The organism is Citrobacter sp. Cm038 (assembly GCF_030333105.1).
In the GTDB taxonomy this organism is placed as follows: Bacteria; Pseudomonadota; Gammaproteobacteria; order Enterobacterales; family Enterobacteriaceae; genus Citrobacter; species Citrobacter murliniae.
In genome coordinates, this window is record NZ_JAOWGO010000011.1 from 115343 (window position 1) to 173013 (window position 57671).

The 57671-nt window shown below is 52.1% G+C and carries 46 protein-coding genes (2 of these 46 running past the window's edge); 19 read left to right on the forward strand and 27 right to left on the reverse strand.

Translation table 11 applies throughout. The annotated features are described in order from the left end of the window. Positions 1-1348, reverse strand: the 5' end (the start) of a protein-coding gene (locus OGY01_RS01230; RefSeq protein WP_286492276.1) for an alpha-2-macroglobulin family protein. It extends 3584 nt beyond the left edge of the window; only the first 1348 of its 4932 coding nucleotides appear in the window; the start codon lies at positions 1346-1348; the stop codon falls past the left edge of the window. A 206-nt stretch (positions 1349-1554) separates the two neighbouring features. On the opposite strand from OGY01_RS01230, the gene sseA reads away from it, so the two are divergent. Next, positions 1555-2397 (forward strand): 3-mercaptopyruvate sulfurtransferase, encoded by an 843-nt coding sequence (gene sseA, locus OGY01_RS01235; protein WP_045446151.1) that lies wholly within the window; start codon positions 1555-1557, stop codon positions 2395-2397. A 44-nt stretch (positions 2398-2441) separates the two neighbouring features. Here the strand turns inward: sseA and sseB are convergent, their stop codons facing one another. The 11 genes from sseB to trmJ all read right to left on the reverse strand — a co-directional run bounded on the left by sseB (position 2442) and on the right by trmJ (position 11163). Next, positions 2442-3218, reverse strand: a complete 777-nt coding sequence (sseB, locus tag OGY01_RS01240; RefSeq protein WP_286492278.1) for an enhanced serine sensitivity protein SseB — start codon at positions 3216-3218, stop codon at positions 2442-2444. A 70-nt stretch (positions 3219-3288) separates the two neighbouring features. Next, a complete protein-coding gene (pepB, locus tag OGY01_RS01245) occupies positions 3289-4572 on the reverse strand; it encodes an aminopeptidase PepB (RefSeq protein ID WP_286492280.1) in 1284 nt (427 codons plus the stop codon). 53 nt (positions 4573-4625) lie between these two features. Further along, a complete protein-coding gene (iscX, locus tag OGY01_RS01250) occupies positions 4626-4826 on the reverse strand; it encodes a Fe-S cluster assembly protein IscX (RefSeq protein WP_045446157.1) in 201 nt (66 codons plus the stop codon). Between the two features lie 11 nt (positions 4827-4837). Beyond that, complete coding sequence (gene fdx / locus OGY01_RS01255) at positions 4838-5173, reverse strand: ISC system 2Fe-2S type ferredoxin (protein WP_042317595.1); 336 nt, start codon at positions 5171-5173, stop codon at positions 4838-4840. A gap of 1 nt (position 5174) precedes the next feature. After that, positions 5175-7025 (reverse strand): Fe-S protein assembly chaperone HscA, encoded by a 1851-nt coding sequence (gene hscA / locus OGY01_RS01260; protein ID WP_048220821.1) that lies wholly within the window; start codon positions 7023-7025, stop codon positions 5175-5177. A gap of 14 nt (positions 7026-7039) precedes the next feature. Continuing rightward, positions 7040-7555 carry a co-chaperone HscB gene (gene hscB / locus OGY01_RS01265; RefSeq protein WP_045446165.1) on the reverse strand — a complete coding sequence of 172 codons (516 nt, stop codon included), beginning with the start codon at positions 7553-7555 and terminating at the stop codon, positions 7040-7042. A 108-nt stretch (positions 7556-7663) separates the two neighbouring features. Next, the gene (gene iscA / locus OGY01_RS01270) at positions 7664-7987 is read right to left on the reverse strand and encodes an iron-sulfur cluster assembly protein IscA (protein ID WP_003037681.1); all 324 of its coding nucleotides are present in this window, start codon (positions 7985-7987) and stop codon (positions 7664-7666) included. Between the two features lie 20 nt (positions 7988-8007). After that, positions 8008-8394 carry a Fe-S cluster assembly scaffold IscU gene (gene iscU, locus OGY01_RS01275; protein WP_002913991.1) on the reverse strand — a complete coding sequence of 129 codons (387 nt, stop codon included), beginning with the start codon at positions 8392-8394 and terminating at the stop codon, positions 8008-8010. A 23-nt stretch (positions 8395-8417) separates the two neighbouring features. After that, complete coding sequence (iscS, locus tag OGY01_RS01280; RefSeq protein ID WP_045446170.1) at positions 8418-9632, reverse strand: cysteine desulfurase; 1215 nt, start codon at positions 9630-9632, stop codon at positions 8418-8420. 112 nt (positions 9633-9744) lie between these two features. Continuing rightward, positions 9745-10236, reverse strand: a complete 492-nt coding sequence (gene iscR, locus OGY01_RS01285) for a Fe-S cluster assembly transcriptional regulator IscR (protein WP_003037674.1) — start codon at positions 10234-10236, stop codon at positions 9745-9747. 195 nt (positions 10237-10431) lie between these two features. After that, positions 10432-11163, reverse strand: coding sequence for a tRNA (cytosine(32)/uridine(32)-2'-O)-methyltransferase TrmJ (gene trmJ, locus OGY01_RS01290; RefSeq protein ID WP_048220818.1), 732 nt, complete (start codon positions 11161-11163; stop codon positions 10432-10434). Between the two features lie 118 nt (positions 11164-11281). Between trmJ and suhB the strand changes: the two genes are divergently transcribed. Further along, positions 11282-12085: an inositol-1-monophosphatase gene (gene suhB, locus OGY01_RS01295; RefSeq protein ID WP_045446176.1), complete on the forward strand. Its 804-nt coding sequence runs from the start codon at positions 11282-11284 to the stop codon at positions 12083-12085. Positions 12086-12143: 58 nt separating this feature from the next. Here the strand turns inward: suhB and OGY01_RS01300 are convergent, their stop codons facing one another. Together OGY01_RS01300 and OGY01_RS01305 are read right to left on the reverse strand one after the other, a co-directional pair. Next, entirely contained in the window at positions 12144-13124 is a 981-nt protein-coding gene (locus OGY01_RS01300) for a nickel/cobalt transporter (protein WP_045446179.1), read from the reverse strand. Then, complete coding sequence (locus OGY01_RS01305) at positions 13115-13753, reverse strand: DUF1007 family protein (protein ID WP_286492281.1); 639 nt, start codon at positions 13751-13753, stop codon at positions 13115-13117. The genes OGY01_RS01300 and OGY01_RS01305 overlap by 10 nt, the downstream gene beginning before the upstream one ends. Positions 13754-14175: 422 nt before the next feature. Here OGY01_RS01305 and OGY01_RS01310 point away from each other — a divergent pair, with 422 nt between their 5' ends. The 7 genes from OGY01_RS01310 (at position 14176) to csiE (ending at position 22483) form a co-directional block, all read left to right on the forward strand. Next, the gene (locus tag OGY01_RS01310; protein WP_045446184.1) at positions 14176-15159 is read left to right on the forward strand and encodes an autoinducer 2 ABC transporter substrate-binding protein; all 984 of its coding nucleotides are present in this window, start codon (positions 14176-14178) and stop codon (positions 15157-15159) included. 102 nt (positions 15160-15261) lie between these two features. Continuing rightward, complete coding sequence (locus OGY01_RS01315) at positions 15262-16770, forward strand: sugar ABC transporter ATP-binding protein (RefSeq protein WP_045446187.1); 1509 nt, start codon at positions 15262-15264, stop codon at positions 16768-16770. Then, the gene (locus tag OGY01_RS01320; RefSeq protein ID WP_045446190.1) at positions 16763-17752 is read left to right on the forward strand and encodes an ABC transporter permease; all 990 of its coding nucleotides are present in this window, start codon (positions 16763-16765) and stop codon (positions 17750-17752) included. The genes OGY01_RS01315 and OGY01_RS01320 overlap by 8 nt, the downstream gene beginning before the upstream one ends. Position 17753: 1 nt before the next feature. Beyond that, positions 17754-18707, forward strand: a complete 954-nt coding sequence (locus tag OGY01_RS01325) for an ABC transporter permease (RefSeq protein WP_045446193.1) — start codon at positions 17754-17756, stop codon at positions 18705-18707. A 17-nt stretch (positions 18708-18724) separates the two neighbouring features. Next, complete coding sequence (locus OGY01_RS01330; protein ID WP_045446196.1) at positions 18725-20362, forward strand: FGGY-family carbohydrate kinase; 1638 nt, start codon at positions 18725-18727, stop codon at positions 20360-20362. Continuing rightward, on the forward strand, positions 20359-20964 hold the full coding sequence (locus OGY01_RS01335; protein WP_286492284.1) for a KpsF/GutQ family sugar-phosphate isomerase: 606 nt from the start codon (positions 20359-20361) through the stop codon (positions 20962-20964). Before OGY01_RS01330 ends, OGY01_RS01335 begins: the two co-directional genes overlap by 4 nt. Before the next feature lie 241 nt (positions 20965-21205). Next, positions 21206-22483 carry a stationary phase inducible protein CsiE gene (gene csiE / locus OGY01_RS01340; protein WP_045446202.1) on the forward strand — a complete coding sequence of 426 codons (1278 nt, stop codon included), beginning with the start codon at positions 21206-21208 and terminating at the stop codon, positions 22481-22483. Here the strand turns inward: csiE and OGY01_RS01345 are convergent. From OGY01_RS01345 to OGY01_RS01355, 3 genes are all read right to left on the reverse strand, one after another. Then, positions 22478-23626, reverse strand: coding sequence for a 3-phenylpropionate MFS transporter (locus tag OGY01_RS01345; protein ID WP_200010329.1), 1149 nt, complete (start codon positions 23624-23626; stop codon positions 22478-22480). The two genes, csiE and OGY01_RS01345, sit on opposite strands and share 6 nt — an antisense overlap. A gap of 88 nt (positions 23627-23714) precedes the next feature. Next, positions 23715-24539 (reverse strand): aldose 1-epimerase, encoded by an 825-nt coding sequence (locus tag OGY01_RS01350; protein ID WP_284096385.1) that lies wholly within the window; start codon positions 24537-24539, stop codon positions 23715-23717. Between the two features lie 51 nt (positions 24540-24590). Beyond that, positions 24591-27857 carry a DUF5107 domain-containing protein gene (locus OGY01_RS01355; protein ID WP_286492286.1) on the reverse strand — a complete coding sequence of 1089 codons (3267 nt, stop codon included), beginning with the start codon at positions 27855-27857 and terminating at the stop codon, positions 24591-24593. Between the two features lie 115 nt (positions 27858-27972). On the opposite strand from OGY01_RS01355, the gene OGY01_RS01360 reads away from it, so the two are divergent. From OGY01_RS01360 to OGY01_RS01395, 8 genes are all read left to right on the forward strand, one after another. Further along, positions 27973-29169 (forward strand): ROK family transcriptional regulator, encoded by a 1197-nt coding sequence (locus OGY01_RS01360; RefSeq protein WP_284096387.1) that lies wholly within the window; start codon positions 27973-27975, stop codon positions 29167-29169. Positions 29170-29355: 186 nt separating this feature from the next. Further along, positions 29356-30744: an MFS transporter gene (locus OGY01_RS01365; RefSeq protein ID WP_048220809.1), complete on the forward strand. Its 1389-nt coding sequence runs from the start codon at positions 29356-29358 to the stop codon at positions 30742-30744. Continuing rightward, entirely contained in the window at positions 30741-32936 is a 2196-nt protein-coding gene (locus tag OGY01_RS01370; protein ID WP_048220808.1) for an alpha-galactosidase, read from the forward strand. Before OGY01_RS01365 ends, OGY01_RS01370 begins: the two co-directional genes overlap by 4 nt. 80 nt (positions 32937-33016) lie before the next feature. Continuing rightward, positions 33017-34435 (forward strand): OprD family outer membrane porin, encoded by a 1419-nt coding sequence (locus tag OGY01_RS01375; RefSeq protein WP_286492288.1) that lies wholly within the window; start codon positions 33017-33019, stop codon positions 34433-34435. Positions 34436-34459: 24 nt separating this feature from the next. Next, entirely contained in the window at positions 34460-37402 is a 2943-nt protein-coding gene (locus OGY01_RS01380) for an alpha-amylase family protein (protein WP_286492290.1), read from the forward strand. After that, positions 37399-37593, forward strand: a complete 195-nt coding sequence (gene chiQ / locus OGY01_RS01385; protein ID WP_048220805.1) for a ChiQ/YbfN family lipoprotein — start codon at positions 37399-37401, stop codon at positions 37591-37593. The genes OGY01_RS01380 and chiQ overlap by 4 nt, the downstream gene beginning before the upstream one ends. A gap of 58 nt (positions 37594-37651) precedes the next feature. Beyond that, the gene (locus OGY01_RS01390) at positions 37652-40798 is read left to right on the forward strand and encodes a DUF8487 domain-containing protein (RefSeq protein WP_286492292.1); all 3147 of its coding nucleotides are present in this window, start codon (positions 37652-37654) and stop codon (positions 40796-40798) included. Between the two features lie 175 nt (positions 40799-40973). After that, on the forward strand, positions 40974-41396 hold the full coding sequence (locus tag OGY01_RS01395; protein WP_048220803.1) for a DoxX family protein: 423 nt from the start codon (positions 40974-40976) through the stop codon (positions 41394-41396). A gap of 116 nt (positions 41397-41512) precedes the next feature. On the opposite strand, the gene glyA is transcribed toward OGY01_RS01395, so the two are convergent. After that, a complete protein-coding gene (gene glyA / locus OGY01_RS01400; protein WP_045446222.1) occupies positions 41513-42766 on the reverse strand; it encodes a serine hydroxymethyltransferase in 1254 nt (417 codons plus the stop codon). 326 nt (positions 42767-43092) lie between these two features. Here glyA and hmpA point away from each other — a divergent pair, with 326 nt between their 5' ends. Continuing rightward, a complete protein-coding gene (hmpA, locus tag OGY01_RS01405) occupies positions 43093-44283 on the forward strand; it encodes an NO-inducible flavohemoprotein (RefSeq protein WP_045446225.1) in 1191 nt (396 codons plus the stop codon). 59 nt (positions 44284-44342) lie between these two features. Here hmpA and glnB read toward each other — a convergent pair whose 3' ends face one another. The 5 genes from glnB to purL form a co-directional block, all read right to left on the reverse strand. Beyond that, entirely contained in the window at positions 44343-44681 is a 339-nt protein-coding gene (glnB, locus tag OGY01_RS01410; RefSeq protein WP_002914032.1) for a nitrogen regulatory protein P-II, read from the reverse strand. A 112-nt stretch (positions 44682-44793) separates the two neighbouring features. After that, positions 44794-46128, reverse strand: a complete 1335-nt coding sequence (glrR, locus tag OGY01_RS01415) for a two-component system response regulator GlrR (RefSeq protein WP_304413159.1) — start codon at positions 46126-46128, stop codon at positions 44794-44796. After that, complete coding sequence (gene qseG, locus OGY01_RS01420; RefSeq protein WP_045446231.1) at positions 46128-46871, reverse strand: two-component system QseEF-associated lipoprotein QseG; 744 nt, start codon at positions 46869-46871, stop codon at positions 46128-46130. The genes glrR and qseG overlap by 1 nt, the downstream gene beginning before the upstream one ends. Positions 46872-46893: 22 nt before the next feature. Continuing rightward, entirely contained in the window at positions 46894-48324 is a 1431-nt protein-coding gene (gene qseE / locus OGY01_RS01425) for a two component system sensor histidine kinase QseE/GlrK (protein ID WP_045446234.1), read from the reverse strand. A 577-nt stretch (positions 48325-48901) separates the two neighbouring features. Further along, positions 48902-52789 carry a phosphoribosylformylglycinamidine synthase gene (gene purL / locus OGY01_RS01430; protein WP_286492293.1) on the reverse strand — a complete coding sequence of 1296 codons (3888 nt, stop codon included), beginning with the start codon at positions 52787-52789 and terminating at the stop codon, positions 48902-48904. A 268-nt stretch (positions 52790-53057) separates the two neighbouring features. On the opposite strand from purL, the gene mltF reads away from it, so the two are divergent. Then, a complete protein-coding gene (gene mltF, locus OGY01_RS01440) occupies positions 53058-54608 on the forward strand; it encodes a membrane-bound lytic murein transglycosylase MltF (protein ID WP_048220800.1) in 1551 nt (516 codons plus the stop codon). A 27-nt stretch (positions 54609-54635) separates the two neighbouring features. Here the strand turns inward: mltF and tadA are convergent, their stop codons facing one another. The 4 genes in view from tadA to murQ are tightly spaced (at most 17 nt apart) and all read right to left on the reverse strand, a layout consistent with a single transcriptional unit that may run on beyond the window. Further along, on the reverse strand, positions 54636-55172 hold the full coding sequence (tadA, locus tag OGY01_RS01445) for a tRNA adenosine(34) deaminase TadA (protein WP_075261753.1): 537 nt from the start codon (positions 55170-55172) through the stop codon (positions 54636-54638). 17 nt (positions 55173-55189) lie between these two features. Then, on the reverse strand, positions 55190-55825 hold the full coding sequence (gene yfhb, locus OGY01_RS01450) for a phosphatidylglycerophosphatase C (protein WP_045446249.1): 636 nt from the start codon (positions 55823-55825) through the stop codon (positions 55190-55192). A 3-nt stretch (positions 55826-55828) separates the two neighbouring features. Further along, positions 55829-57193, reverse strand: coding sequence for a PTS transporter subunit EIIC (locus OGY01_RS01455; protein ID WP_286492295.1), 1365 nt, complete (start codon positions 57191-57193; stop codon positions 55829-55831). A gap of 8 nt (positions 57194-57201) precedes the next feature. Next, on the reverse strand, positions 57202-57671 hold the 3' portion of the coding sequence (murQ, locus tag OGY01_RS01460; RefSeq protein ID WP_286492297.1) for an N-acetylmuramic acid 6-phosphate etherase. 424 nt of this gene lie beyond the right edge of the window; the window shows 470 of its 894 coding nt (coding positions 425-894); its start codon lies beyond the right edge, outside the window; its stop codon occupies positions 57202-57204.

Consider the following 57671-nt stretch of genomic DNA (forward strand, 5'->3'; position numbering starts at 1 on the left):
CGGTTGGCGCGCTACTGTCCAGCGGCCAGCTCAGACGGTAAAGACCGTTCTCTGGCTGGCTGACTACAGTGCGTAACACCTGTCCATCGGGTTTTATCACTTCCAGTTTAATCGGTTGATCGGGCAACGTTTTGCCGTCGCTGTCGCGCAGCAATCCATTAAGTATCACCGTTTCACCAGGACGATAAAGATCGCGCGGGCCGAACATGAAGAACTGTTTGCTGTATCCCGGCGCGCCCGCAATATCAAATTCAGCCAAATCCAGAGCGGGCAACTTCAGCTCCAACAGCGTGGTTTGCCCGTCTTTGCGCGCCAGCAGTAACGCCGCTTCTTTATCGGTCTCAAGCTTAACGTGTCCCTGTGCATCAGTGGTCGCCTGCGCCAGCGTCTGCCCTTTCTCATTCAGTAAGGTGACATCAATTCCCTGCTGGGAAGCTCCATTTTCCAGGCTCTGGGTAAAGACATCCAATTGGTTGTGGTAACGGTGTGCGGAAACACCAATGTCGCTGAGGGTGAACAGCGTGGCGGCATTGCTGTAGTTGTAATGCCCGGCCTGATTCATCACCGCAACGTAAACGCCTGCCTGCTGCAACGGTTTGATATCGCCCAGCGGCAACAACAGTTTCTCACGGGTATTGCGCGCAGGATTGAGGTCAAAGCGCCCGGTATAGACCAGTTCGGCCATCTTCAGAAGATTGTCTGACTCCCAGTTGGACAGGGAGTTGCGGTATTCCCACTGGCTGACAAACGCACCGAGCGACTCCGGCTTCACGCGAAAGAAGTTCACGTCCACACGATCGACATTCAGCGCCATCACCGGCAGCCCTTCGATAACTTTACCCGGCAACAGAGAACCACGACTGGCAAATCCTACGCTCGGCTGGACGTCGCGCGTGGTGATGTTTTTTTCATAATCGATGCCAAATGTTGCCTTATTCAGCGCCAGCAAATTACGCTCAATGGTCACCACCAGTTCGCGGTTAGGTTCCAGATGACGTAAACGCAATTCTTTCAGATTTGGCGCCAGTTCCCAGGCACCATCTACTTTGCCGTTTTTCTTATCAACAACGTGCACGACACGGGAAAAGTCCTGCTCTGGATCGAGCGGAATGGAGAAGGTCAGCACCAACGTCGCCGCACCGTCTAACTGAACTTCAGAGGCATCGAGCAGCGTCAGCGCCTTACCCTGACTTTGCTGCGTCAGTTTCTGTAACTGGGCCTTATCTTTTGCCGGGGCGGTTTGCGGGGCTGGTGCATCATTTTTCCCGTCCGTCGGCGGCTTATCGTTATTATCGCACCCCACCAGCGCCAACATCAGCATACAGGCCGCTACGCGTATATATTTCATTTTTCATCCCTGGCCGTAGTGGCCTGTTAGCTACGTAGAACAACTATTATGCGTGAGATTTCAAGTTGTGGAAGCCAGTAACTCGTCCGCGTAGTCTAAATTTTCGTGATTAATGTGGATCCGCCTGACAAATCAGCCTCTTTTACTTGTCCCTTTCAGGTAAACATCCGACAATTTGCCGAAACCTGGTAAAAATGGAGATGCCTATGACCACCGCCTTCTTTGTCGCTGCCGACTGGCTTATCGAACATATTGACGATCCGGAAATACAAATTCTTGATGCCCGTATGGCACCGCCAGGACAGGAAGATCGCGATGTTGGCGAAGAGTATCGTTCTGGCCATATTCCCGGCGCGATCTTTTTTGATATCGAAGCACTCTCCGACCATACATCACCGTTACCGCATATGATGCCGCGCCCGGAAGCTTTCGCCGTCGCCATGCGCGAGTCTGGTATTCATCAGGATAAACATTTGGTGATCTACGACGAAGGCAATCTGTTCTCTGCCCCGCGCGCATGGTGGATGCTGAGGACATTTGGCGTAGAAAATGTCTCTATTCTGGCGGGCGGTCTGGCGGGCTGGCAGCGTGATGAGCTACCGCTGCAGGAAGGAATCGTTGATTTACCAGAGGGTGAGTTTGACGTGGCGTTTACACCAGAAGCTGTAGTTAAGGTGACCGATGTCCTGTTGGCCAGCCATGAAAAAACGGCACAGATCGTGGATGCCCGTCCGGCTGCACGTTTTAATGCGCAGATTGACGAACCGCGTCCTGGCCTGAAGCGCGGCCATGTTCCCGGTGCACTGAACGTACCGTGGACAGAACTGGTTCGTGACGGGGAATTAAAAACAACCGACGAGCTGGATGCCATTTTCTTTAGCCACGGCGTCAGTTTCGACAGACCAATCATTGCCAGTTGTGGTTCCGGCGTTACGGCTGCCGTCGTGGTGCTGGCGCTTGCTACTCTTGGCGTCCCCAACGTGGCGTTGTATGACGGCGCGTGGAGCGAATGGGGAGCGCGCAACGATTTACCAGTAGAACCGGCATAACGTTTGAAATGCCGGATAACACTTCGCTTATCCGGCAACATCTTTTAGATAATTCGATTCTGTTTAAAATCGCGCAGGAAACCGCCCCAGCGGCGCTCGTAGAACGGCGCGATGTGCTCGGTAATAAAGTGGCTGACCCCTTTTTCACCTTTCACCACCTGGCAGATATCAATCGGTTCATCACCCGGTAACGTATCCGTTGCTACACTGCCTGTGGCATGAATAATCTCTTCAATATCACCATCGGCTTCAATGCCAATCAGCAGGTTCGGCTGGGCATCTGCACTTTCTTTAATTGAGCAAAGAAACGCGCGTTTAACCGGCTTAATGGTCTTAAACAACGTAGTCAGCGAGTCAATCATCTGCGCAGGAGGCTCCGCGACTTCAGAGAGGATCAGCGATTCACCGCCTTCCAGTACTTCCTGGGTACTCAGTGGATTGCCTTCCTCTCCCATCAACAAGCTGATCTCGCGCGGCATAAATTCTTTGCCCGTCGGCAGCTTGGCATTGAGAAACAGCGTCTCGCCCAGCGTCATTTCAAACAGTGTACGCACCGGCATGACGACAAACGCCTGCTCATCTTCAACGGCCTGTTGCAGCGCTTCAAGGGAGGTGAAAAACGGGATTACAGTAGTGCCGTCTTCTTTTTCCCAGTGCTGCAAATCCAGCGCACTGTCTTCAACCACCGCCTCACCTTCTGCGGCTGTACCCGGTACCCAGACGGTAGACTCCAGCAAAGTGCGAAAAAATGCCGGACGATGCGCAGGCTCTGTCGCGGCTTTTTCCAGCAACGTTTCTAATTCGTTTTTTGTTTCAGACATAAGAACCACAAATTGGATGAATACGTGCAAGCCGGATGCGCGAAACGCCATCCGGCAATACAGTCATAAGTTACGCGGTTAACAGGTTAGCAATCGTGCGTACACCCAGCCCGGTCGCGCCCGCAGACCATTGCTCAACCGGCGCTTTACGATAAGTTGCAGAGCAGTCGATATGCAACCAGCCTTGCTGATAGTTTTCGACGAAGTGTGACAGGAACCCCGCAGCGGTACTCGCACCTGCTGGATAGGCAGCACTACCGGTATTATTCAGTTCCGCAAAATTAGACGGCAACTGACTCCGGTGGAATTCCGCCAGCGGCAGACGCCAGAACGGTTCGTTTTCCTCAGCAGCGCTTGCCAGCAGGCGAGCCGCTAACTTGTCATCAAAGCTGAATAGCGCGTGATAATCATTACCTAACGCCGTTTTCGCTGCACCTGTCAGGGTAGCGGCATCAATAATCAGCTCCGGCTTCTGCGCACTGGCGTCAATTAAACCATCCGCCAGTACCAGACGCCCTTCAGCGTCAGTGTTCATCACTTCAACATTTTTGCCGTTGCGATAGCGAATGATATCGCCCAGCTTGAACGCGTTACCGCTAATCAGGTTATCCGCACAGCACAGGTACAGCTTCACACGTTTGTTCAGACCACGGGTGATTGCAAACGCCAGCGCGCCGGTCACCGTTGCCGCACCGCCCATGTCAGACTTCATGGAGTCCATAAACGCGCTTTGTTTGATGCTGTAACCACCGGAGTCAAAGGTAATCCCTTTGCCGACCAGGCAGGCATAGACAGGCGCTTCTTTATCGCCTGTCGGGTTGTAGTCCAGCGCCAGCAGTACCGGCGGGCGTTCAGAACCCCGGCCAACCGTATGTAGTCCCATATAATTCTGTTCGCGCAGATCTTCACCTTTGGTGATGCGATAAGAAACGTTATCACACGCCACGCTGCACAGCAGGTCAACAGCACGCTGCGCCAGTTGTTCCGGGCCAAGCTCTTCTGCCGGGGCATTGATGGTGTCTCGTACCCAGTCAATGATTTTCAGGCGGCTGTCCAGCTCTTTGCGCTGCGCCTCATCCAGGGTTGCCCATTCAACTTTGCGGCTGCCTTTAGGCCCTTTGTAGCCTTGCCAGAATGCCCAGCTACGCTCGATATCCCAGCCTTCGCCGTCAAGTTGGGCATGTTTGATACCCAGACCATCAATTTTACGCGCGGCACTCTGAATAAGCCCCAGATCATCTTTTCCATTAAGGTGCAGGGTAATGCCGTCATTATTAATACTGTATGTCGCCTTTTCACCCCAGCGAGCATCGGCCGGTTGCGTGGAAAGCGTAATTTTCATGGCTTCTGTCATTTTATTTATCCTTATTAGCAAACGGGCCGCCATATGGCAGCCCGTTATGTGACTTACTCTGCTTCATCTAACCAGACTAGCAGAATCGCCTCCAGAATTTTTTCATTGGATGCGCCAGGGTCGTCATCAAATTCCTCAAGATCGCAGATCCACTGATGAAGATCGGTGAAACGAACGGTCTTAGGATCGAGATCGGGGAACGCATCATACAGCGCCTCACCGATTTCGCGGCTATCGGTCCACTTCAGTCCCATACTACCCTCTGTTAATGCTCACGCGCATGATTGATTGTGTAACGTGGGATTTCGACCACTAAATCATCCCCAGTGACTCGCGCCTGACAGCTTAAACGGCTCTCCGGCTCCAGCCCCCAGGCTTTATCCAGCATGTCGTCTTCTTCTTCCGTACTTTCCGGTAAAGAGTCAAAACCTTCACGTACGATGCAGTGACAGGTAGTGCAGGCACAGGATTTTTCACAGGCGTGTTCAATCTCAATGCCGTTACGCAGGGCAACGTCGAGAATAGTTTCGCCGGTCTCAGCTTCCAGAACTGCGCCATCGGGACAGAGATCCTGATGAGGCAAAATAACAATCTTTGGCATATTAAACCTCGTCCACGGAATGGCCTTTCAGCGCGCTACGGACGGATTTATCCATACGGCGAGCGGCAAATTCCTGGGTTTGTTTGTCTACGTTTTTAATGGCTTGTTCGATAGCGTCAACATCGTCGCCCTGTGCAACCTCGCTCAAATGCGCGGCGGCGGCGTCGATAGCCTGACGTTCTGCGGCGCTTAACAGCGCGGCATCAGCAGCGAGCGCACCGGATAAACTTTCCAGCACACGTGCCGCTTCGACTTTTTGTTCTGCCAACATGCGGGCTTTGACATCCTGCTCGGCAAAACTCATCGAATCCTGAATCATTGAGGCGATTTCACCGTCGGTCAATCCGTAGGATGGTTTGACCTGGATGGAGGATTCCACGCCAGTGGATTTCTCCATGGCGGTCACGCTTAGCAGTCCGTCCGCATCGACCTGGAAGGTGACGCGGATATGCGCGCCGCCTGCTGGCAGCGCCGGAATACCACGCAGCGCAAAACGCGCCAGTGAACGGCAGTCCTGCACCAGCTCACGCTCGCCCTGCATCACGTGGATGGACATCGCGGTTTGACCGTCTTTAAAGGTGGTGAAATCCTGTGCGCGCGCCACCGGAATAGTGGTGTTACGCGGGATCACTTTTTCCACCAGACCGCCCATGGTTTCAAGCCCCAGGGACAGTGGGATAACGTCCAGCAACAGCATTTCGCTGTCTGGTTTATTCCCGACCAGAATATCAGCCTGGATTGCCGCGCCGATGGCGACCACTTTATCCGGATCAATAGAAGTCAGCGGCGTACGGCCAAAGAATTCACCCACGCGCTCACGCACCAGCGGTACGCGCGTTGAACCACCGACCATCACAACTTCCAGCACGTCCTGCGCCTCAACGCCGGCATCTTTCAGTGCGCGACGGCAGGCCAGCAGCGTGCGCTTAACCAGTGCGGAAATCAGTTCATTAAAGGTTTCGCGGGTGATTTCACCCTGCCATCCCGCCACGTTAACCGTGACGGACCCGGCGTCGCTGAGCGCAATTTTAGCGGCAATGGCGGCATCCAGCAGTTCACGCTGCACGCGATTATCGCTGCGATCGGCAACGCCCGCCTGCTCGCGAATGTAATCAGCCAGCAGGTGGTCGAAGTCGTCGCCGCCGAGCGCGGAATCACCACCGGTCGCCAGTACTTCGAACACGCCACGGCTCAGACGCAGAATAGAAATATCAAAAGTACCGCCACCGAGGTCATAAACGGCAATCACACCTTCCTGACCGGAATCCAGGCCATAGGCGATTGCCGCAGCTGTCGGTTCGTTCAACAGGCGCAGCACGTGCAAGCCAGCCAGGCGCGCGGCGTCTTTCGTCCCCTGACGCTGAGCATCATCAAAGTAAGCCGGAACAGTGATCACCACGCCATCCAGTTCGCCGGACAGCGCTTCGGTCGCCCGCGCGGCCAGCGCTTTCAGTATGTCGGCTGAGACGCGTACCGGATTGAGCAAACCGGCAGCGGTTTCGATCATCGGCAAGCCGTTTTCGCTCGCCTGGAACGAATAAGGTAGATGCGGGTAGCGCGCCTGGATATCCGCCAGCGAGCGGCCCATCATGCGTTTTACCGAGCTAACAGTGTTTGCCGTATCAAGCGCAGCGTTGGCACGAGCATCGTAACCAACCGAATACCCCTGCTGCTGATAGTGAACCACTGACGGCAACAGGTGGCGACCTTCGTGGTCAGCCAGCGTTTCGGCCTGGCCGCTGCGTACGGTCGCGACCAGAGAGTTGGTGGTGCCTAAGTCGATGCCTGCCGCCAGACGACGCTGGTGTGGCGCAGCGCTCAGACCAGGCTCACTAATTTGTAATAAGGCCATTTTCGCTTCCGAAATTAAAAATCGAGCAGTTTTTCTTCGAGTTGTTCTGCACTGCTTCGCAGTTTATCGAGAAAACGCAGTTTACGCACGGTATCTGCCGCCACGTCCCACGCCTCGCTATCCAGCTGTTCCACCATCAGTTGATGACGAACGGTGTACATGTCATTGATGCGTTTCATCAATGCATCCAGACGTTCACTGTCTTTTGCCTGTTCAATTTCATCCAGCTCTTCGCGCAGTTCGAGCTGCTCCATCAGGAACGCGGTATCACGCACCGTATGCTGCTCGCTTTGGATATCAAAGCCGTGTAAAGACAGTAAATATTCGGCGCGCATCAAGGGATGGCGCAGCGTTTGCCAGGCCTGGTTGATAGTGGCGGACTGCGAAACAGCAGCGAGTTGTTCCGCCTGGGAACCGCTGGCGAATTTATCAGGATGATACTGACGTTGTAGATCCTGAAAACGTAGGCTCAGCGCCTGAGTATCAAGCTGATAACGGGCCGGTAAGCCAAAGAGGGTGAAGTAGTCCATAACATTCTCAGGGCATCGATTCTCTGTTGTTCGATGTGGCAAAACCAGAGAGTCAGGTAAAACAAACCCCACGCGCAGGCGACCACGGTGGGGTTATCGGTAAGCGCGTTACACGTGGAAGCTTTCGCCGCACCCACATTCGTCTTTCACGTTCGGGTTGGTGAACTTAAACCCTTCGTTCAGACCTTCTTTGACGAAGTCTAACTGCGTACCGTCGAGGAATTGCAGGCTCTTGCCGTCGACCACAACTTTAACGCCTTTGTCTTCAAACACGGTATCTTCAGCCGCCGGCTCGTCAACAAATTCCAGTACATAGGCCATACCTGAGCAGCCGGAGGTTCTCACGCCCAGACGCAGACCAAACCCTTTACCGCGGTTTGCCAGGAAGGTATTTACACGCGCTGCTGCACTGTCGCTTAAGGTAATCGACATAATAAAACCTCAACTCTTAATTATTTTGCTTCACGTTTGCTTTTGTAATCCGCAATCGCGGCTTTGATCGCGTCTTCAGCCAGAATAGAACAGTGAATTTTCACTGGTGGCAGTTCAAGCTCGTCAGCGATATCGGTATTTTTAATCGCCTGTGCTTCATCCAGTGATTTCCCTTTCACCCATTCGGTGACCAGAGAACTGGAGGCAATCGCGGAACCGCAGCCATAAGTCTTGAAACGCGCGTCTTCAATGATACCCTCATTGTTGACTTTGATCTGCAACTTCATCACGTCGCCACAAGCTGGTGCACCCACCATGCCGCTGCCCACGTTCTCGTCGCTATTGTCAAAAGAGCCCACGTTACGTGGATTCTCGTAATGATCGATTACTTTTTCGCTGTAAGCCATGATGAATTCTCCTTATCTACCGATTAGTGATGTGACCATTCAATGCTGTTCAGGTCCACGCCCTGTTTGAACATTTCCCACAGCGGAGAAAGGTCACGCAGACGGCCGATGGAGTTGCGAACCAGATTGATGGTGTAGTCAATCTCTTCTTCGGTAGTAAAACGACCTAAAGAGAAACGGATTGAGCTGTGTGCCAGCTCGTCAGTCATACCCAGCGCACGCAGCACATAGGAAGGTTCCAGGCTTGCAGACGTACAGGCAGAACCGGAAGAAACAGCCAGATCTTTCAGCGCCATAATCAGCGATTCGCCTTCAACAAAGTTGAAGCTGACGTTGAGAATGTTCGGTGCGCCATGCTCGAGGTCACCGTTCAGGTACACCTCTTCCATATCTTTTACGCCGTTCCACAGACGGTTACGCAGACCGCGCAGACGCGCCATCTCGGTTTCCATCTCTTCTTTCGCGATACGGTAAGCTTCACCCATACCAACGATCTGGTGGACAGGCAGCGTACCGGAACGCATACCGCGCTCGTGACCACCGCCGTGCATCTGAGCTTCGATGCGAATACGTGGTTTACGACGAACGTACAGCGCACCAATACCTTTCGGACCGTAAATTTTGTGACCGGAGAAGGACATCAGGTCAACTTTCAGCTGGCTCAGATCGATAGGCAGTTTGCCCACGCTCTGGGTCGCATCAACGTGGTAGATGATGCCACGCGCACGGCACATTTCGCCGATAGTCGCGATATCCTGTACCACACCGATTTCGTTGTTCACGTGCATGATAGAAACCAGAATGGTGTCATCGCGCATTGCCGCTTCGAGTTCTTTCAGATCGATAATGCCGTTACGTTGTGGGGCGAGGTAAGTCACTTCAAACCCTTCACGCTCCAGTTGACGACAGGTGTCCAGCACGGCTTTGTGTTCCGTTTTGCTGGTGATGATGTGCTTGCCTTTTTTCTGATAAAAGTTGGCAGCACCTTTAATCGCCAGGTTGTCGGATTCAGTCGCACCAGAGGTAAAGACGATTTCACGCGGATCGGCACCGACCAGATCAGCAATCTGATTACGGGCGATATCTACCGCTTCTTCTGCTTGCCAGCCGAAACGGTGTGAACGAGAGGCCGGGTTACCAAAGGTTCCGTCCAGGGTCAAAAACTGCATCATTTTCTCGGCAACACGCGGGTCCACCGGCGTGGTTGCGGAGTAATCGAGATAGATCGGTAATTTCATTGCTCTATAAACTCCGTACATCGCTTCAATGCAAGGAATCAGGCAACCGGCTGGATGTACGACCGAGTTAACGGGGTGTGCAACACCCCGGCCTGATTCTGAAATACTATTATTAAGCGCGTAACTTAACGTCGATCGCGTCTTGTGCACGGTTAGTGCGTGGAGCGTCATGCGTGTGCTGGCGACCAGACACATCCAGTACTTCCTGGTTATTCACCAGTTCACCTAAGGTTATGTTGTTGAGGAAACCGGTCAGACGGTCACTCAAATCACGCCACAGCGCATGTGTCAGGCACTTATCACCACCCTGACAACCACCTTTGCCCTGGCAACGAGTGGCGTCAACCGACTCGTCAACAGCGCTGATTACTTCACCTACTGCGATGCTACCTGCATCTTTACCCAGCAGATACCCGCCGCCTGGTCCACGTACGCTGGAAACCAGACCGTTTTTACGCAAACGGGAGAACAGCTGCTCCAGATATGACAGGGAAATTCCCTGACGTTCAGAAATATCAGCCAACGGTACCGGGCCCGTTTCGGAGTTGAGCGCAACGTCCAACATTGCGGTCACGGCATAACGCCCTTTTGATGTCAGTCTCATGTCTTACTTAGCCTCAAACTCGCCCCTGCCCGGGGTTTTTTATTGTAAAATGGGGGTATTGCATAGCAGGGGCAAGTCTGACATTCCCGACTAAATCAGTCAACTATTTACTTGACTAATTTAGTCAAGTATTTAACTTTCAGTGCGCTATTCTTAGCGCCGGATAAGCGCAGCGCCATCCGGCATTAAAGCGGTCTATTTTCCTTTATTCTGCTGCTCAATAGATGCAAGCATTCCACGCAGAATATTCAGCTCCTGGCTCTCCGGGCGCGCACGGGTAAACAGACGGCGCAGTTTATTCATTACCTGCCCCGGATGGTTCTCACGAATAAAGCCCGTCGACAACAGCGTCTGTTCCAGATGACCGTAAAAACGTTCTAAATCATCCACCAACGGATACTGAGTTTCTTCATAGTCCGCAGCCTTACCGCTTTCCTGCGTTGCCAGCCAGGCCATACGCACTTCATAAGAAATGACCTGTACTGCCATCGCCAGATTGAGCGAACTGTATTCCGGGTTAGCCGCAATGGCGACGTGATAATGGCATTTCTGCAGTTCGTCGTTGGTCAACCCAACGCGCTCACGACCAAAGACCAGCGCCACAGGAGTATTCGCCGCTTCAGCGACGCTTTTCAATCCGCATTCGCGTGGGTCGAGCATCGGCCACGGTAATGTACGCGAACGCGCACTGGTACCGACAACCAGACTGCAACCGGCCAGCGCTTCATCAAGCGTGTCAACGATTTGCGCATTGCCAATCACATCACTGGCACCAGCCGCCAGGGCGATGGCCTGGGAGTCCGGTTTTACCAGTGGATTTACCAGCCACAGATTGGTTAAACCCATGGTTTTCATGGCACGGGCGACAGAACCCATATTGCCAGTGTGAGAAGTCTCCACCAGCACAATTCGAATATTTTGCAGCATTGTATTTCTTCAGCTTAAGATTATTCGGCCATATTATCATAAAACGAAGACATATTCCGAACTCGCTGCTATACTCTGCGCCGTTTTCCCGTTCTTTAACATCCAGTGAGAGAGACCGATGCATCCGATGCTGACCATCGCCGTGCGCGCAGCGCGCAAGGCGGGTAATGTAATTGCCAAACACTACGAAACGCCTGACTCTGTAGAAACCAGCCAGAAAGGCAGCAATGATTTCGTGACTAACGTCGATAAAGCCGCAGAAGCGATTATTATCGAAACGATCCGCAAATCTTACCCACAGCACACCATCATCACCGAAGAAAGCGGTGAACATGTTGGTGAAGATCTGGATGTTCAATGGGTTATCGATCCACTGGATGGCACTACCAACTTCGTAAAACGTCTGCCGCACTTCGCGGTATCCATCGCAGTACGCATCAAAGGCCGAACTGAAGTCGCTGTTGTTTACGATCCAATGCGTAACGAACTCTTCACCGCAACTCGCGGTCAGGGCGCACAGCTGAATGGTTACCGTCTGCGTGGTAGCACCGCTCGCGATCTGGACGGCACTATCATCGCTACTGGTTTCCCGTTTAAAGCGAAGCAACACGCCGCCTCTTACATGAAGATCCTTGGCAAAATGTTTACCGAGTGCGCTGACTTCCGTCGCACCGGCTCTGCTGCGCTGGATCTGGCCTATGTTGCCGCCGCTCGTGTTGACGGTTACTTCGAAATCGGCCTTAAGCCGTGGGATTTTGCCGCAGGTGAACTGATTGCTCGTGAAGCAGGCGCACTGGTGTGCGACTTCACCGGTGGTCATAACTACATGTCAACCGGCAACATCGTTGCAGGCAATCCGCGCGTCGTTAAAGCTATGCTGGCGAACATGCGTGACGAACTGAGTGATGCGCTGAAGCGTTAATCTCAGCAGTGCCCGGTGGCGTTACCGCCTGCCGGGCCTGAAAACTATCCGGCACTTTTCAAAACGGTCTTAATCCCCTGCCAACCGGTACTGCACTTACCCACATCACCACGGCAGCAACAATCAACACCGCCCCCCCGGCTAATGCCAGCGTGCTCCAGCCGACCTGACGCCATAACACCGGTGCCTTATTTCTACTGAGCCTCACCGCCAGCGTACGGAAAAAGTGTACCAGTAATGCCAGAGAAGAAATGGTAAGGGATGTTCCCGCCGCCATTGCCAGCGCCGATGCCATTCCCCAGCTAAATACACCAACCACTTTACTGAACAGCAACACCATAATCGCCCCGGAACACGGGCGCATACCCATTGAGAGAATAATCATCATCCGGGCGCGCCAGTCATCACCGCTCTGTATCTGTTCAGGGTCAGGTAAATGCTGATGCCCACAACCACAACCGTCGTGATGTACATGATGGGCTGTGAAGGAGGTAAATTTGGGGCGACGCAACAGCTTGCTTAATTTTTTCAGCGCCCGCCAGCACAGCAAAACGCCCAGTATGCCCACCAGCGCATAACTCCCCTTTTCCAGCCAGAAACTGCTCATGTGTAGCTGTCGAGCCGGCAATTGCAGAACTGTCAGCACCGCAACCACCAGCCCAATCGCTACCAGCCCCTGTAATAAGGAAGAGGCGAGCGTCAGTCCAATACTCGATTTAAGCTTAGAAGGGTGCGTCGCCAGCCAGGTGGTGATGACGATTTTTCCATGCCCCGGCCCCAGCGCGTGCAATACTCCATAAACAAAACTAAACAACAGCAACGAACCACCTGCCTGGGTGGGGCTGGCGGCGACGGCTTTAAGCAAGCCACTCATTTGCTGATTGACCTCACGCTGCCAGAGAATACTTTTCACCATGACCTGCGGCCAGGCATGCCATAACCACAGCCCACCGCCTGTCGCCAGCAGCAAAAACACGACCAGCGGCCACAGTGTCAGCCAGCGGCGGCCGGATATGCGTTGTTGCCAGATTACTGACATTCCACCGTTACCTTCTGTGCAAACTGTTTACCCAAATCCATATCCTCCGGCGGCGCATCTTCTTTATCCAGCGACTGCGCAAAACTCAGCGTTTCTTCATCAGGCGTTGGCGTGTGCACGCTAATCCGGCATTGCTTGCTTATGGCCGGCGCCAGGGTGGCATCGCTGTCTTTGTCGTAGCTCATATCCACGTAATAGGTTGGATCAAACGTGGATATGACATAGGCCTGTCCACCCAGCGGCTGCGGTTCGGCCAGCGGCAAAACAAACGTCAGCACCGCCTGGTGTTCCTTACGCTCCATGCCATATTCTGTCGGGCGATTTTTAAATTTTACCTTTTGCCCGGCATGCCACACTTCGGTGAAGTAGTGTTGTCCGAGTACATTCGCCATCACTTCTGCCGCCAGTTTTTTCCACACTTCATCTCCCGGTTTGGCATTGCCCGCGTCATATAGCAGGTCGGCCGAGGTGATTTCGTCCATTGTCCAGCGCATTTTCAACGCCACAAACTGGTTATTTTCGCTGACTATCTCGGTTTTCAGATGAATAAAGCTATGCGGATGCGCGCCAGCACTAAAGGACAGAACAGCGAGAAGCAACGTTATGACAATATATTTAAAGCGTTGCATGAGTTCTCCACGATAAAAATACAGGCCGCCACAATCGCAATGATGACGTCTTTGGCGAAAGTGTGGTGAGCATACCATTGAACGGAAGAATATTTAGCCCCTCTTTGTGGTCTCGATTCAGTTCTCAATTTTGAAATTTTGTTTCCCGACGATAAAGGCAAAAATGCTTCCATGAGGCACTAACTTAAGGAAAATGATAATCAATTGTTAATTAATGGTTTCTATTTAATTGTTTATTAACAAATAATTGAAGTGCATGAATGCTCAACCATTCATATTTAACCAAAATTTAACCATTATTTATCTAAAAAATCACAAAAACGGGCACAGATCACATTTACCAAACTTATGATTCATTCCCTCTTCCATTCGTTGTTAACTTCACGCCGTGACATGCCCTGCCCCCTACTAAAGGTACAACTATGAAATTCAAACTCGCATTACTCAGTGCAACCCTGGTTTCTGCATGCATGTTGTCCGGTACGTCCTTTGCGGCGGAAAAATATGAGATTGCTGTGGTTGCTAAAGTCACCGGTATTCCATGGTTTAACCGCATGGAAACCGGCGTCAATGAAGCAGCAAAAAAATTGGATGTAAATGCTTACCAGACCGGTCCTTCTACGCCGGATCCGGCTCAGCAAGTAAAAGTGATTGAAGATCTGATCGCCAAAAACGTCAACGCGATAATCGTAGTGCCGAATGACGCCAAGGTCCTTGAGCCTGTCCTGAAAAAAGCTCGCGAGAAAGGCATTGTCGTTCTGACCCACGAATCCCCGGACGAGCAAATTGGTCAGTGGGATATCGAAACCATCGACAGTGAAAAATACGCACAGGCCAACGTCGATGAGCTGGCAAAAAATATGGGCGGCAAAGGTGGTTATGCCATCTATGTGGGCTCGCTGACGGTGCCGCTGCATAACGCATGGGCTGACTACGCGATTAAATATCAGAAAGAAAAATACCCTGAGATGTTTGAAGTCACTTCGCGCCTGCCAGTAGCGGAGAGTATCGATAAATCCTACTCCACTACGCTGGATCTGATGAAAACCTATCCGCAGATGAAAGGCATCATTGGTTTCGGCTCACTGGGTCCTATCGGAGCAGGTCAGGCCGTTCAGAAAAAACGCGCTAAAGACAAGATTGCCGTTGTTGGTATCGCCATGCCAGCACAGGCTGCACCTTACCTGATGCGCGGCGATATCAAAAAAGCGCTGCTGTGGGATCCGAAAGACGCTGGCTACGCACTGGTCACGGTTGCCGATCAACTGTTGCAAGGTAAAGAAGTCAACGCCGATCTGAGTATCGATAGTTTAGGGAAAGCCGATGTCGACATGGAGAAGAAAGTGATCCGCTTTAACAAGATCCTCGAAGTCACCAAAGATAACGCACAATCACTCGGTTTCTAAGGCCTTAGCCAACACCAGGGAACCTCACGCCGACCGCCTGGTCGGCGTTATCCACAAAACTAACACTCAGCGTCCAGCAGGACGCTCGCAGGGGTATTGTCCATGACAGACACCACCGCATTTATCACTCTTGAGAATATCAGCAAACAATTCCCGGGCGTGCTGGCGCTGGATAACGTGAATCTGACGCTGAAAAAAGGCGAAGTTCACTGTCTGGCAGGTCAGAACGGCTGTGGCAAAAGCACCATTATTAAAGTGATCTCCGGGGTTTATCATCCTGAAAAAGGTGCGCAGATTTTACTCGACGGCAAATTGTTCCACCACCTGACGCCACAGCTGTCTTCACATTACGGCATTCAGGTTATTTATCAGGACCTGTCGTTATTTCCAAATTTTAGCGTCGCGGAAAATATTGCGGTCAACCGCTACCTGCCGGGTGGTGATATCTGGGTGCGTCGCGGGTCCATGAAGCAACAGGCTCTGGCCGCAATGAAGCGTATCGGTGTGACCATCGATCCTGATAAAAAAGTCGAAAAACTCTCTATTGCCGATCGCCAGTTAGTGGCTATTTGTCGGGCAATTGCTGCCGACGCCCGTCTGGTGATCATGGATGAACCAACCGCCTCCCTGACCCGCCAGGAAGTGAATGGTCTGCTGCGGGTAGTCAACGAATTAAAAGCAGCCGGGATCTGCGTTGTCTTTGTCAGCCATCGCCTTGATGAAGTGATGGAAGTCGCAGACCGTATCAGCGTAATGCGCGACGGTAAGCTGGTGGGGACTTTCCCTGCCAGTGAACTTGACAGTCACGAACTGGCCTTCCTGATGACCGGGCAGCGCTTCCACTACAGCCCGTTGCCAGAGAAACCGCCCGTCGAACAGGAACCGTTACTGGAACTGCGCGATCTCAGTCGTAGAGGAAAATACCAAAATATCAATCTGTCTCTGCGTAGCGGTGAGATTGTCTCCATTGTCGGCCTGCTGGGAGCCGGGAGAACCGAGCTATGCCTGAGCCTGTTCGGCATGACGCATCCTGAAAGCGGTGAGATCCGTATTAACGGTCAGCCGGTTCAGCTTCGCAATAACCACGACGCTATTAAACACGGGATCGGCTATGTCTCGGAAGATCGCCTGACGCAAGGGCTGATCATGGAGCAGTCGATCTACGACAACACCATCGTCACCGTATTTGACCAACTGCACACTCGCAGCGGTCTGCTCGATCATCGCAAAGCGCAGAAGCTGGTCTCTGATTTGATCCGCGAGCTGAACATTAAAGTCTCCGATCCGCATCTGCCAGTGAAAACACTTTCCGGCGGCAATGCCCAGCGCATTGCCATTGCCAAATGGGTGGCGACTAATCCGCGCATCCTGATCCTTGACTCACCAACCGTTGGCGTGGACATCGCTAACAAAGAGGGCATTTACCAGATCGCCCGCGATCTGGCCGAACAGGGAATGGCTGTGCTAATGATTTGCGATGAAATTCCGGAAGCGTATTACAACAGCCACCGCGTGCTGGTGATGCGCCGCGGCAAGCTGGTGGCGGAATTTAATCCTCATCACTGTAGTGAAGAGGAGATTGCTGAAGTGGTTGAGGTAATCAATGAATAGTATGCGTATCTCCCGTTTGATCGGGCAACATGAGTTCTGGCTGGGGCTGCTGGTGGTTGCCCTTGCCGTCGGACTGAGCGTCAGCACCGATGAGTTCCTGTCACTGGGGAACCTGACGGACGTCGCCACCAGCTACGCCATTCTCGGCATCCTTGCCTGTGGGCTGTTTGTGGTACTGATTTCCGGCGGAATCGATATTTCATTCCCTGCTATGACCGCCATTGCCCAATACGCGATGGCCAGTTGGGTTATCGGCCACGGCGGCAACTTCGCGCTGGCGCTGGTTATCGCGATTGCTGTCGGTCTACTGCTCGGGCTTATCAACGGTTTTCTGGTCTACTGGCTGCGTGTTCCGGCGATCATCATTACCATTGCCACGCTGAACGTCTACTACGGTCTGCTGGTTTACACAACGAAGGGCACCTGGCTGTACGGTTTTCCAGACTGGTTTATGAACGGTATCAACTGGTTCTCGTTCACTGCTGCGGACGGCTACGACTACGGCCTTACTCTCCCTTTGTTGTGTCTGGCAGCAGTGATTATTTTTACTGCCGTGCTAATGAACTATACCCGCCTCGGTCGCCAGGTTTACGCCATGGGCGGCAACCGCGACGCGGCTTCACGCCTGGGGCTGAACCTACTGAAGCTGCATTTCTACGTGTATGGCTATATGGGTATTCTCGCAGGCATCGCCGCAGTGGTTCAGGCACAAATCACTCAATCGGTCGCCCCCAATTCACTGCTCGGCTTTGAGCTAACCGTTCTGGCGGCGGTCGTTCTCGGCGGAACCAGCATGAGCGGCGGGCGCGGTACGCTGACGGGAACTCTGCTCGGCGTTGTCCTGTTGGCTTTCTTACAAAATGGCCTGACGCTGCTGAGCGTCTCCTCTTACTGGCACACTGTTTTCAGCGGCGCCATTATCCTGGTCAGTATTAGCGCCACGGCCTGGAACGAAAAACGCAAACTGGCAAAGGAGCTTTGAGATGAAAACATTCGCCAGATTTTTACCCGGTGATGCCATCATTCGCCTGCAATGCGTCATTATTGTGGTCGTGGCGCTGGTTTTCTCGGCCCTGCTGGGTAGCCGCTTTTTCAGCGTCGCTAACTTCCAGTCTATTGGCTCACAATTACCGATCCTCGGGATGCTGGCGCTCGGGATGGGCATGACCATGCTGACTGGGGGCATTAACCTGTCGATTATTGCCGGTGCTAACGCCTGCTCGCTGGTAATGGCTGCGGTGATTGTCACCCACCCGGATAATCCGCTGTTTCTGGTTCTCGCTCTGCTGGCGGGCGCCGCGGTAGCAGTTGCCATTGGCACACTGAACGGCGCGCTGATCGCCTGGGTGGGCGTTTCACCGATTCTCGCCACCCTCGGCACGATGACGCTTATCTCAGGGCTGAATATTCTGCTCTCCAACGGGACGGTGATCTCCGGATTCCCGCCGGTCATTCAATATCTCGGCAATGCCACCATTGCCGGTATCCCCGTGGCGCTATTGCTCTTTTTCCTGGTCGCCATATTGCTGTGGGTACTGCTGGAGCACACCACGCTGGGACGCAGCCTGTATCTTGTCGGCTCCAATGAACAGGCTACCCGCTACAGCGGTGTGAATACCGTTCGCGTACAAATTTCCGTGTATGTCATATCTGCTCTGCTCGGCTGGGTAGCGGCCATTCTGATGATGGCGAAATTCAACTCGGCAAAAGCCGGATACGGTGAATCATACCTGCTGGTAACCATCCTCGCCTCCGTGCTTGGCGGTATCAATCCGGATGGTGGCTTTGGGCGCATTATCGGCCTGGTGCTGGCGCTCATTGTGCTGCAAATGCTGGAAAGCGGCCTTAACTTGCTGGGGATCAGTAGCTATCTGACGATGGCTCTCTGGGGCGCAGTACTGATCCTCTTTATCGCATTACAGAATCGTAAAGCCTGATTTCAGGAGAAAAAATTATGGCAAGTTACTTTATTGGTGTGGATGTCGGAACCGGAAGCGCCCGCGCAGGGGTATTTGATCTCAACGGCAGGATGGTCGGGCAGGCCAGTCGGGCCATTGAGCTCTACCGTCCGCAAGCTGATTTCGTTGAGCAGTCCTCTGATAATATCTGGCAGGCTGTGTGTAACGCGGTTCGCGACGCGATTAACCAGTCAGATATAAACCCTATCCAGGTTAAAGGTCTGGGTTTCGACGCTACCTGTTCACTGGTGGTTCTGGATAAAGAAGGTAAGCCGCTGACTATCAGCCCTTCCGGGCGCAGCGAGCAGAACATTATTGTGTGGATGGATCACCGGGCCATTACCCAGGCCGAGCGTATTAACGCCCTGCACCATCGGGTGCTGGACTACGTCGGAGGAATTATTTCTCCGGAAATGCAGACCCCAAAACTGCTATGGCTGAAACAGCATATGCCCAACACCTGGGCAAACGCGGGTTACTATTTTGATCTGCCTGATTTCCTGACCTGGCGCGCCACCGGAGATGACACGCGCTCACTGTGTTCAACCGTGTGTAAATGGACCTACATGGGTCATGAAGACAAATGGGACGCCAGCTATTTCCGCCAGATTGGGCTGGAAGATCTGCTGGAGCACGATGCCGCCAAAATTGGTCGTTACGTGAAAACCATGGGCGAACCGCTCGGGCACGGGCTGTCAGCACGTGCCGCCAGCGAACTGGGTCTGATCCCGGGGACTGCGGTCAGCGTATCAATTATCGATGCGCACGCTGGTACGCTCGGCACGCTTGGGGCCTGCGGCGTTTCTGGAGAAGTGGCTGATTTTGACCGCCGCGTTGCGCTAATTGGCGGCACATCTACCGGGCATATGGCGATTTCCAAAGAGCCGCGTTTTATCGGCGGCGTCTGGGGGCCTTACTACTCTGCTGTGCTGCCGGAATACTGGCTCAACGAAGGCGGGCAGTCTGCAACAGGAGCGTTAATCGACCACGTCATTCAGTCGCACCCATGCTACGAAACGCTGCTGGCACAGGCAAAATCTCAGGGACAGACTATTTACGAAGTACTGAATTCATTGCTACGTAAAATGGCTGGCGAACCGGAGGACATCGCGTTCCTGACCCGTGATATGCATATTCTTCCCTATTTCCACGGCAACCGCTCACCGCGCGCGAACCCGACACTCACCGGCGCTATCACCGGGCTGAAGCTGTCCCGCACGCCCGAGGATATGGCGTTGCAGTATCTGGCAACCATCCAGTCCATTGCCCTGGGAACGCGTCATATTATCGAAACGATGAATCAAAGCGGTTACAACATCGATACGATTATGGCCAGTGGAGGCGGCACGAAAAACCCAATCTTTGTTCAGGAACATGCCAATGCCACCGGCTGCGCCATGCTGCTGCCGGAAGAGAGCGAAGCCATGCTGCTGGGCAGCGCAATGATGGGAACTATCGCGGCAGGGGTATTCGAAACTTTCCCGGAAGCAATGTCTGCAATGAGCCGCATTGGTAAAACAGTCACGCCACAGACCAACCGGATTAAGCAGTACTATGACCGTAAATATCGCGTCTTCCACGAGATGTATCAGGATCATATGAAATACCGCAAGCTGATGCAGGAGGACGCATGAGTGATTCATGGTCTCAGGCCACCCACGTGTGGCATCTCTACAGCGATGCCCTCGCAGGTCTTCAACACCATTTGAATGAACAGGTCTGGCAAGCTCTGCTGACAGAATTGCGCAGTTGCAAAGGTAAAATAGTGGTAACCGGCGTGGGTACTTCTGGCATTGCGGCGCGCAAAGTGGCGCATATGCTTGCCTGCGTTGAGCGTGCGGCGATATACCTCAATGCCACCGATGCAGCTCATGGCGACCTGGGTTTTTTGGATACTGACGATCTGGTCATTATGCTGTCGCGCGGAGGCAACTCCGATGAACTCACCCGACTGCTGCCTGGGCTGGCAGCGAGAAAGGTACCGATTCTGAGCGTAACTGAAAACGCGAGTTCAGCCATCGCCAGCGCTTCCAGACTGGTGATATCCACGGGCGTGCAGCGCGAGGCCGATCCGCTGAATATGCTGGCAACCACATCTATTATTTTGGTTCTGGCTATCTTTGATGCCGCCTGTGCCTGTCTGATGAGCGAGAGTGGATACTCAAAAGAAACCCTGCTGGCGGTGCATCCAGGCGGTGATGTAGGATTAACGCTAAGTCAGAAGCAGAAAGTCTAAACCGCGCATTTCCACTCACTTTCCCAACCCCGTCACCCGCTGGCGGGGTTTTTGTTGTTTAAACAAAGATAAAACAGCGAAAAAACAGGTTAACGCGCTGCGTTTAACTACGACCTTCTGTTCCTTACGTTAAAAATTCTGTGACGTCTCCCAGCATTCCTGGCGGAAAGGATTCCATTCTCCATTTCTATCAGCAAACTTTAGCTATTCTTATCAAAAATACTTTCGGGAGACCTTACAGATGATGTCAACGCTTGCCCCGCCATCTGTACTTTCTGCTCCCCAACGTCGCTGCCAGATGTTGCTGACGCTTTTTCTGCCGGGACAAAGCGCCACTGCGCAGACCTTCAGCAGTCTCAATGGCGTCGATGACAATATTGTCCGCGAGGATATCATTGGCGCGGGCCTCGAAATCCAGCGCTATCACCGGCTCGCGATTACCTCGACTCAAAACGGTCGCTATCAAATCGAAGGGACCCCGCTGAATCAACGCCTGTGCCTGTTACATTGGCTTCGACGTGGACTGCGCCTGTGTCCGACGTTTATCAACCAACAATTTACACCAGCATTAAAAATGGAGCTGAAACAACAGGGTATCGCACGCCAGCTGTATGACGATACTAATTTGCAGGCGCTCATCAACCTCTGTTCCCGGCGGCTGCAGAAACCATTTGAGTGTCGTGATATCCAGTTCCTGCGGCTTTTTTTGCAGTATTGCCTGCTGCAACACCATACAGGGATCACCCCGGAGTTTAATCCGGTACAGCAGGTCTGGGCACAATCTTGCGCCGAGTATCCGCTCGCCGAAGAAATTGGCCGTCACTGGCAACGCCACGTAATGCAGACTGCCCCCCTGGGCGAGTCGCTGTTCATGGCGCTGCTATTTTCGATGATCCGTATTCCTGACCCTATTCGTGATAACCATCAGCAGGACCGCCGTCTGCGTCTGGCCATCGCCAGGCTGGTACTGCGTTTTCGCGAGTATGGCAACGTTCGCTTCAGCGACGAGCAAGGACTGAACGACCAGTTGTATATACACCTTGCTCAGGCGCTTAACCGAAGCTTATTTGCCATCGGTATTGATAACACCCTGCCGGAAGAGTTCAGCCGGCTTTATCCCCGACTGGTGCGCACCACACGCGAGGCATTAAACGGGTTCGAAGCAGAATACGATGTGCAGTTTTCAGAGGAAGAAGCGGGGCTGGTCGCGGTGATTTTCGGCGCATGGCTGATGCAGGAGAAGGATTTACACGAGAAGCAAATTATCCTGCTGACGGGCAATAATGAACGGCTTGAGACACATATTGAACAACAGCTACGTGAGCTGACCCTGCTGCCGCTGAACGTAAAACATATGCCGATGCAGGATTTTCAGAAACAGGGTTCACCGCGTGGCGTGGCGCTGATTATCACACCGTACACCACGCCGCTACCGCTGTTTTCACCGCCGTTAATTCATGCGGACCTGGCGCTTACGCCTCACCAGCAACAACAGATCCGCAAAATACTGGAATCATAACGCCGGAGATTGCGCCTGCACTTTAGGTCGCAAGACGATGGCAGGCAGAGCAACCAGCGCCATCACCCAGAATACGCCGCTACCCAAATGCTGATACAGGAAGCCTGCGAACACTGTCATGATGGCGATACTCCCCCCCATCGCAATAGCAGAATAAACCGCCTGCAGGCGAATCACTTCACTGCCCTGGCGCGCAGCAATATAACGCATGGCCGCCAGGTGGCAGACGGTAAACGTACCGCAATGCAGGATCTGCACCACAATCAGCCACGGTAATTCTGTGCTCCAACCCATCAGTCCCCAACGTACAACGCCACAAACAGCAGAAAGCAGTAGCAGATCTCGAGCGCTAAAGCGGCGGAACAGCTTGTGGCTCAGTGCGAAGATAATCACTTCGGCAACCACGCCCAGCGACCATAAATAACCGACCGCCGAGGCGGAATACCCGGCGGACTGCCAGTAAATTGCGCTAAAACCGTAATAGGCAGCATGTGCGCCTTGCAGCAGGCTCACACAGGCAAGAAAACGCCAACTCTGCGTGATCAGCAAACGCCAGGCTGGCCATCCGGCACTCTCCTGTTGGCGGCTTTCACCCTGCGGCTGCACGCTCGGTCGAATCATCATACCCAGCAGCATTGAAGCCATCCCAAGCGTCAGCAGCACCAGGATAACCCGGTAATCAAACAGGCTCACCAGTTTACCGGTTAGCGCCGAACCAATCACAAAGGCCACCGATCCCCACAAACGTACCCGACCATAATCCATGGTGATCTGTTTTTGCCAGGTGTTAGCCAGCGCATCCGTTAGCGGCACCAGCGGTGAGAAAAACAGGTTAAACCCGACCATCACCACCATCAGCCATGCCACATGCGTACCCGCCCAAAATGCCAGAGCAAACACCAGCGTCAGCAGCGCCAGAATACGTAAAGCGGTAATCAAACGAGAGGGATCACTCACGCGCGGCGCAATCAGCAAACTACCGAGAAAACGTGCAATCAGCCCCGCGCCCAGCAGCAAACCGATGGTTTCCGGCGTCAGCCCCAAACCTTTGAGCCAGACGCTCCAGAAAGGCAGAAAAATACCGTAGCTAAAAAAGTAGGTGAAATAACCGAGCGCCAGCCAGCGCGTGGAATGCAAAGCCATGATTCCCTCCCGTTTGGTGGCGATAGTCTGGCGATAAACACGGGCTGGCGCAAGAGAGCATTAACAGGCAGATAACATGATTCTTGCCCTACTCTACGCAAATTTGCATCGAAAAATGGCACTGTTCTCCCTGGCCTAGTACCCTTAATCCCGGCTGTCCCTGCATGTTGTGGGCATTCACCGGATGCGTCTGCGGCTCAAGGCAAAGGAACTCGCCACCCGACATTCTGAACAGCATCAGCCAGGGAGTTTGCGCTAAAAGCGTGACTTTCATCACATCATGTTGGATAACAGCCCGTCCGCTCCAGCCGGAATAGCCGACGTTCAGCCAATCATCTTTACCGTACTGTGGCTGAGAAAAATTGGCCTCGTCGGGCAACCTGTCCTGCCAGGCAAGCGGGAGGTGCTGTTCACCTTCAGGCCAATAACCGCTGGCCTGAAACTGGAGCTGGCTGTGTTCATCAAAGCGGAAGAAGGGATGAAAACCACAGCCGTAAAGCATGGGTGAATCACCGCAATGGGTTAGAGTCACTGAGGCAACAAGTTGATTTTGCAGCAGTTGATAACGAATTTTCGCCAGATAATCAAACCCACAGTCATGCTGGCAACGCAGTTGTAGTACGCACTCATCGTCACCGTGTTCGACAATATTCCAACGCCGTAGCCAGCCATCGCCGTGCAGGAAAAACCGCGCATCAGCATGATGATGTGGCAATACGATTTCGCGCCCCTGAAAGGTAAAACGGTTACCGGCGACCCGATTAGCCAGCGGTAACATAGGAAACATCCCGCCGGACGCATTTTCATGGAGCACAGGCAGCGATAATTCGCGCGTGCGTAACCGCAACACGCGCCCACCTTGCAGATCAATATCGGCTTCCAGCGCATCATTGTGTAGATGTAATGGATTCATAATCAGCCTCCCAAAACGACGCCGGGCGATAGTTCCGCCCGGCGTAAAGGGTTAGTCGAAAATACCGCAGTTCAGCGCATGAGACATGAGTAGTGCTTTGTCATGGGCAGGGTTCAGCGTCAACAATAGCGTCAGTGTCTGCTGGCAAGCCTCACGATTATCCAGGCCAAGGTAGCCCAACGCTTCGATAAACAAGCAGTGCTGCTGATGCCGGATAACAGGGCTGGCGTCCAGCGCCACCAAATCCGGTAACGAGACGGCAAAGAAATCGGTTTCCGGTACATTCTCACGATGCTGTTCCACCCAATCGAGGAAGCTCTGGAAGTGGGCATCTGCCTGCAGTCGTTCACCGCTTGCCCGCATCGCCATCCCCTGCCAGAACAAATAGTCAGTAGGCTGGTCGTTGTAGTAACGCCCCGCGCTCAGACCTGAATCGCCCTGCATCGCGCGAGCCAGCGCTTTACAGGCTAACTCGCACTCACCCCGTCGCTGGTGACAATAACCCAGCAGATACCAGATATCGTTATCCGTCTGACCTGGTAATCGGCCTTCGCCCAGATTGAGTGGATAACACAAGGCCTGCTGAAGCAGGTCAATCGCCTGACCGTCCTGATCCTGGCGAATAGCATCCAGAGCACGGTGTATTTGATTCAGCAAATACTGGCCGGTAATTTTCCCTTCGCCCCCCTCCCACGGATGAAACTCCCGCTCACGAAGCACCTCGGCCGCCGATGCGTAGAGGTTCAGACCGTTCCACAGACTCAGTAACTCTGCCGTGAGGTCGTCGCGTTTTAGCACCACATTGCGGCGTGGCGCCAACAGAGCCAAACGCGATTCCATACTTTGCCCCTGCTGTTTATTGAGGTAATCCAGCTCAAACAGGAAACGCGCGTTATCGGGCTCCAGCGCCACGGCACGCTGTAAATACTGGCTCGCCACCTTCGCATTTTGCTGTTTGTTCCAGGCGTAGATCCCCAGCAGGCGATGCACCGGCGCAAAATCAGGCTGTAATGCGAGTGTTTCCTGCCAGCACGCAATGGCATCATCATAACGGCGTTTGCTGTACCAGAAGCAGCCCAGCAGATAACGGGCAAATGCACTCTGCGGCAAAGATTGCAGCATCACCACTTCGTCGAGAGTATTCGGGAAACGTACCCGGTTGGTAAAACAGCGCTGCGCATTGTGCAGGTATGGCTGCGGATTATCACTGAGCGCAGCGAGCCAAAGCATCGGTAGGGCTTCCTGGCTATCGAGTAGCACCAGTAGCGCACGCGCCTCCGTTTTGTTACCCAACGACACCAGCCACCCCGCCAGCGCACTGGCGTTAATTCCGCGTCGACCGGTAATGGCGATAAACGCATCACGATCGGCTGTCGCACCGCTAATAGCCCAGCGAGCGTAATGTAAAACATAGCTCAGTGGATGTGTTTTCAGCGCCTCGTGAATATAGGTCAGTGCGGTTTGCATATCCTGCACGGTTGCCAACGCCAACGCTTTCAGCCCCATCGCCAGATTATTGCCGCCGTTGAATTGCAGGCTTAACTCCACTTTTTTCAGCGCGTCACCAGCATCACCGCGCTTTATTGCTAACCGCGCCAGCGAGTAAAACGCCGCATCACGGCAGTTTCCACTCCAGGTCGCTTTATAATAGTGATCCCAGGCACGAGTTTCTTCGCCCTGACGCTCCAAGGCTGCGCCCAGCAGCAGACTAGCTTCACCATCGCGCGGATTCTTATTCAATTTATGCGCCCGAGCCAGCGCTGATTCAGCACAATGCTGAGCCAGCGCCCAGTCAGCGCGGTTCAACGCCAAATTACCCAGAGCCACATTATTGCGATAATCCCGCGCGTCCAGAGCAATTGCCCGGCGATAGTAATCTTCTGCATAGCGGCTGGCATGGTTGTACTGCTCAATATGCTGGCCGATAAAATAGAGTTCTTCGGTATTATCTAACGCTTCTGGCTGTTTCGGCGCACTCGCGGCGGACGGTAGCGGTGTTTCTTCCGGGATATGTTCTTCGTACTGCAACAGCGTTTGACCGTCCTTCGTAAATATTGTCATCGTCAAGCGCTGCGACCAGCACTCATCCAACGTTTCCTGCCAACTCTGCCCCGGCTCCAGTGTTACGTGGGCCGTCCACAGTATTTGCTGCGCATCACGAATTTCTACACGTACATCGTGAAGCGGTGCAACAGCATACAGCCCAACCGACAGATGTGGCTCGTTACGCTCAAGACGCATCACCAGTTGATCGCTGGCATTCTGTACCGCGGTTAATTCGCTATACGGCAGGAAGTTTTGAACGAAAACTTTCTCTTCATAGGGTGCAAGCCAGGTGAAATCAGGCTGATTGTCCGTAAAGACGCCGGTCATCAGTTCGATGTAGGGGCCATTTTCATCGGTTAGCTGACGATCCCAGGCCTGACCAAATTCACCGTATCCCCACGTCCACTGTTTTTTCCCCGGTGAAATATGGTGATCCGCTACATGTAATAACCCGCCGCGTTCACCGTGATGCCAGGCACCGACGAAATCGTAGTCTGACTTTTCAGCCATGTAGGAAGTCGGTACCGGGACATTTTTGTAGCGAGAGATATCAACACCCGCCGAATAATCGACTTTGTAGTAAGTGCCTGTGGCAATTGGAAAGGCCGACACATCACGCTTCCCGTGATCGAACACCGCCGTGACGTCCGGCGGGAACACGCTTTGATGATCATCGCCGCCTTTCACCGCCGGGTTAGACCACCACAAGAAATGGCGTGGCGTGGCATTGCCGTTAAAGACTTTACCGGTTATCTCTACCAGCGCACGGTCTGGATACAGCGTGAAGCCTGCCATTAGTTGCAGGCCACGCATCGGTTCCACTTCCCCCATCCACACCGTTTGCTCGCCATGTTCACCGGCCTGAATAGTGAAATCAACGGGCATGAACGTAGTTGGGCGATGGTGCTGCGGCCAGTTAAATTCGATCCCACCGGAGATCCACGGCCCCAGCAACCCCACCAGCGCAGGTTTGATCACATCGTTGTAGTAGACGAAATCCCGCTGTTTAACTTTGTCCCAGGCGCGATGAATACGCCCACCCAACTCTGGCAAGAGCAGAATGCGAATGAAATCGTTCTCCATCCAGATGCCCTTATATTCACGCATTTCGCGCTCGCCGGTCAGCGTATCAATCACGCCATAGGGATACACAGCACCGGATGAGCCCTGGTAAACGCGTTTTTCAAGGAACATCGGGTTTTCGTCTTCTTTGCCCGTTGTCCACGTCGGCAACGTCAGCGTCTCCTGCCAGACCTTAACCACTCCGTACATAACCATTCTCCAGTAAACAAAACACAGTGAAATACGATAGGATGGCAGTGTAGAGGAGTTATTTTTCGGTAAATTGCGTGATGCTCACGCATTACTATTAACAAGGTTTAGTAACATGCAGACAGCTGGACTAAATAATCAGACGGTCAGGCAACATAATCGTCGGGCGATTATGGCGCTGATTTGGCGCCATAAGCGTTTGAGCAAATCGCAGCTTGCCACGCATACCGGGCTATCCATTCCAGCGATCAGTAAAATCCTTGATGAACTGGTTGGCGAGGAAAAACTCAGCCACTCCAGTGAAAATCTCAGTTCACGAGGGATTAACAGCGGGCATTATCAAATCCCCAACGACGGCCCGTTGATCCTGTGTATGAACGTCACCCCAACCAATATAGAAAGCCAATTGATTGATGCACAGATGACGCCCATCGGCGATTTTCTGCATACCGAGGTCAATGCCCCTACACCGGAAGCGCTACTTTCCGCTATTGAACTGCTATGGCGACAGCAGCAGAAATGCTGGCCCGGAAGGCATATCAATCTCGCACTGGGGGTGCATGGTCAGGTGGATCCTGATACCGGCGTGTCACAAACCATGCCACAAGCACCGTGGAAAAAACCGGTCGAAATTAAGTACCTGCTGGAAGAAAAGCTACGTGTTTCGGTGCGGGTAGATAACGACTGCATTATGCTGGCGTTGGCGGAAAAGTGGCAAAATAGCAGTAACCGCCAGGATTTCTGTATCGTCAACGTCGATTACGGTATCGGCTCGTCTTTCGTTATCAACGGGCAAATTTATCGCGGGATGCTCAACGGCAGCGGGCAAATCGGCCACACCATTTTCGATCGTGATGGCATCGCTTGTGACTGTGGGCGCTATGGCTGTCTGGAAACCGTGGCGTCGCTTTCGGCGCTGAAAAAACAGGCGCGAATCTGGTTGAAGTCGTGCCCTACCTCAACGGGAATCGACCCGGAAGCCATAACCAGCCGTCAGTTGATCGACGCCTGGCACAGTGGTGACGAGCAAGTTGCTCAGTGGGTAGAGCAAGCGGCCAATGCTGTAGGGATAACTCTCTATAACCTTCTGAATATTCTTAATATTAACCAAATATGGTTTTATGGTCGCAGTTGTGAATTTGGTGAAAAATGGCTGCACACCATCTACCGTCAAATCGGTTTCACCCCCTTTGACCACGGAGATGCCGTGCGTACCCGCCAAACGCAAATTGGTTTTGGCAACCTGACCCGGCAGCAGCAAATCACCGGCATCGGCTATCTCTTTGTTGAAGCCGCACTGGCACAAGCCTAATGGCGTTTCCGTCACCAATGGTGGGGTAAAAAATAGCTCACCGTAAAATACGATTAGTAATCTTTGTTTACTGAAATATAAATCTCGGCGCAAAGTCCGCCTGCACTTGTTGCTCTACGCTACCTCCAGAAAGTTGAAGTTCATTGTCGTTAAATCCGATCATTTATTCAATTCAGGGGAACTCAGATGGAGTTAACCAGTTCAAGCAGTGAAGCGGCTGTAGATAAAAAACAATATCCACGAGATAAAGTCTCGTGGACTACCGCGATTTCTTATGGCATGGGAAGCTATGGCGCGAACGTGATGTACGCGTTTATCGCTATATATTTGATGCTTTATTACACCGACAGTTTTGGTATCAAGGCCGCCGCCGTTGGATTGCTTTTTTTAGTTGCCAGGCTCGTTGATGGCGCCACCGATATTGCACTTGGTATTCTGGTCGATAATACCCATACAAAAATGGGTAAATTTAGACCGTGGATCCTCGTAGGCAGTATTTTAGTTTCACTCACCACTGTTGCTTGTTTTTTAAGCCCCGATTTATCTGAAGCTGGTAAATTAGTTTACGCCTACGCCACATACATTTTATGGAGTATTTGCTTTGCTGTGATTGATATACCTTATTGGTCACTATCTGCGGCGATCACCCAAGACCCCACCGAACGTACAAAAGTTATTACCATTCCGAGAACTATTGCGACCTTTGGTTTTCTGACAGTCAGCGCCTCAACGCTCTGGCTGGTGAAATATGTGGGAAGTTGGTGGGGCGTTTCGTTAATATTTAGCGCCATCTTTTTGATCTGTATGCTTATTACTTTCTTTGGGGTAAAAGAAAAACATACTGTTCCACGCAAAGAAAGACAAAGTTTTAAAGGTTTCTGGACGCTGTTAAAACAAAACAAACCGTTACGCTATTTGTTGATCGGTATGTTTATGCTGGAACTGATCGGTATTCTGCGCGGTACATTCCAGTTATACTTCTTTATTTATAATTTAGATGCAGAAGTCGCGCTGGCCGCATTTTTGACAGTATCGCAGGTCGCACAAGTTTTGGGCGCTATTGCCTCACCATTTATTTCGGCAAAAATAGGGAAAAAGAATACCGCTATTTATAGCAGTTTCTTAATGTCACTATCCTGCATGGGGTTATTTTTCTTCCAGACGAATATTTCAATAATATTTATCATCGGAACGCTAGCACCTTTCTTTGGCGGCGTTGGGCAAATCGCTCTTTATTCAATGGTAGCCGACTGTGTTGAGTATGGTGAATGGGTGAGCGGTAACCGCTCTGAAGGTATGGTTTTTTCACTCAATATATTTAAAACCAAACTCTCCGGTGCAATTGGTGGAGCGATTGGCGGCTTTTGTTTATCCTGGGCGGGTTATGTTCCGCATGTTGTTCAGTCGTCACAAACCGCCTTATGGATTGGTTTATTCTTCACTTTGATACCTGGTATTTTGACGCTGATAAGTTTGATTCCGCTGGCAAAATACGAAATTACCGAAAAGCGCTTTTTTGAAATTCTCGACGATATCCACAGCCGAAATAAAAATCAGCAGGAAGTAACTCAATGATTAACTGGAATGAAAAAACGCAGACTTTTCATCTGCAAAACGACAGCATTAGCTATGTGTTAGCTATCGCCCACAATCGCTATCTGACCCACTGCTACTGGGGTAAACGGCTGGCTACGTGGAGCCAGGGCTATGATTACCCGGCGTTAGATCGTTCCTCTTTTTCGCCAACACCCGCCGAATGGCCAGACAGAACATTCTCTCTGGATACCGTATTGCAGGAATACCCAGGGCACGGCGCAGGCGATTACCGGGAACCGGCCTTCGAAGTTCGCTATGCCGATGGTCACCAGGTCAGCAACCTGTATTATGTTACACACCGAATTATGACTGGGAAACCGGGTTTACAGGGGCTGCCCGCGACGTGGGTTGAACATGATAACGAGGCGGAAACACTGATCGTCACGCTCGCCGATCCGGTAACGCATTTGCAAGTAGATCTGAGCTACACGATTTTCCGCCAGCATGCGGTAATCGCCCGCTCGGCGGTATTTACCAACCAGGCGCAGCAGCCATTGCGGTTACTCCGGGCATTAAGCTGCGGCGTTGATCTGCCGGATAACCGCTGGCAGCAAATTCAATTTCCTGGCGCATGGGCACGCGAACGTCAATGGCATCGTCAGCCATTGAATCCCGGCATTAATGTGCTCGACAGCAAGCGCGGCGCCAGCAGTACGCATCAACAACCGTTTATTGGTCTGGTACGTCCGGAAACCACAGAGATGCAGGGCGAAGCCTGCGGTATTCATCTGGTGTATAGCGGTAACTTTACCGCCCGCACCGAAGTCGACGCTTATCGCCAGACTCGCCTGCTGCTAGGTATTAATCCACATGGTTTTGGCTGGCAGTTATCACCCGGAGAACAATTCCAAACGCCGGAAGCGGTGCTGGCATGGTCGGATCTCGGGCTTAACGGCCTGTCGCAGACGCTACATTGTCTGTATCGCGACAACCTGGCGCGCGGCCCACACCGCCACCAACCGCGGCCGATTCTCGCCAATAACTGGGAGTCGACCTACTTCGACTTTAATGAGCAGAAACTGTTGAAATTCGCCGCCAATGCGAAAGCGCTTGGCGTCGAGCTATTGATGCTGGATGACGGTTGGTTCGGTGAACGTAATGGGGATACCTCATCGCTGGGCGACTGGTTCGTCAACACCCAGAAATTCCCCGATGGACTACGACCGCTGATTGACCGCGTTCATGCCATGGAGATGAAATTCGGTTTGTGGTTCGAACCGGAGATGATTTCACGACGCAGCGAACTGTTCAGCCAACATCCGGACTGGGTACTTAACGCGGTGGGACAGCCACTGTCCGAAGGGCGTAACCAATACATTCTGGATCTTGGACGCAAAGAAGTACGTGACAATATTCTCACCCAGATGAGCACGTTTCTTGCCGAGCATCCCGTCGATTACATCAAGTGGGATATGAATCGCAATATGACTGAGGTCGGCTCCAGCACAGCGATGGTAGCCTGTCAGCAGGAAACCGCTCACCGTTATATTCGCGGCGTTTATGCTCTGCTTGAGGCGTTAACCACTCGTTTCCCACACATTTTATTTGAATGCTGCGCTGGCGGCGGCGGGCGCTTTGACCCAGGGATGCTTTATTACATGCCGCAGGCATGGGTTAGCGACAATACAGATGCAGCCTCACGCGTTCATATCCAGTATTCAACCAGCCTGCTTTATCCGCCGATAATGCAATGTGCCCACGTTTCCGAAGTGCCAAATCATCAGATGGGCCGCAGTACCACCATGGATATGCGCGGCGCGGTGGCAATGAGCGGAAACTACGGCCTGATGCTGGATTTAATGCGCAGCGATAGTGAACGTGATGAGGCGGTAAAACAGCAAATCGCCTTCTATAAGCAGCATCGTCCGTTGTTGCAGTTCGGCACGTTCTGGCGGCTGATCAGCCCGTGGGAAAACCCCGATTTCGCGTCCTGGATGTTTGTCGCACCGGATCAAAGCGAAGCGCTAGTAATGGCTTTCTCGTTGGTAAGCCAGGCTTCTGCGCCGCTTCGTTTACTGCGTCTGGCGGGTCTGACAGCAGATGCTCGCTACCGTATTGATGATACGGAAAATGTCATAGGCGGCGACGAGTTACTGTATCGCGGGATGTGGATTGACCCACCACTCAGCCGCGACTACACCAGCCGGATCTGGCATCTGACGCGCTTGTAAGTCTGTAAATGAAGGGGGAGGACTCCCCCTTCCACTCATACACAATTACTCTATTCTTCGTCATGAAGAAGGATTTCCTCATGTCTAAAAACAATAACTTCCCTCTGTTCAGCCTTATTAGTGCCACGCTTGTTTCACCCTTTTTTATTTCGTCCGCACAGGCTGCGGGATTTTGGGATGACTCGCATTTAACCGGCGGAATTTATTATTCCCAACGCTACCGTGATAAGCGCGATATGACCCCGGGTAGTGCAAATTATGGCGATTATGTTGAAGATCTTCATCACGGTACATTTAACGCCAACCTTGACTTCATTTCCGGTTATACCGCTGATTTTATTGGTTTCGACATCGCAGGATTTGCAGCAGAAAACCTGGCAACCGGCAACGCCGCTCACCCGAATGAAATTAGCCTTAGCTCCGCCAACCAACGCTGGGGGGAAGACTGGTCCGGAGATAAAGGAGGTTTTAACCTGTATAAGGCCGCGTTGAAATTAAAATATGATGATTACTGGATGCGCTCCGGTTATATCCAACCTTCCGGGCAAACATTATTAGCTGTTCACTGGGGTTTTGTTCCCGGTGCGTATCAAGGGAGCGAAGTCGGCGGTTCCTGGGATTTCGGTAAATATGGCGCACTGTCCAGCTCCTATTTATGGTCGGATAAATATAAAGCCCCGTGGTATACCGAAATGTATGAATTCCGTGCTGCCGATAATAAAACCAAAATTGATTACGTTCAGGCATTGGGGATGAAGTACGACTTCAAAAATAATCTGCTGCTGGAAGCCTCATGGGCACAGGCCGAAGGCTTTATGGATCAATACATGGGGAAAATATCTTACAACTTCCCGGTGGCGGGCAATATGGTGCGCACCAGTTATCAGTTCTATGGTGCAAAAGACAAAGTCGGTGACGGTACACCGGGGGCTTACGGCGCAATCAACGATGAATACTCTGGTCTCGCATGGCTACAAGGGATAACGCTCGGTTATACCGTCGACACACTCGACTTCCGTCTGGAAGCGCAAACGGTAAAAGCCGAAGGTAACCAGGGCTTCTTCCTGCAACGTATTACGCCAGCCTATGCCAGTTCCAACGGTCGTTTGGATATCTGGTGGGATGCGGCATCTGACTTTGATGCCAACGGTGAAACCTCCGCTTTCGCGGCAGTCACCTACGATCTGAAAAATTACGATCTGCCTGGCTGGGCCGTCGGCGTCGGCTACGCCTATGGCTGGAACGCGAAACCCTGCACCTCGTGTACCGTTAACGGCGAGTTAGCCGATCAAAGCCAGCGTATTGATGAATCGGCCTGGACGCTCAATATCGCCCACACCGTACAAACCGGCCGCCTGAAAGGCACATTGTTTAACCTCCACTACATCAACTACGACAATCACGGTAAAAATCCGAACTACGGTAACGGCTACAACAATATGTTCCAGGATGAAATTGATATCAAATTCAACGTGATTGCGCCGTTCACCATCTTCTAATCCTCTGTTCAAAGCGAGAATGCGATGAATAAACAACTGAAATGGTCCGGGCTGCTGCTGGCAGCCCTCTTCCCCTACGCCCAGGCGGCGCAGTTCAGCCAGCAGGGTAATGAAGTCACTGTCAGTCACGGTGATTACACGCTGCGCTATGATCTCCACAGCGGTAAGGGTGATTTGCTGTGGCGCAGCACGCCACTCATCAAGCAATTTCACAGTGAAGCCCAACTGCAAAACCCGGCGCAGACGCTGAATAGCCAGCATGCCACACAGCGTACATCGCAATGGCAAACCGTTAACGATAAACGCTGGGGTGAGGGACATAAGCTAGTACTCACCAGCCATTTAGCCGGAGGGCGAACGCTGACCACCGATTTTTGGTTTTTCGATAATCGCCCCTGGTTGCTCAGTGATATCAGCGTTTTTGCGCCAACACCGCTGACGGTCAGCAAACTCACGCCAATTGCCGCAGCCTTTGCGGATATCGGTATCGGCAGCGATAAACGCATCTATACCACGCCCTACACCAATAATTTTGATTTCGGTGTCGCGCCGGTTAATCAGTTCGGGCTAAGCCAGAATGGCACTGACCGCTTCGCCAACCCACAAGAGCCGATGGTGAAATTTAATGGCATCAGCCATTGGGTTACAGCATTGCTGGATAACCAGAATCGCCACGGTCTGGTGGCCGGGGCAGCAACGGTACAAAAATGGAAAAGTAGCCAGCAATTGGGTGAGGCAACACGCGCTAATGCGCCGCTCAGCCACTTTGTACTGTACAACTGGGGCGGTGAACATCAGGGTAAACAGGTTGACTCCGATCTGTTCTTTATTGGCTACTTTACCGACTACCGCGATGGACTGGAAACCTACGGTAAGGTTTATAACGACGGTGAGCCAGGTATGCGCTGGCAAGGTTCTGTACCGGTAGGCTTTAACGCCTTTTATTCCCACGATAGCTATGGTAAAGCGCGCGATATGTACGCTATGACCGACTATATCGCTCAGCACCTAAAACCACTAGGTTATAAATACGTCAACATGGACGGCGGCTTCCAGCCAGACGGTTATCCGCAAGGAATGACCACCTTCACCAATCTCGTGCATCAGAAGGGGCTCAAAGCCGGTGGCTATCTGACGCCGTTCTCCATCTACGAAAACTGGCTGGATCTCCCGGTTGATGAGACCGGCTACACTCACCGCGACGCCTGCCTGAAAGACAGCAACGGCAAGTTAATTAAAACCTATCTTGGCAGCTATGCGCTGGATATGTCGCACCCGGCAGCGCAGTACATCGTGCGGCGTAACATCAAAAACTATGTCGATTGGGGCTTTGATTATATCAAGCTCGACTTCCTCGACATGGGGCTTTACGAGGGGCAGCATCACGATCCAGCGGTAAATGGTATTCAGAACTATCGTCTCGGGATGCAGATCATGCGTGACGAAGTGCTCAACGCGAAGCGGCAGATTTTCCTTGATGCGTCAATCTCTCCGCTATTGCCTGCGGCCTTTACTCAGGGACGGCGCACTGCTTGCGATACCTCACTGGGCGTCGCTGATTACAGCGGCGTTGAACGCCAGGCTTTCAATAGTGCGCTGTCATGGTGGAGTAACGGTACGCTGTATCGTTACAACGATGCCGATATGTTTATGCCGGAACAGCTCCTGCAAGGCGACGCACGTTCCGGGCAACGGGCGGCACTTCGCCTGGCGACCGCCGTGGCTATGGATGGCGGTCATTGGCTGGCGGGCGACAACCTGCCGTTTATTGATGAAGACCGCAGCACGTGGCTGGAAAATAAGTCCCTGCTAGCGTTAGCAACCAGCGGCATTTCGGCTCGCCCTCTCTCTCTGAGCAATGTCTATCATCAAGCCGAACATAGCCCGGACGTGCTAGTTCAGCGTGCCGCCGACAACAGCACCTACGTCTCTTTCACCAACTGGAGCACTCAGGAGAAAACATGGCAACTTTCCGCCGCGGAATTGGGGCTTAAAGGAAATACGCCGTGGCAGGTCACCAGTCTGTACGATGGCCTTCGCTGGCTGCAGAAAACGGCCAATATTAACTATCGGCTTGCGGCGAGCAACACGGCGATACTGCATTTTACCCACGGCGAATTACCGCCAGTACAGCCGCCACTCAATCTGGCGCAAGGGCTGGCCCTGAAGCCTGGAGAAAATAGTTTCACGCTGACATTCCCTCAACCAACGCGGATTAATCAGCTGGTTATTCAGGAACCGGCTCCGTTTGCCATGCGTAATTACACGTTGTCATGGCATGACGGATCTCGCTGGCAACCTTTAACCCGAGGTTATCTATTGGGCGATAACCGCACCTTCAGTTTCCCGGAGATAAATGCCAGCCAGTTTCGGCTGAGCTATCTCGATAACAAAGGCAATGTGCAAACGCCAACGATTAAAGCTTACAACGCAACCACATCCGTACCCGCGATGCGGATCGTCAGTGACAGCCCACAGTCAGGGGAAAAACACTTCGATCTTCAGGGACCGAATCAACTAATGCAGACCTTTAGCCTTGATCATAACGATCTGCCGAAGATCGACTTCTGGCTGTTTGAAAACTACGTCAACGCCGTACCAGGAGATAATTTCCGGATCCAGATAGTTCAGCTCGATGCCCACAATAACCCAGAGAAAACGCTATTTAGCGCCGCGTTACCGCCGTTCAACCTACCCGCGCAGCCTGCGATTTATTCTCTCTGGCCACGATTGACCGGCCTGGATACGCAAAAACGCTACGGGTTTATTTTCAGTTCACAGGATTCTGCGGCGAGTGATGCGGTAGGCACGAACAGCTACGGAACATTAACCAGCAACAAGGCACACTATTCGGGCGGCAAACTTCGACACTCCTCCGACGGCGGTAAAAATTGGCAGGACTCACCAGAAAACACACTGCTCTTTACCCTTTATAGTCATGAAAATAACGATAAGGATACTCAATGAAAATACTCATGGTGGTATTCACTGCCCTCTTTCTGGCTGGTTGTGCCAGTACGGCATCGAAGCCACAACCGCAGTCCCATGATGAAACAATCTCTCCCATGGCGTACCAGGAATGCATTCAGGCAGCAATGACCGGCAACGGCCAGGCCAGTAATGAAAAGTGCGATGAGATACTGAAAGCATCGCGCTAAATACGCTGCAGAAAGGCGGTTTAACGGCCACCTTTCTTTTCACTTCGAAGGAGTACTCATGCCGCAACATGATGAAAAAATTATTAATCTACAGGGAGAGTGGCGCGTTGAAATCGACACTCAGGATGCCGGAATAAACGATCGCTGGTTTAGTCGCCCTTTATCGGGGTCAGGATTCCATCTTCCCGGTACTTGTGCTGAACATCACCTGGGTGAACGTAATACACTGGCTCCAGGTTTGACGAAAGAAGCGGTACAGTGCCTGAGGACAGAATATACATACCAGGGAGCGGCCTGGTATCAAACGGAGATTCACCTGACTGACGTCGAGGCAGAGAGTGACATTATTTTGTTTCTCGAACGCGTAATGGGGGAAACACAGGTTTGGATCGACGATTTGGCTATCAGTAAGCAAGATAGCCTCTCTATCCCGCATCAATTTGATATCACGCCTTATGTCAGTGATGGTCAACGACACCAACTCACGTTGCGAATCGACAATCGAGATATTCATAATATCGGTGAGTGGCCGAGCGCCCGCACAGACCAGACACAAACCATCTGGAATGGTGTTATCGGCAAAATAGAATTACATATCCGTAATACGTATACGCTGAACTCGCTGCTTATTTCGATGGATAATCGAAGTCGGAAAGTCACCCTGAATATTTCGAAACCAAAGGCTATCGCTGACTGGCAGAATATTGTACTAACATTAACGATTAATGATCTTAACGGTCATTATATACAACAAGAAATACTGTCGACCCAGACACCTAAAAATCAACCCACTATTACTACATCCTTTATCCTGAACGATGACATCGTTTTGTGGGATGAATTTACCCCACAGTTGTATCAGGTGGTGGTAACAATCAACGATCTGTCCCATCCGTCCAACACTGCAAAGATAACCCAGACGACCGGATTCCGCCAAATCAGTACTCACGATGGTTTGTTAAAAATTAACGGTATTCAGCGATTTTTACGTGGAAATATCGATTGCTGTATTTATCCGCTCACCGGATATCCCCCAACAACCGAAGTGGAATGGTCGCACATCTTCCAACAGCTTAAACAACATGGAATTAACCATGTCCGTTTCCACTCCTGGTGCCCGCCAGAAGCAGCCTTTACCTGCGCCGATCGGCAAGGAATGTACCTGCAAATTGAAGGGCCACTATGGATGGATAATTGGATGGATTTTCCTGTTGGAAAATATCCAGACCATTACCACTGGCTCCCTGAAGAAGCTGAGCGCATCATCCGGGCATGGTCTATCCATCCCTCATTTTGTATTTTTAGCAACGGCAATGAATTAAACGGTGATTTTCAACTGCTGCAAGATATCATTCAGCGACTGAGAAATCTCCAGCCACAGATTATTTATACATTAACCAGTAACTGGGATCGGCAAATGACGAAAGAGGATGATATTTTCATCGCACAATCGTCGGCTGGCATCGGGGTTCGCGGGCAATATTTTCTCGACCAACTGGTCGAAACCACGACGCTAAATTTTTCAACTGGCGTACAAATGCAAACCCTCCCGGTCATCTCTCACGAAGTTGGACAATATGTAGTTTATCCCAATGTTGCAGAGATTCCTTGTTATACCGGCAGCTTAATCCCTGTCAATTTACAACGTATTCGAGATGATCTGGAGCAAAACAACCTTCTTCCTTACCTTAATGATTTTATTAATTCTTCAGGGAAAATGGCCTTATATCTGTATAAAATGGAAATAGAGGCCGCTCTTAGAACCCGGAATATGGCAGGTATTCAGTTATTAAGCCTACATGATTTTCCTGGGCAAAGTACGGCAACCGTCGGTATTCTGGATGCTTTCTACACCAGTAAAAATATTATCGCCACTGAAGCATTTCGTCATTTTTGCTGTGAAACCGTACCACTAGTCATGATGCCAACGTTGTTTTATACCAGTGACGATAGTTTTAACGCAGAACTACAAATAGCTCATTACAGCGCATCCGCACTCCACCAGGTAACATTACGCGTTCAGATTACTAATGAAAAACAACATGTTATTTTCACTGAGGATTTCGCAATCGATGAAGTGCCGGTTGGGCTATTAAAGGAAAATCTATCCCTTCAGGTTACACCGTTCAGAACTCTAATAGGCCGGCAGTCATTACAGGTAAAAGCCGAATTGCTGAATACCCCTTATCAAAACCAGTGGGATATTTGGGTCTACGGCCAGGAGGAACCTTGCTCGTTTCCCCCATCAGTAACATTGTGCCGCGAATGGTCACCTTCTGTAGAGGAACGTCTGCAAAAGGGTGAGCATGTTCTGTTGCTGCCCACACCAGCCCAGGTTAAGCAGCTTGCTTCCAGCACCTGGTTTCCAGTGTTCTGGAGCCCAGTACATTTTGCCAGCAAAGATCCTTGCGGGATGGTTATCAATAATCAACATCCGCTGTTCAGTCGCTACTTCCCTTGTGAAAATCACGCCACTCTGGAATGGAAAGCATTACTGGAAAATAGCTTTGCCATGAATATTGATTCGCTTGAGCAGTGCGCACCACTAACATTGCTGACGCCAAATTTTTTCCATAATCACAAGAACACACATCTTTTTGAATGCTGTGTGGGCGAAGGGCGACTTATGGTATGCACGTTCAATCTTGAAGTGGATTCACTTATCAGCAAGCCGTTCCAAAATGCGCTTTATAACTATCTGGCATCGGCTGATTTTACGCCTGAAATCTGTTTGAGCATGCCAGAGATTCGGGGACTCTTTACTTCATCAGATCCTGAAAAAATAACCAGAACCGATCTTGCCATCGGAAAGCCCGCGCAAACTGACAGTATGAAATCATTAAATTATGGACCATTGCGGGGCAATGATGGTAACCCGTCAACCGCATGGATCGCCGCAGATGCCGAGGTAGGACATTACTGGCAAGTAGACTTCGAAAGCATCCTGCACATCACCGCAACACAGGTTGTTTTTAATGAAAATGCTGTTTACACCTACGTCATTCAACATTCGCGCAATGGCATTGACTGGGATATCGCCGTTAATAAAACAAACCAGATAGTTCCTCAACAAACGCATGATGATGAATTCAGCGTGAACGCACGTTTTCTGAGAATTATCTATCAGGGGCTATCTAATGGTATCTGGGCCGGACATCGTCAATTTTCGGCCTACGGACCAGAGATAACTACGCAGCAGATATAAATCCGTTAATAGCAATATCACAGGGCGGGCTTTGGTTCGCCCTTCTTCCCTGTATTAAAAATATTCCTATAACCGGGCATCAAAGTGCGGTCAGAGATAAATTTTTATTCTGCGTGGCGGTTCACAATATTGTGTATTACGTTTAGATCATATGCACTTACACGCTGGAACCATCATGAACTCACTTCGTTATTTCGATTTTGGCGCATCGCGCAGTCTGCTGCTGCTGATTGCTCGTATCGCCATCGTGCTGCTGTTTATCATTTTCGGCTATCCGAAAATGTTGGGCTTTGAGGGAACGGTACAGTACATGGCATCTTCGGGCGCACCGATGCCGACGCTGTCGGCGATTATTGCCATTATCATGGAGGTTCCGGCAGCCATTCTGATTGTGTTAGGTTTTTTCACCCGTCCGCTGGCGGTCATTTTTATCTTTTATACGCTGGGAACCGCGGTTATTGGTCACCACTATTGGGATATGGGCGGTGATGCGGTGCTACCGAATATGATTAATTTCTACAAAAACGTCAGTATCGCAGGGGCATTCCTGCTGTTGGCCATTGTCGGACCGGGAGCGATTTCGTTAGATCGTCGCTGATACACCTACCCGATGGCAGAGATGTGTAGGCTGGGTAAGTGCAGCGCCACCCGGCAAAATTACGGACACAAAAAAGGCCGCTTACGCGGCCTTTTTGTCATTCTGTAACGCAGGAATTATGCGTAAACAGGGAAGCGTGCGCAGATATCCAGGACTTTCGCTTTGACGCGCTCGATTACAGCTTCATCATTGATGTTGTCCAGAACATCGCACATCCAGCCAGCCAGCTCTTTCACTTCGGCTTCTTTGAAACCACGACGGGTCACAGCCGGGGAACCGATACGAATACCGGAAGTGACGAACGGGCTCTTCGGATCGTTCGGTACGCTGTTTTTGTTAACGGTGATGTTAGCACGGCCCAGCGCAGCGTCAGCTTCTTTACCGGTCAGGTTTTTGTCTACCAGATCCAGCAGGAACAGGTGGTTCTCAGTACCGCCAGAAACCACTTTGTAGCCACGGTTCAGGAACACTTCCACCATCGCTTTGGCGTTTTTCGCAACCTGCTGCTGGTAGACTTTGAACTCTGGCTCCATCGCTTCTTTCAGTGCCACCGCTTTCGCCGCGATAACGTGCATCAGTGGGCCGCCCTGCGCGCTAGGGAATACAGCAGAGTTCAGTTTTTTGTACAGCTCTTCGCTACCGTCTTTTGCCAGGATCAGGCCGCCGCGCGGACCCGCCAGGGTTTTGTGGGTAGTAGTGGTAACAACATGAGCATGCGGAACCGGGTTCGGGTACACGCCCGCGGCAATCAGACCGGCAACGTGCGCCATGTCGACGAACAGGTATGCGCCAATGCTGTCGGCGATTTCACGCATTTTTGCCCAATCAACAACTCCGGAGTAAGCAGAGAAGCCACCGATAATCATCTTCGGTTTGTGCTCCTGAGCCTGCTTCGCCATGTCTTCGTAGTCAATCTTGCCGGATTCATCGATACCGTAAGGAACGATGTTGTACAGTTTACCGGAGAAGTTTACCGGGGAACCGTGAGTCAGGTGACCGCCTTGCGCCAGGTTCATACCCAGAACGGTATCACCCGGTTGCAGCAGAGCAGTGTAGACAGCGAAGTTAGCCTGAGAACCGGAGTGCGGCTGGACGTTAGCGTAGTCTGCGCCAAACAGCTCTTTGGCGCGATCAATCGCCAGTTGCTCAACGATATCAACGTATTCACAACCACCGTAGTAACGCTTGCCCGGATAACCTTCAGCGTATTTGTTGGTCAGCTGAGACCCCTGCGCCTGCATCACGCGCGGGCTGGTGTAGTTTTCGGAGGCGATCAGTTCGATGTGCTCTTCCTGACGTACTTTTTCCTGCTCCATAGCCTGCCACAGTTCGGCATCATAATCGGCAATGTTCATTTCACGCTTTAACATCCGCATCTCCTGACTCAGCTAACAATAGAATTTCGGCCTAAAAAGGCAGTCCCGTTGGACTTCGGCCAACAGTATAACCGAATCATTCTTCGATAACAGGTCTTGACAAAGGATTTTACGCAAACGATTACCTTCAGAGCACGCAAGGCTTTGGAGAACAAAGGTCTGCTTAATTTCAACGGATTTCTTTTCAGGTTTGTGATGCAGATTTTTCACGTTGTAACCATTACAACGCAAAGTTACAAAGAACCATTTACAATGCAGGGGTATTTTTTATAAGATGCATTTGACATACATCATTAAAGTCTCAGATAAAGGAAGACAGTATGCTTGACGCACAAACCATCGCTACAGTGAAAGCCACCATTCCCCTGCTGGTTGAGACAGGCCCGAAGCTGACCGCCCATTTCTACGATCGCATGTTTACGCATAACCCCGAACTCAAAGAAATTTTCAACATGAGTAACCAGCGTAATGGCGATCAACGTGAAGCATTATTTAACGCCATCGCCGCTTACGCCAGCAATATCGAAAACCTGGCGGCGTTGCTGCCTGCGGTTGAGAAAATAGCCCAGAAGCATACCAGCTTCCAGATTAAGCCCGAGCAGTACAACATCGTGGGCGGTCACCTGCTGGCAACGCTGGACGAAATGTTCAGTCCAGGTCAGGAAGTGCTGGATGCCTGGGGAAAAGCGTATGGCGTGCTGGCTAACGTCTTCATCAACCGCGAAGCACAGATTTACAGTGAAAACGCCAACAAAAATGGTGGCTGGGAAGGTACTCGTCCGTTCCGTATCGTGGCAAAAACCCCGCGTAGCGCGTTGATCACCAGCTTTGAGTTTGAGCCGGTCGATGGCGGTGCGGTGGCAGAATACCATCCGGGGCAATATCTGGGCGTCTGGCTGAAGCCGGAAGGTTTCCCGCATCAGGAAATTCGTCAGTACTCTCTGACCCGCAAACCGGATGGTAAAGGCTATCGTATTGCCGTTAAACGCGAAGACGGCGGCCAGGTTTCTACCTGGTTGCATAACCACGCGAATATCGGTGACATCGTTCATTTAGCCGCACCAGCGGGCGATTTTTTCATGGATGTGGCAACCGATACGCCAGTATCTCTGATTTCTGCGGGTGTTGGTCAGACGCCGATGCTGGCCATGCTGGATACGCTGGCAAAATCCGGGCACACCGCACAGGTTAACTGGTTCCACGCGGCAGAAAACGGCGATGTGCATGCTTTTGCCGATGAAGTAAGTGAACTGGGTAAAACGCTGCCGCGTTTTACCGCACATACCTGGTATCGTGAGCCGAACGAAGCGGATCGCGAAAAAGGTGGATATGACAGCGAAGGACTGATGGATTTAAACAAGATGGAAGGTGCAATCAGCGACCCGTCAATGCAGTTTTATCTGTGTGGTCCGGTTGGCTTTATGCAGTTTGCCGCGAAGCAACTGGTCGGTCTGGGCGTGAAGAACGAAAACATTCACTACGAATGTTTCGGTCCACATAAAGTGCTGTAGTTCGTTATAAAGCAGGCCTGATGGCGCTACGCCTGTCAGGCCTGCTAAGCAGACCCGACTTAAATTGCCGCGTCGTCTTCTTCACCGGTACGAATACGAATAACGCGTGCCACGTCAAAGACAAAAATCTTGCCGTCGCCAATTTTACCCGTTTGTGCAGTACGAATAATGGTATCGACGCAGGTATCAACAATATCGTCAGTTACCACAATTTCAATTTTCACCTTCGGCAGAAAATCCACCATATATTCCGCGCCGCGATACAGTTCGGTATGGCCTTTCTGACGGCCAAATCCTTTCACTTCCGTCACAGTCATACCGGTAATGCCGACTTCTGCCAGCGCTTCGCGGACGTCGTCCAGCTTGAAGGGTTTAATAATCGCATCAATCTTTTTCATGCTATTCCTTGAAAAGGTCGCCTGTCTTTTGATCGGATAAACCTAACACATTAAACGATTACACAAAATCATTCATGATGCCTGGCAGCAGCTTGAATGATGCAGTGTGAAATTATTCTTTGAAATCGTTCGCATCCAGTTCGTGTCGAGAGAGCAACTTATAGAACTCCGTCCGGTTGCGCCCCGCCATTCTCGCCGCATGAGTAACGTTGCCTTTAGTAATTTGCAACAACTTACGCAAGTAGTTGAGTTCAAACTGGTTACGCGCTTCGACAAAGGTTGGCAGCGCAGTATTTTCGCCTTCCAGCGCCTGCTCCACCAGCGCATCGCTGATTACCGGTGAAGAAGTTAGCGCCACACACTGTTCAATCACGTTGACCAACTGACGCACGTTTCCTGGCCAACTGGCTGTCATTAAACGTTTCATCGCGTCAGTCGAAAATGCACGCACGAACGGTTTGTGCCGCTCAGCAGACTGGCGTAGCAGATGGTTTGCCAGTAGTGGGATGTCTTCAGTACGCTCGGCCAGCGTTGGGATCTTCAAACTCACGACATTGAGGCGATAGAATAAATCTTCGCGAAACTCACCCCGCGCCATCGCTTTGGGCAGATCACGGTGCGTCGCAGAAACGATCCGCACATCAATGTCGATATCACGATTGCTGCCAAGGGGGCGGACTTTACGCTCCTGCAACACACGCAATAATTTGACCTGTAATGGCGCGGGCATGTCACCTATCTCATCGAGAAACAGCGTCCCGCCTTCAGCGGCCTGAAATAACCCTTCACGGTTGCTCACCGCGCCGGTAAAGGCGCCGCGCGCATGACCAAACAGTTCAGACTCGAGCAGTTGTTCCGGCAACGCGCCGCAGTTAATCGCAATGAAAGGTTTGTGGCTTCGCGGGCTGGCGTTGTGAATAGCCTGAGCGAAAACCTCTTTCCCGGTACCGCTTTGACCGTTGATCAGTACGCTGACGTCTGATTGCGCCACCATCCGTGCCTGCTCCAACAAACGCAACATCAGAGGACTGCGGGTAACGATTGATTCACGCCAGCGGTCATCAGTGGCGGGCGCAGACTGTTCCAGCGCCCCGTCAATGGCATTGTATAACGCGTCTTTATCGACCGGCTTAGTGAGAAAACTGAAAACACCCTGCTGAGTAGCGGCAACAGCATCAGGAATAGAACCATGAGCCGTAAGAATAATAACCGGCATCCCAGGCTGGACTTTCTGGATTTCAGTAAACAGTTGCATACCGTCCATTTCATCCATGCGCAGATCGCTAATAACCAGATCCACCTTTTCACGGTTCAGGATCCGCAGTCCTTCCAGACCGCTTTCCGCCGTTACGACACTGTAACCTTCGCTGGTCAGTCGCATTCCGAGCAATTTCAACAACCCAGGATCGTCATCTACAAGCAGTAAATGCGCGGGTTTACGGCTTATCATGGCGTTACCTCATCAGATGACGACACCGCACCATCCCCGTTGTCAGGTGTGGTGAGTTTATCACTCCCATGCTGCGTATCGGGACTGTAGTTACCGGCAGGTTTGCGGGTAGAAAGCTGGCGTTCAATATCCGTCAGATTCTCCAGTTTGCGGGTAGTCAGATCGAGCTGGGCTTGCAAATGCTGTTGTTGTAAACGCAGCGTATCAAGATCGCTGTCTGATGCCTGCTGGAGTTTGCTATAGCGCATGCGTTCTTCTGCAAGCTGTAACTGCAGCGTTTGGCTGCTGCGCCAGACCTGATAAAGCGGTCGTACCTGAGCGGGGATTTGCGGGCTTAACGCATCAAGGCGCGTAATCGCGTCCCGCCGTTCTGGTGGGGTAATATTGGCACTGCCTAGCAGGATCCCACGTTTGAAAGCGCCCTGCCAGGTATCCGCCAGCAGGGCACTGGCTTCACTGCGCGCCTGAACCGCCATCATGCGATCGGCACAATCCATTGCCCGCAGCCAATACAGCGGATTAGATTCTGTGGACTGACCCTGTAGTGACCAGATATCCGCACATTCTGTTGAAAGGTAATCGGCCAATTGATGAGGAGGAATTTTCTCCTGCGAAGGATCACCGATAATATGATTCACCGCATTCGGTACACACCCTACCAGCGCCAGGCACGGCAGGCTCACCCATAAGGCGCGGCGGAAAAAATGTCGTTTAAGCATTCGGACAACAACGTGTGGCATACTCACCAGACTTAGGTTGATTTTAGTGTTTTTTCGTTGCAGATAGCGGCAGTTCTATGCGAAAGCAAACACCTTGCGCATTATCATCGACCAGATACAGTTTTCCCCGCATACGGCGGATGCAATCTCTGGCGATACTAAGCCCCAACCCGCTTCCTTTTACCGCCCCTTTCCGCTGATGACTCCCCTGGAAAAAAGGCTCGAAGATCATGGTCTTTTCTGCTTCTGGAATCGGTGTGCCGGTATTCACTATATCTATATATACCGTAGAGCCATGCAAACTGCTGCGGATACAAATGGTACCGGATTCAGCCCCATAGTGCACCGCATTGGAATAAAGATTGTCCAGCACGCTCATTAACAGCCCAGGCTCTGCCAGACAGGAACTCGCAGCCAGCGCAACATCAGTATGTATCATTTTTGAGCGAGCGGGCAGGCTATGTGCAGAAACAACGCCATCCACCAGCGGCGCTATCTCAACGTTCTTAAGCTCAATCACCTCATCAGCCAGTTTCCGGTTGTAATCCAGCAACTGCTCAATCAGTTTCTGCAGATTGCGGCTGCTGTCATCCAGAATACCGACAACCTCTTTCTGCTCCGCCGTCAGAGGACCAACCACCTGGTCTGCCAGCAGTTCTGTTCCCTCACGCATACTTGCCAGCGGTGTTTTCAGCTCGTGTGAAAGGTGGCGTAAAAACTGATGCCGCTGAGACTCCAGCCATGAAAGGCGCTCGCTCAGCCAGATAATTCGCTGACCAACCGAGCGCAGTTCCCGAGGGCCGGTGAACAGTACGCTATCACCCAGCGAGCGCCCTTCCCCCAGGCGGTTGATCATCCGTTCTATACCTTTAACTGGTCCGATAATCATCCGCGTGAACAGCAACACCATCGCCAGGCTGACGAGAAACAGCACCAGTGCCTGCCAGCCAAAGAACTGCCCACGCTCCGCTATATCTTGTTGTAATTGTTGCCCACGAGAGAAAACCACCGTACGCGTTGCCTGAACCATCTCCGTATTGGCGCTGGCAAAAGCTTCAAGTCGTGCCGCCGCCACACTATCAGGGCCGCTATTTTTACACTGTAGCTGTGCGAGGTCGTTTAAATCCTGGCGCAGCGCCTGATAGAGTTTGTCATCCGGTAAAACGCCCGCATGCGCATCCAGCATATCGCTGTAGCGTTTGCGCTGACTTTGATAGACCTTCGCCAGGGTCGGATCATCAAGCACGCAGTATTGCCGATAGCTGCGTTCCATCTCCAGTGCCGCATTGGTCATCGCCTCGCTTCGTCGGGCATCAATCAACGTCGTTCGGTTCGTTAACGCAGCCTGGGCGCTAAGCACGTTCAGACTCTGCCATGCCTGCCAGGCCAGCACTAACAAAGGCAGCAGGATCAGCAAAAAAGCCAACGTCACCAACTGGCGTAAAGAACGGGGGAAAACAGACCAGCGCTTCAAGGCGTTACCTCAACGGACACGAATAAGAAGATGCTAACTGAGGGAAACGCCAGATACAACAAAGCCGGGATTAACCCGGCTTTGTTGTGGAATAAGGCGGTGCCTAACTCGACGTTTCGCCCGGAGATTGATATGAGCAACGCTAATATCAGAAGTTGGACGGCAGGCACCTTGTTGTGCGTCATTCGAAGTTTATGTAGCACGTCCCGAAGGGGCTGACATAAGAGGGTGAATGAGCCACTGGTTATTATTATGCAGCAACTGTGCCAACAATCAAAACATTTTATTAACACAATGATAAATATAAGAAATATGTTTAAATATGCTAAAAGGTTTTCCGTCTGTTTTTTGCACCTTTTGTCGCTAATTAGCAACACATATAACACTAAAAAATAAATAATATATAAATCAATTAATTAACTGTCTCTTTTAGGCGACACCCCAGTCGTGCCATTGTCGGCATTTGCCGACACCCTGGAGGTGTAAACGCCTCATCCCCTAACAGGATTTACGTCGCTCAACTGGACCAGACAAAAAAAACCCCTCACGAAGAGGGGCTTGATGTCTATCGTTAAGATTAGCCGAGTTGCTTACGCGCATTGCGGAAGATACGCATCCACGGGCTGTCCTCGCCCCAGTTTTCCGGGTGCCAGGAGTTGCTCACAGTACGGAATACTCGTTCCGGATGCGGCATCATAATCGTCACACGACCATTTTCGGTCGTCACCGCAGTGATCCCGTTTGGCGAGCCATTCGGGTTCGCTGGATAGGTTTCAGTCACCTTGCCAAAGTTATCAACATAGCGCAGCGCTACCAGACCTTTGCTTTCCAGCCCCGCCAGATGTGCATCATCACGTACTTCCACGCGCCCTTCACCATGAGAAACGGCAATCGGCATCATTGACCCGACCATTCCCTGCAACAGCAGAGACGGGCTTTGCGTCACTTCCACCAGGCTAAAGCGAGCTTCGAAACGATCAGAGTGGTTACGTACAAAGCGCGGCCACAGTTCGCTACCCGGGATCAATTCGCGCAGGTTGGACATCATCTGACAGCCGTTACATACACCAAGCGCCAGCGTCTGTGGGCGATGGAAGAAGGTTTCAAACTCATCACGCACACGGTTGTTGAACAGTATTGATTTCGCCCAGCCTTCACCGGCACCCAGTACATCACCGTAAGAGAAACCACCACAGGCAACCAGCGCCTGGAAGTTCCCCAGGCCGATACGTCCGCCCAGCAGATCGCTCATGTGAACGTCGATGGCGTCAAAGCCAGCACGGTGGAAAGCCGCGGCCATCTCAACGTGGGAGTTAACACCCTGCTCACGCAACACAGCCACTTTTGGACGCGCACCGGTGGCAATATACGGCGCGGCAACATCTTCGTTGATATCAAACGACAGTTTTACGTTAAGGCCTGGATCCGCATCGTTCGCCTTGGCATCGTGTTCCTGATCGGCACATTCCGGGTTGTCACGCAGACGCTGCATCTGCCAGGTGGTTTCTGCCCACCACATACGAAGCGTAGTGCGGCTTTCACTGAATACGGACTGGCCGTTGGCTGTCAGAGTGAAACGATCACCTGCGACTGCCTGTCCGAGGTAATGTACACAATCTGTCAGACCGTTAGCTGCGAGAACAGCCTCTACTGCATCGCGATCTGTCGCACGCACCTGAATCACTGCACCCAGCTCTTCATTAAACAGAGCAGACAGAGCGTCATCGCCAAGTGTGCTGATTTCAGCCTGAATACCACAGTGACCGGCAAATGCCATCTCAGCCAGAGTCACTAACAGACCGCCGTCTGAACGGTCATGGTAGGCCAGCAGCTTACGCTGCGCCACCAGCGCCTGAATGGCGTCATAGAAGCCCTTCAGTTGCGCGACGTCGCGTACATCAGCCGGTTTGTCACCCAACTGGCGGTAAACCTGCGCCAGTGATGTCGCACCCAGTGCATTGTGGCCAAGGCCCAGGTCAATCAACAGCAGCGCGTTCTCTTCGGTCGAGAGCTGCGGTGTAATGGTATGACGCACATCTTCCACGCGGGCAAAAGCGGTAATCACCAGCGACAGCGGCGAGGTCATCTCACGCTGTTCGTTACCTTCTTGCCAGCGGGTTTTCATCGACATGGAGTCTTTGCCCACCGGGATGGTCAGACCAAGTGCAGGGCATAATTCTTCCCCTACCGCTTTTACCGCTTCGTACAACCCGGCATCTTCGCCAGGGTGACCAGCGGCCGCCATCCAGTTTGCGGACAGTTTGATACGTTTGATATCACCTATTTGCGTTGCCGCAATGTTGGTCAGCGCTTCACCTACCGCGAGGCGTGCCGAAGCGGAGAAGTCCAGCAGCGCAACCGGTGCGCGCTCGCCGATTGACATCGCTTCGCCATAGTAGCTGTCAAGGCTGGCAGTCGTCACCGCGCAGTTCGCGACCGGGATCTGCCACGGCCCCACCATCTGATCACGTGCAACCATGCCGGTAACGGTACGGTCGCCAATTGTCACCAGGAAAGTTTTTTCTGCAACTGCGGGCAGGTGCAGCACGCGTTTGACCGCATCTGCAATCGTGATATCGCTTCGATTTAACGCATCGCCTTTCGCTTTCAGCGTCTGTACATCGCGGGTCATTTTCGGTGTCTTGCCGAGCAATACATCGAGTGGCAGATCGATCGGCTGATTGTCAAAATGACGGTCATTCATAGAAAGGTGCTGTTCTTCAGTGGCTTCACCGATCACTGCATATGGTGCGCGCTCACGCTTACACAGCTCGTCAAACAACGCTAACTGGTCAGCGGCAACCGCCAGCACGTAACGTTCCTGAGATTCGTTACACCAGATTTCCAGCGGGCTCATGCCCGGCTCATCGCTGAGGATATCACGCAGTTCAAACTTACCACCGCGCCCGCCGTCGCTGACCAGCTCAGGCATAGCATTAGACAGTCCGCCTGCCCCCACATCGTGGATAAACAGAATCGGGTTGGCATCGCCCATCTGCCAGCAACGGTCAATAACCTCCTGGCAACGACGTTCCATTTCCGGATTGTCACGTTGCACGGAAGCAAAATCGAGATCGGCGTCGGACTGGCCGGAAGCCATCGAAGAGGCCGCACCGCCGCCAAGACCGATGTTCATTGCCGGGCCTCCGAGGACGATCAGTTTCGCACCCACGACGATCTCACCTTTCTGTACGTGATCGGCGCGGATATTACCGATCCCACCGGCCAGCATGATTGGCTTGTGGTAACCGCGCAGCTCTTCGCCGTTGTGGCTGTTAACTTTTTCTTCGTAGGTACGGAAGTAACCGGTCAGCGCCGGACGACCAAATTCATTGTTAAACGCCGCGCCCCCCAGAGGACCATCGGTCATGATATCCAGCGCGGTAACAATACGTTCTGGTTTACCGAAATCTTCTTCCCACGGCTGTTCAAAGCCAGGAATTCGCAGGTTGGAGACGGAAAAACCAACCAGGCCCGCTTTCGGCTTTGCGCCGCGTCCGGTTGCGCCTTCATCACGAATTTCGCCACCGGAACCGGTCGCCGCGCCCGGCCATGGCGAGATCGCCGTCGGGTGGTTGTGTGTTTCTACTTTCATCAGGATATGTGCCGGCTCCTGATGGAAGTCATAGCGACCCGTTTGATGGTCGGCAAAGTAGCGGCCCACTTCAGAACCTTCCATCACCGCCGCGTTGTCTTTATAAGCAGACAGCACGTGATCCGGTGTGGTTTCGAAGGTGTTTTTAATCATCTTGAACAGCGACTTCAGCTGTTGTTTTCCGTCGATAACCCAGTCGGCGTTAAAAATTTTATGACGGCAGTGCTCAGAGTTGGCCTGCGCAAACATATACAATTCGATGTCGTTCGGATTGCGTCCCAGTTTGGTAAACGCATCCTGCAGATAATCAATTTCATCGTCCGCCAGCGCCAGACCCAGGCGCAGGTTAGCGTCAATTAGCGCCTGGCGGCCTTGACCCAGCAGATCGACACTAGAAACCGGTGCCGGCTGGTGATGCACAAACAGTTTTTCTGCTTCGTCCAGCGAAGAGAATACCGTTTCCATCATGCGATCATGCAGTACGGCAGCAACGTCCTGCCACTCTTCAGCAGTCAGCGTAGAGGCTTCAACATAATAGGCGACGCCACGTTCCAGACGGCTAATCTGCTGCAGGCCGCAGTTGTGGGCAATATCAGTCGCTTTAGAAGACCAGGGGGAGATGGTGCCAGGGCGAGGCGTTACCAGCAGCAGTTTGCCCTCAGGGACATGGCTGCGAAGAACAGGACCATACTTCAACAGGCGTGCAAGTTGCGCATGCTCATCCTCGTTTAACGGGGCATTCAGGTCAGCAAAATGGACATACTCGGCGTAAATATTGTGGACCTGAAGATTGGCCGCCTGAAAACGCGCCAGCAGTTTGTTAATACGGAATGCAGACAGTGCAGGCGAACCACGCAGAATTTCCATCATAAGTCTCTCGTCTTCGAAGCGCCTGAGGCGCTTATAAGTGTGCGCAAGGGGGGAAACGGGCGTCATTATAAAGAATCTACCGCGGAGACGAAACCGTTTGCGTCGAAATAAAATCACGACTTTCTCTTATCATCAAATGCGGTCAGTTTTCTGAATAAGTTGCCAACTGGCGCAAGTTTAAGCAAAATGCCGCTCATTAATGACTACTTCACTTCTTAATCAATATCACAGCAGGCTAAGATTACGCACGATTCAGAGAATTAACTAATTGAAAAAATTAAAGATTAATTATCTGTTCATCGGCATATTGACGCTGCTGCTGGCAGCGGCCCTCTGGCCATCTATCCCCTGGTTCGGTAAAGCCGACAATCGTATCGCCGCGATTCAAGCTCGGGGAGAATTGCGCGTCAGTACAATCGACTCGCCTTTAACGCATTCCACCCTTAACGGGAAAACCTTTGGTCTGGATTATGAGCTGACCCAACAGTTCGCCAGCTATTTAGGGGTGAAGTTAAAAGTCACCGTACGTCAGAATATCAGCCAACTTTTTGACGACCTGGATAACGGCGATGCCGATCTGTTAGCCGCAGGCCTGGTCTATAACAGCGAACGCGTTAAAAACTACCAGCCGGGTCCGACTTACTATTCGGTTTCGCAGCAACTGGTGTATCGGGTCGGAAAATATCGCCCCCGCACCCTTGCCAGCGTGAATGAAAATCAGCTGACTATCGCCCCCGGACATGTCGTGGTGAATGATTTGCAGCAGCTGAAAGCGAAAAAATTTCCCGAACTGAGCTGGAAGATCGATGACAAAAAAGGAACGACAGAACTGCTTGATGATGTCATCTCCGGTAAGCTCGACTATACCATTGCCGATTCAGTCGCTATCAGCCTGTACCAACGCGTGCACCCGGAGCTTGCCGTGGCGCTGGATGTTTCAGACGAACAGCCAGTAACCTGGTTTAGTCCTCTGGATGACGACAACACACTCTCCGCTGCCCTGCTGGATTTCTTTAACACCATTAATGAAGACGGTTCACTGGCGCGACTGGAAGAAAAGTATCTCGGACATGGCGATGATTTCGATTATGTCGATACCCGCACTTTTTTACGCGCTGTAGATAGCGTACTGCCGGATCTCAAACCATTGTTTGAAAAATATGCACAGGAGATAGACTGGCGGCTGCTGGCGGCTATTTCCTATCAGGAATCCCATTGGGATGCGCAGGCTACTTCCCCGACCGGCGTACGTGGCCTGATGATGTTAACTAAAAATACCGCCCAAAGCCTGGGGCTGACCGACCGGACCGACGCTGAACAGAGCATCAGCGGTGGAGCGCGTTATCTACAGGACATGATGAGTAAAGTGCCGGATACCGTACCGGAAGGAGAGCGCATCTGGTTTGCGCTTGCCGCATATAATATGGGATATGCACATATGCTGGATGCCCGGGCGTTAACGGTTAAAACCAAAGGCAATCCGGACAGCTGGGCCGATGTGAAGCAGCGCCTGCCACTGCTCAGCCAGAAGCCATATTACAACAAGCTGACGTATGGCTATGCTCGTGGCCACGAAGCCTACGCATATGTAGAAAATATTCGTAAATACCAGATAAGCCTGGTGGGATATCTGCAAGAGAAAGAAAAACAGGCGACAGAAACGCAGCAACTGGCACAGGATTACCCGGCGGTATCTCTGGCAGAATTATTAGACCAGGAGAAATTTCCTCTCTCTGCGTTTCTGTCTCAGACATCGTCTAATTACCTGACGCACTCCCCTTCACTGCTGTTTTCCTCACAGAAGAAAGAGGAAAAATAGCCGCATCCGGCTTGCTGGAACACGTAATCACTCACTTGCAGACTTTTTCAGGTTTTTGATTTCCTGACGACGCATGCGGAAGAAATCACTAAGCAGCGTGGCACATTCATCCCGTAGTATACCCTCAGTGACCTCAACCCGATGGTTCATTCCCGGATGATGTAGCACATCCATCAGCGAACCTGCGGCCCCCGTTTTCGCATCGCGCGCACCAAATACTACGCGTCCGATACGACTGTGTACCATCGCGCCAGCGCACATAACGCACGGCTCCAGGGTGACGTACAGAGTGGCGTCCAGTAAGCGGTAATTTTGTAGCACCAGACCGCCCTGACGCAGCGCCATAATTTCAGCGTGGGCTGTTGGATCATGGTGACCAATCGGCCGGTTCCAGCCTTCGCCAATAACGCGATTGTTATGTACTAATACCGCACCTACCGGGACTTCCCGCTCATCCCAGGCGCGTTTAGCCAGCGTTAAGGCGTGGCGCATCCAGTACTCATGGCTAAATTCAACATCAGACAAAGGCAGAACTCCGGTAATCAAAGCGGGCGCATTATACACAGACGCTATCGTTTACTCTATTCGAGTTGCTGAAGCTCACCGCGTGGCGTAACGCGCCAGCGATGCTGGCAAAATGAAAGCAGCGGATTGTCCTGTTTGCTATCGCTATAGCCACTGTAAAGGCGCAGCGGAGCGCCAATATGACGTTCCAGTTGCGTCACTTTCTCATGGCCCAGGCAGCGCAGAGGTAGCACCCAACCGCCGTACCCCCGCTCAATTTGGCTGGCGATAAGATTAACGCGCGGTAGCCATGGGGTGTCGAAGTAGACCTGTTCGACCAGTGACCTTGGGGATCCGGTAATCAACCAGATATCAGCGTCAGAGCTTAACAGGTAAGTCGTTAGACGCTGTTGCACGGCCGGAAAAGCCGTTACGTGCTGTCGAAACCAGCGCACGAAATCGGTCTGATGAGATTTCAGGCGCGCTTCACTCCGACCAAAAGTGCATCCCCAAAGGAGCAAGCTCATCGGCCAGCGGGCGGCGCGCCCCTGAATCAACAACCCCAGCGCAATAATCGGTAGCAGGGGCAGCACAAGCAACGCATTCAGCGGTTGGCGACGTAGCAGGTAGCGCAGAAAACTGCCGAACATATCCTGCTGGTGTAACGTACCATCCAAATCAAAAAAGACAACGCGACGCTCGTGATTGGTCAAACCTTATTCCTCTGGATCGTTGAACCCCAATAGCCAGGTAAAAAGAAACCCGGCGATAACCGCTACCAGATAGCCTAACAGATAGAACATCACTTTTCCGGCAACAATCGTCAGAGCCAGCGGTAACCCTGAGATCCCAAAAGTAATAACCGTCGCGACCTTCCAGTAACTGATCAGCGCCCCGCCGACCGCTCCGCCGAGACAAGCGCCAATAAATGGCTTACCCAGCGGCAACGTCACACCAAAAATCAGCGGCTCACCGATCCCCAGTAATCCTACTGGTAACGCACCTTTAATCACTTTTTTCAGCCGTGCGTTACGGGTTTTCATCAGAACAGCAATCGCGGCACCAATCTGCCCCACTCCCGCCATCGCCAGAATGGGAAAGAGCGCGTTATAGCCATGTGCCTGCACCAGCTCAACATGGATGGGCACCAGCCCCTGATGCAAACCGGTGAGTACCAGCGGTAGAAATGTTCCCGCCAGTACCGCGCCGACGAGGAAACCGCCGCGATCGATAGCCCAGGATGCGCCATGAGCAATGGATTCCGAAATCCAGCCACCGAGCGGTTGCAGTGCCACAATCGCGATTGTCCCGGTGATGATAGTCGTCAGCAAAGGGTTCAGGATAAGCTCCAACGAGCCCGGCAGCACCTCACGAAATTTACGCTCAATCCAGCACATCAGCGCGACCACTAACAACACCGCGATAACTCCACCGCGGCCAGGCTGTAGTGCTTCGCCAAACAGAGTAATCTGTGCCAGCTGCGGACTGGAGAGGATCCCAGCCATTACGCCGCCCATCGCTAACGAACCGCCAAACACTTTGGCGGTGTTTACCCCGACCAGGATGTTCATGATGGCAAATACGGCGCTACCGAAGATACCCATCAACCCCAGCATATTCGGATAGTGAGTAGCAAAATCACCCACAATATCCGGTTGTTTGAGGATGTTAATGATGCCGGTAATCAAACCGGAGGCGATAAACGCCGGGATCAGCGGAATAAAGACATTCGCCAGCTTGCGCAGCGCATCGCTCATTGGCGCCTTGTACTTCGCTTTCACCTGAGACTTCGTGCGTTCAATGTCATTTACATTCGGACGTTCGCCGTCATCAGCAATCAGAGAACGCATGGCATCCACCACTTTGGCGGCCTTACCGGGACCAACAATAATCTGATGCTGCGCCCCCTGCTTCACATAGCCACTGACACCGGGTAACTGCTTCAGCCGGGAAATGTCCAGTTGGTCGTCATCCTGCACTTCCACCCTGACGCGCGTCATACAGTTTTCCAGGCGCAGAATATTTTTCTCTCCGCCAATCCCCAGCAGGATGTCGCTGGCAAGAACCGCCGTTTTGTCCATATGCACCTCTAGTGTTCTAACGCCGCGCGCAAAAAACCCTGGTGAGCGGAAAGTTTGGCTCTGGCTGCGGTAGCATCCAACCCGGTTAGCGCCATCAGTATGGCGGGTTTAACATCAAAGTCAGTCTGTTTCAGCAGTGCCTCGGCCTCTTCACGCGCAATGCCGGTAGCTTCCACCACCATGCGACACGCCCGGTCTACCAGCTTGACGTTGGTCGCTTTCATATCCACCATCAGGTTCTGATATACCTTGCCAAATTTCACCATTGCCCCGGTGGAGATCATATTGAGCACCAGCTTTTGCGCAGTACCTGACTTCAGACGCGTTGACCCCGTCAGGGCCTCCGGACCTACAACCGGAGAGATGGCGATATCAGCTTCACGGGCGACAGGGGAATCCGGATTACAGGAGATCGCCACCGTCGTGCAGCCCACTTTGCGAGCATATTGCAGACCGCCTATCACGTACGGCGTACGTC

Excerpts from the sequence above, each read along its gene's own strand:
- sseA (WP_045446151.1), top strand. The coding sequence starts at position 1,555 with ATGACCACCGCCTTCTTTGTCGCTGCCGACTGGCTTATCGAACATATT.
- sseB (WP_286492278.1), bottom strand. The coding sequence starts at position 3,218 with ATGTCTGAAACAAAAAACGAATTAGAAACGTTGCTGGAAAAAGCCGCG.
- pepB (WP_286492280.1), bottom strand. The coding sequence starts at position 4,572 with ATGACAGAAGCCATGAAAATTACGCTTTCCACGCAACCGGCCGATGCT.
- iscX (WP_045446157.1), bottom strand. The coding sequence starts at position 4,826 with ATGGGACTGAAGTGGACCGATAGCCGCGAAATCGGTGAGGCGCTGTAT.
- fdx (WP_042317595.1), bottom strand. The coding sequence starts at position 5,173 with ATGCCAAAGATTGTTATTTTGCCTCATCAGGATCTCTGTCCCGATGGC.
- hscA (WP_048220821.1), bottom strand. The coding sequence starts at position 7,025 with ATGGCCTTATTACAAATTAGTGAGCCTGGTCTGAGCGCTGCGCCACAC.
- hscB (WP_045446165.1), bottom strand. The coding sequence starts at position 7,555 with ATGGACTACTTCACCCTCTTTGGCTTACCGGCCCGTTATCAGCTTGAT.
- iscA (WP_003037681.1), bottom strand. The coding sequence starts at position 7,987 with ATGTCGATTACCTTAAGCGACAGTGCAGCAGCGCGTGTAAATACCTTC.
- iscU (WP_002913991.1), bottom strand. The coding sequence starts at position 8,394 with ATGGCTTACAGCGAAAAAGTAATCGATCATTACGAGAATCCACGTAAC.
- iscS (WP_045446170.1), bottom strand. The coding sequence starts at position 9,632 with ATGAAATTACCGATCTATCTCGATTACTCCGCAACCACGCCGGTGGAC.
- iscR (WP_003037674.1), bottom strand. The coding sequence starts at position 10,236 with ATGAGACTGACATCAAAAGGGCGTTATGCCGTGACCGCAATGTTGGAC.
- trmJ (WP_048220818.1), bottom strand. The coding sequence starts at position 11,163 with ATGCTGCAAAATATTCGAATTGTGCTGGTGGAGACTTCTCACACTGGC.
- suhB (WP_045446176.1), top strand. The coding sequence starts at position 11,282 with ATGCATCCGATGCTGACCATCGCCGTGCGCGCAGCGCGCAAGGCGGGT.
- OGY01_RS01300 (WP_045446179.1), bottom strand. The coding sequence starts at position 13,124 with ATGTCAGTAATCTGGCAACAACGCATATCCGGCCGCCGCTGGCTGACA.
- OGY01_RS01305 (WP_286492281.1), bottom strand. The coding sequence starts at position 13,753 with ATGCAACGCTTTAAATATATTGTCATAACGTTGCTTCTCGCTGTTCTG.
- OGY01_RS01310 (WP_045446184.1), top strand. The coding sequence starts at position 14,176 with ATGAAATTCAAACTCGCATTACTCAGTGCAACCCTGGTTTCTGCATGC.
- OGY01_RS01315 (WP_045446187.1), top strand. The coding sequence starts at position 15,262 with ATGACAGACACCACCGCATTTATCACTCTTGAGAATATCAGCAAACAA.
- OGY01_RS01320 (WP_045446190.1), top strand. The coding sequence starts at position 16,763 with ATGAATAGTATGCGTATCTCCCGTTTGATCGGGCAACATGAGTTCTGG.
- OGY01_RS01325 (WP_045446193.1), top strand. The coding sequence starts at position 17,754 with ATGAAAACATTCGCCAGATTTTTACCCGGTGATGCCATCATTCGCCTG.
- OGY01_RS01330 (WP_045446196.1), top strand. The coding sequence starts at position 18,725 with ATGGCAAGTTACTTTATTGGTGTGGATGTCGGAACCGGAAGCGCCCGC.
- OGY01_RS01335 (WP_286492284.1), top strand. The coding sequence starts at position 20,359 with ATGAGTGATTCATGGTCTCAGGCCACCCACGTGTGGCATCTCTACAGC.
- csiE (WP_045446202.1), top strand. The coding sequence starts at position 21,206 with ATGATGTCAACGCTTGCCCCGCCATCTGTACTTTCTGCTCCCCAACGT.
- OGY01_RS01345 (WP_200010329.1), bottom strand. The coding sequence starts at position 23,626 with ATGGCTTTGCATTCCACGCGCTGGCTGGCGCTCGGTTATTTCACCTAC.
- OGY01_RS01350 (WP_284096385.1), bottom strand. The coding sequence starts at position 24,539 with ATGAATCCATTACATCTACACAATGATGCGCTGGAAGCCGATATTGAT.
- OGY01_RS01355 (WP_286492286.1), bottom strand. The coding sequence starts at position 27,857 with ATGTACGGAGTGGTTAAGGTCTGGCAGGAGACGCTGACGTTGCCGACG.
- OGY01_RS01360 (WP_284096387.1), top strand. The coding sequence starts at position 27,973 with ATGCAGACAGCTGGACTAAATAATCAGACGGTCAGGCAACATAATCGT.
- OGY01_RS01365 (WP_048220809.1), top strand. The coding sequence starts at position 29,356 with ATGGAGTTAACCAGTTCAAGCAGTGAAGCGGCTGTAGATAAAAAACAA.
- OGY01_RS01370 (WP_048220808.1), top strand. The coding sequence starts at position 30,741 with ATGATTAACTGGAATGAAAAAACGCAGACTTTTCATCTGCAAAACGAC.
- OGY01_RS01375 (WP_286492288.1), top strand. The coding sequence starts at position 33,017 with ATGTCTAAAAACAATAACTTCCCTCTGTTCAGCCTTATTAGTGCCACG.
- OGY01_RS01380 (WP_286492290.1), top strand. The coding sequence starts at position 34,460 with ATGAATAAACAACTGAAATGGTCCGGGCTGCTGCTGGCAGCCCTCTTC.
- chiQ (WP_048220805.1), top strand. The coding sequence starts at position 37,399 with ATGAAAATACTCATGGTGGTATTCACTGCCCTCTTTCTGGCTGGTTGT.
- OGY01_RS01390 (WP_286492292.1), top strand. The coding sequence starts at position 37,652 with ATGCCGCAACATGATGAAAAAATTATTAATCTACAGGGAGAGTGGCGC.
- OGY01_RS01395 (WP_048220803.1), top strand. The coding sequence starts at position 40,974 with ATGAACTCACTTCGTTATTTCGATTTTGGCGCATCGCGCAGTCTGCTG.
- glyA (WP_045446222.1), bottom strand. The coding sequence starts at position 42,766 with ATGTTAAAGCGTGAAATGAACATTGCCGATTATGATGCCGAACTGTGG.
- hmpA (WP_045446225.1), top strand. The coding sequence starts at position 43,093 with ATGCTTGACGCACAAACCATCGCTACAGTGAAAGCCACCATTCCCCTG.
- glnB (WP_002914032.1), bottom strand. The coding sequence starts at position 44,681 with ATGAAAAAGATTGATGCGATTATTAAACCCTTCAAGCTGGACGACGTC.
- qseG (WP_045446231.1), bottom strand. The coding sequence starts at position 46,871 with ATGCCACACGTTGTTGTCCGAATGCTTAAACGACATTTTTTCCGCCGC.
- purL (WP_286492293.1), bottom strand. The coding sequence starts at position 52,789 with ATGATGGAAATTCTGCGTGGTTCGCCTGCACTGTCTGCATTCCGTATT.
- OGY01_RS01455 (WP_286492295.1), bottom strand. The coding sequence starts at position 57,193 with ATGGACAAAACGGCGGTTCTTGCCAGCGACATCCTGCTGGGGATTGGC.